This window comes from Aeromonas sobria, from assembly GCF_050266975.1.
Classification (GTDB): Bacteria; Pseudomonadota; Gammaproteobacteria; order Enterobacterales; family Aeromonadaceae; genus Aeromonas; species Aeromonas sobria_B.
In genome coordinates this window covers 1-45168 of sequence record NZ_JBKISU010000037.1, presented here as the reverse complement: position 1 = coordinate 45168, position 45168 = coordinate 1, and the positions used below count along the sequence as shown (strand labels likewise).

The following is a 45168-nucleotide window of genomic DNA, read 5'->3' as shown; positions in this document are numbered from 1 at the left end:
TATTGCGGGCGTGAAGGAAGTCGAGAGCCTGTTCGATACGCATAAAAAATCCGAAACCAAATCAACAGGTTTCGGATTTTTACACATCAGGAGGATCGGTCAATGGATCCTTAACTGATCGGCATTACGCCCCTGGGGCGCCTCTTTGCTTAAGGTTTGACTCGGCCTCTTGGCGGGCCTGGTGCGTATCTGTCAGGCAGGCTCCGCCGCGGCGGCGAGCAGGCGCTTGCGTTTGAACTGGTAGCCGATGGCCAGTACCACTATCCAGACCGGGATGAGCAGCACGGAGATCTGGATGCCCGGGGTCAGGTACATGATCACCAGGATGCCAGCCATGAAGGCGAGGCAGAGGTAGTTGCCCACCGGGTGCCAGAACGCCTTGAACCTGGGGGTCACCCCTTCGGCCTGCTTGGCCTTGCGAAACTTGAGGTGGGCGAGGCTGATCATGGCCCAGTTGATCACCAGGGCCGAGACCACCAGGGCCATCAGCAGCTCGAACGCCTTGCCCGGGATCAGGTAGTTGATCAGCACGCACAGCAGGGTGGCGGCGGCAGAGACGGAGATGGCCGCCACGGGCACACCGCTCTTGCTGGTCTTGAGCAGGGCCTTGGGACCATTGCCCTGCTTGGCCAGGCCAAACAGCATGCGGCTGTTGCAGTAGACACAGCTGTTGTAGACCGACAGCGCCGCGGTCAGGACCACCATGTTGAGCACGGTCGCCACCAGGTTGCTGTCCAGGGCGTGGAATATCATCACGAAGGGGCTGCCCCCTTCCACTACCTTGCCCCAGGGATAGAGGGACATCAGCACGGCCAGGGCGCCGATGTAGAAGATGAGGATGCGGTAGATCACCTGGTTGGTGGCCTTGGGGATGCTCTTCTGGGGATCGTCCGCTTCCGCCGCCGTGATGCCGACCAGCTCCAGGCCGCCGAAGGAGAACATGATCACCGCCATGGCCATCACCAGACCGCTGATGCCGTTGGGGAAGAAGCCACCCTGATCCCAGAGGTTGCTGACGCTGGCATCCGGGCCGCCGCTGCCGCTGGCCAGCAGGTAGCCGCCAAAGCCAATCATGCCGACGATGGCGACCACCTTGATGATGGCGAACCAGAATTCCATCTCGCCAAACGCCTTGACGTTGGTGAGGTTGATGGCGTTGATCAGCACGAAGAAGAAGGCCGCCGACATCCAGGTCGGGATCTCGGGCCACCAGTACTGGACATAGATGCCCACCGCCGTCAGCTCGGCCATGCTCACCAGTACATAGAGCACCCAGTAGTTCCAGCCGGAGGCGAAACCGGCAAAATCCCCCCAGTATTTGTAGGCGAAGTGGCTGAAGGAGCCGGCCACCGGCTCTTCCACCACCATTTCGCCCAGCTGGCGCATGATGAGAAAGGCGATGAAACCGCCGATGGCATAGCCGAGCAGCACCGAGGGGCCCGCCATCTTGATGGTCTGGGCGATGCCGAGAAACAGGCCGGTGCCGATGGCACCGCCCAGGGCGATGAGCTGAATATGGCGGTTCTTGAGTCCGCGCTTGAGCTCCTGGCCCTCTTGTTGAAGATCCATGCTTCCTTCCTTACGTCGCTGAGTTCACTCGTCTCTCGCCCCGTTGGCCAGGACACTTCCTGTGCCATGGCTCGGCATGTCGTGCCGAAAACGTGACGAAATCCGTACTTATTTCGTTACATGTGGCCATTTACTGTTTTTTGTAATGGCTACCAACCGCAGCAGAATAGTGATAATCGACCCGAAATGCACCTGTTTTTGCTATCATTCGCTGGCTTTTTCGCCATCAGGCAGCCTTTTCTTGATGTTCTTCTCACTTTCGTCAGTCATTGCTCAATCTCTGTTCGCTCGGATTAGGGTCGCTTGACCTTTCACTCTGCTTGTGAATTGATGCGGGTGGACCTCGAAGGAGGTTCATATGGCGACCGGTGGTGCCGGAGTGTGGTGAGGGGGGCTGGCATCCTCAAGGTGATGGCCTCCCATCATGGTGAACAGCGTGGAGTCAGGAATGATGAAGATAGTGGCCTGGGTCATAGAGTCCCTGCTATGGGGGATGCTGTGCCTGGCTCCCCTGCTGTTGCTGCTGGCCCTGGGGGCGGCCCTGTGTCTGGGGCTGCTGGCGCAGGCGCACTGGGGCTGGGTGATGGCGGGGGCGGGCACCATGGGGCTGGCCCTGGGTGTCTGGCTGGCAGAGCGGGTGCGCCATGGCCATGGCCTGGTCTCCTTCTACGGCAAGCTGATGAGCAACCGCGAGCTCGGCGGCCCGGGAGCATAAAGGGCGCCCTTGACGGGCGCCCTCTTGCCATTTTCAGCCCAGATGCAAGGCGTCCCGCTCTTGGCGATCGGGGCGCCTTGCAGATATCCCAGGCCCAGGCTGGGGCCAAAACTTGGGTCAGTAGAGCTGGCGCCGCATGCCGGTGCCTTCGAGGATCTTGGCGCTGATCTCCTCCACCGAGTGGGCGCTGGTGTCGAGGAAGCGGATCGCCTCCTGGCGATAGAGACGCTCCACCGCCGCCAGCTCCTGCTGGCACTGCTCCAGGGAGGAGTAGCGGCTGTTGGCGCGGCGCTGGTTGCGGATCTCGTGCAGCCGCTCCGGGGTGATGGTGAGGCCGAACAGCTTGTGGCGATTGGCCTTGAGGGCGCTGGGCAGCGTCAGACCCTGCATGTCCTGCTCGATGAAGGGGTAGTTGGCGGCGCGAATGCCAAACTGCAGCGCCAGGTAGAGGCTGGTGGGGGTCTTGCCGCAGCGGGAGACCCCGATGAGGATGATGTCCGCCTCGTCATACTCCTTGGTGGTGATGCCGTCATCGTTGGCCAGGGCGAAGTTGACCGCCTCGATGCGATCGTCATAGAGCTTGCGATTCTCCATGCCGTGGGTGCGATGCAGGCGGGGGGTGGCCTTGATCCCCAGCTCCTGCTCCAGGGGGCTGACGAAGGTGTTGAGAAAATCGTGGCTGCTGGTGTGGGCCTTGAGCACCTCTTCCCGCACCAGGGGGTCGACGATGGTGTGGAACAGGATGGGGCGCACCCCGGTCTGGCGGAACTGCTCGTCGATGCGCAGCCGTACCAGACGCGCCTTCTCCAGGGTCTCCACGAAGGGGATGGTGATCTGCTCGAAGATCATGGGGAACTGGCTGAGCACGGCGTGACCAAATACCTCGGCGGTAATGGCGGTGCCATCTGAAACATAAAAAACCGTGTGCACGTCCTTCTCCCTTTTTGCTTGATGCGAAGAAAGTTTCGCTCGATACCAAACGGCCATTGTCAACCGATCTGCCGTTGCCAAGTTGTGAACCAGGTTGCAAACCTGAATCGTTACCTTTTTGTGTTGGCATTGTAGAATGACTGTGTCATTCGGCCTATCCCCAAATCTTGCGTGGGGATTTTTTTGACCGGGAGAGGAAAACGTTTTCTCGGCGGGCGGCGACGGAACAAACCAACAAAAAGCACACAACAAGGCGCAGAGGGTGCCCCGGCCCCCATGCCCACCAACCTGGAGACATGCAAGTGCAACAATACGTACTCTGGTACGAGCAACTCGGAATGCAAGATGTAGAACGAGTTGGCGGCAAAAACGCATCCCTCGGTGAAATGATCAGCCAGCTCTCGGGAGCGGGTGTATCCGTGCCAGGTGGCTTTGCCACCACGGCGTTTGCTTTTAATGAGTTTCTGGACCGCAGCGGGCTCAACGACAAGATCCATGACTTGCTCGACAGCCTGAATGTGGATGACATCGCGGCCCTCGGCGCCGCCGGCAACCAGATCCGCCAGTGGGTGATCGATGCCCCCTTCCAGCCGGAGCTGGAGCAGGCCATTCGCACCGCCTATGACACACTGAGCGCGGGTCTCGAGGCGTCGTTCGCGGTGCGCTCCTCCGCCACCGCCGAAGACATGCCGGATGCGTCGTTTGCCGGCCAGCAGGAGACCTTCCTCAACGTGCGCGGCATCGATGCCGTCATGACGGCGGTCAAGCACGTGTTTGCGTCGCTCTTCAACGATCGCGCCATCTCCTACCGGGTCCACCAGGGTTATGACCACAAGGGCGTGGCTCTCTCCGCCGGCATCCAGCGCATGGTGCGCTCGGACTTGGCCGCCTCCGGGGTCATGTTCACCCTGGATACCGAATCCGGCTTCAACGACGTGGTCTTCATCACCGGCAGCCAGGGGCTGGGGGAGATGGTGGTGCAGGGCGCGGTCAACCCGGACGAGTTCTATGTCCACAAGCCGACCCTGAACGCGGGTCGCCCCGCCGTGGTGCGCAAGACGCTGGGCTCCAAGCTCATCAAGATGACCTACTCCGATGACGCAGGTCACGGCCGCCAGGTGAAGATAGTCGACACCCTGGATGCCGAGCGCAACCAGTTCTGCATCAGCAACGACGAGGTGATGGAGCTGGCCAGGCAGGCCCTCATCATCGAGCAGCACTACGGTCGTCCCATGGACATCGAGTGGGCCAAGGACGGGCAGGATGGCAAGCTCTACATCGTCCAGGCCCGCCCGGAAACCGTGCGCAGCCGCCAGGAGGCGAACACCCTGGAGCGTTTTGCCCTCAAGCAATCGGGCAAGGTGCTGATCGAGGGGCGCGCCATCGGCCACAAGATTGGCGCGGGCCCGGCGCGGGTCATCAGCTCCATCAGCCAGATGGACGAGGTGCAGCCCGGCGATGTGCTGGTCACCGACATGACGGATCCGGACTGGGAGCCCATCATGAAGCGGGCTTCGGCCATCGTCACCAACCGGGGTGGCCGCACCTGTCACGCCGCCATCATCGCCCGGGAGCTTGGCATCCCGGCCGTGGTGGGTTGTGGCGATGCCACCGACCACATAGCACCGGGCCAGCTCATCACCGTCTCCTGCGCGGAAGGGGACACCGGCTTCATCTACGACGGCAAGCTCGATTTTGACGTGGCGGTGACCGAGGTGGGCAACATGCCGCGCCTGCCCATCAAGATCATGATGAACGTCGGCAACCCGGACAGAGCCTTCGATTTTGCCCAGTTGCCCAATGCCGGCGTGGGCCTGGCGCGTCTCGAGTTCATCATCAACCGCATGATAGGGGTCCACCCCAAGGCGCTGCTGGAGTTCGACCAGCAGAGCCCCGAGCTCCAGGCCACCATCACCAAGATGATCGCCGGTTACGACAGCCCGCGGGAATACTATGTGGCCAAGCTGACCGAGGGGATCGCCACCCTGGCCGCCGCCTTCTGGCCGGAGCGGGTCATAGTGCGGATGTCGGACTTCAAGTCCAATGAATACGCCAACCTGGTGGGGGGGCGCGGCTACGAGCCCCACGAAGAGAACCCCATGATCGGTTTTCGTGGCGCGTCGCGCTACATCGCCGACAGCTTCCGCCCCTGCTTCGCCCTGGAGTGCGAGGCGATGAAGCGGGTGCGCGACGTCATGGGCCTGACCAACGTCGAGGTGATGATCCCCTTCGTGCGCACGGTCGGTGAGGCGGAGCAGGTGGTGGAGATCCTGGCGGAGAACGGTCTGCGCCGTGGCGAGCGGGGGCTGAAAGTCATCATGATGTGCGAGCTGCCCTCCAACGCCCTGCTGGCGGACAAGTTCCTCGAGCACTTCGACGGCTTCTCCATCGGCTCCAACGACATGACCCAGCTGACCCTGGGACTTGACAGGGACTCCGGGCTGATTGCCCACCTGTTCGACGAGCGCAACGAGGCGGTCAAGGCGCTCTTGGCCATGGCCATCGCCGCCGCCCGCAAGGCGGGCAAGTACGTCGGGATCTGCGGCCAGGGGCCATCGGATCACCCGGACTTCGCCGCCTGGCTGGTGGAGCAGGGCATAGACTCGGTGTCCCTCAACCCCGATACCGTGGTCGACACCTGGCTCTATCTGGCCGAGCAGCACAAGGCCGGCTGACCCGGTCCCCGCACCTTCATGACACGGCGCCGCAATGGCGCCGTTTTTTTTGCTGCGGCGGATTTTCTGATACAAGGGGAGGGCTCAAGGTGAGCGCAACCCCCGACAGGACGACCCCATGACTCTTTTGCAGTGGCAATCAGCCAGCTTGGCTCTTCACGGCGACCAGACCCTCTTCATCCCCGATCTCACCCTGGCGCCTCAGGCCTGCTGGGCCTTCGTCGGCAGCAACGGCAGCGGCAAGACGGCGCTGGCGTCGGCCCTGTGCGGCGAGCTGGCGGTGCGTGCCGGAACGGTATCGGGTCGGATCCGGGCCGAGCGACTCTCGTTCGAGTCGCAGCAACAGCTGGGGGAGCTGGACTGGCAGTGGCGCAATACCGACCTGCTGGGGGAAGAGGAGGAGGCGGGCTATCGGGTATCGACCCTGATGCTGGAGGCCGGCGGCGAGGAGCCAGAGGCCCGCTCGCTGCTGGCGCGCTTTGGCATCGAGTCCCTGTGGGATCGCCCCTATCGCCACCTCTCGAGCGGGGAGGGGCGCAAGCTGCTGCTGGCCCGCGCCCTGCTGGGGCGACCCGAGCTGCTGGTGCTGGACGAGCCGTTCGATGGACTGGATCAGGGCTCGCGCAGGGATCTGATGTCGCTGCTGGCGCAATTGGTGGCGCAGGGGCAACGTCTGGTGGTGATCGTCAACCGCTTCGACGAGATCCCCCCCTTCGTCAGCCACCTCGGCCTGCTCGGGGAGCGCCGCCTGTTGCTGGCAGGGGAGCGTGACGCCGTGCTAGGCAGCCAGGAGGTAGCCCAGCTGGCGCGGGCCGAAACCGCCTCACCCCGTCTGCCGCCCCCGCTCATGGCACCCGAGCCCTTGCCGCCCGGTCCCCGGGTGGTCATGAAAGCCATGCGTATCGCTTACGGGGAGCAGGTGATCATCGACGGGCTCGACTGGATCATTGCCGAGGGGGAGCACTGGCAACTGGTGGGACCGAACGGGGCTGGCAAGTCGACCCTGCTCGCCCTCATCACCGGGGATCACCCGCAAGGTTACAACAATGAGCTCCATCTGTTCGGACGGCGGCGGGGCAGCGGCGAGAGCATCTGGGAGATCAAGCGCCATATCGGCCTGGTGAGCCCGGCCCTGCACCTGGACTATCGCGTCAACTGTTCGGTGCAGACGGTGATCCTCTCCGGTTTTTATGACTCCATCGGGCTCTATACCCGGCCGGGGGATCGCCAGCTGGCGCTCGCCGACCAGTGGCTGGCCCTGTTGGGACTCGAGGGAAGGGGGGCGCAGCCGTTCCACTCTCTCTCCTTCGGCCAGCAGCGGCTGGTGCTGATCGCCCGGGCCCTGGTCAAGCACCCGCCGCTGCTGATCCTGGACGAGCCCCTGCAGGGGCTGGATCCCCTCAATCGCCACCTGGTGCGGGAGATGGTGGCGCGCCTCATCGGCGCAGGCACCCAGCTGCTGTTCGTCTCCCACCATGCCGAAGACGCGCCCCCCGGCCTAACCCATCGTCTGAGCTTCGTGGCAAATGGCGTGGGGGGGTACGGCTATCTGCAGGAGCGGTTGGGGGGCTGAACCGCCCGGGCGGCATGATCAGAGAGGGGCTGGTTCGGCGAGGAGTGGGGGCATGCCCAGCAGTGTCCACCACAGTCCGAAGAAGATCATGATCCCCAGCCAGAGCCAGGCCAGATAGTGACGGGTGGCGGCCATACCCGTCACCGCTACCGTGAACGCCGTCCCGAAGGCGATGAGGGCAAACAGAAAGGGGGCCATGTTGTCCATCATGGCGGTCACTTCACCAGGGAGAGGATCGGGCGAAACGCCGGGTGGCGGCAATCCCCCAGCAGCTCGTAGAGACACATCTCCACCGACGTCAGCGCAGCACCCCTGGCCGCCAGCTGGCCGATGGCGAGCTCCCGGTTGGCGGCACTGCGCGACGACACCGCATCCACCACCAGCGAGACCCGGGCGCCGCTGGCCAGCAGCCCCAGCACGCTCTGGTAGACGCAGATATGGGCCTCGATGCCGCACACCAGCCAGTGATTGATCCCGGTCTCGGCCAGCGCTGCGGCCACGGCAGGCTCCCCCAGGGCGCCGAAGCTGTATTTGGGCAGCACAAGGGAGCCTGCCTGCAGCGACTGCAACTCGGGCACGGTGGCACCGAGCTTGTCCGGGGTCTGCTCCAGCCAGAGCACCGGCAGGCCCAGCGCCCTGGCCCCTTGCACCAGCCTGGCCGTGTTGGCAATCAGGGCGTCGCTCTCCTCGACCAGGTGGGCCAGCTTGCCCTGGATATCGACGACCAACAGGCCGGTGGTAGATGTGGTCAGCATGGTCACTCCTGATGCAATGGATCTGCAGATTGAGATAAAGGGGTAGCAAACGACCACCATAAGCCAGGTGAGACCGGCAAGGGGAGGGGCCAGCGCCGATAACTGTGTGCCGGGTCAAAGATTTTCGGCGCGGCTACGGGCCTTGTCGCAATCTGGCAACGCATGTCCGATGTGGCTGCCTGGCTTTTTGTTGCTTGGCGAAGGCTACGAGCTCTGTTATGGTGTGCTCAGTTAGCCGTTTGGATGGCTAGATGGTTGTGGTGTCACCTTTCAGGATGACATCCTCAGCCCCACCGCTTTGATGATCATGTTGACAGGGAGTTTTTATGCAGCGTCGTTCCTTCTTCACCCTCTCCGCCCTGGCCCTGCTCGCCAGCAGCCTGCCGTTGTCCGCCTTTGCCCTCGATGAGGCCAAGAAAGAGATCGTCATCGGCACCACGGTCGGCGACTTTGCCGACATGGTGACCGACGCCATCAAGCCCCAGCTCGAAGCCAAGGGCTACCAGGTCAAACTGGTGGAGTTCACCGATTATGTCAGCCCCAACATCGCCCTGGCGGACGGGTCGCTTGACGTGAACTGCTTCCAGCACAAGCCCTATCTGGAGAGCTTCGCCAGGGACAGGGGGCTGTCGCTTGCCCCCATCACCCAGGTGCCGACCGGTCCCATGGGGCTCTATGCCGGCAAGCTGGGGGATCTCAAGGCCCTGAAAGAGGGGAGCACGGTCGCCATTCCCAACGACCCGAGCAACCAGGCCCGCGCCCTGCTGATGCTGCAGGACCTGGGCTGGATCAGCCTGAAGCAGGGGATCAATCCCCTCAAGGCGAGCGAGTTCGATGTGGAGGCCAACCCCCACCAGATCAAGCTGATCTTGCTGGAGGCGGCGCAGCTGCCCCGCTCCCGTGAAGACGTGGACTTCACCGTGATCAACGGCAACTATGCCGCGTCCAGTGGCATCCCCTTCAGTGAGGGGCTCTTCCTCGAGCGCAGCTATGACTTCATCAACTGGGTGGTGGTCAAGAGTACCGACGCGGATAAACCGTTCGCCAGGGACGTGGCGGCCGCCTACAACTCTCCCGAGTTCAAGGCCTATGCCGCCAAGCGCTTCGTCGGTTACAAATACCCCGAAGGCTGGCAGGTTCCCGCCAAGGGGTGAGCGCCGCGCTGGCGCGGGCAGGATGACGACGGGCACCCGAGGGTGCCCGTTTCTATTGCGCCGTCTTGGCCACGAGGGGATGACGGCGCAGCCACCAGCAGACGGCCGGCAGGGCGGTGAGGCCGCCGAGCAGGGCGCTGGCCAGCAGGTCCCGGGGCCAGTGCATGCCCAGCAGCAGGCGCGAGAGGGCGACCGCCAGTGCCCAGAGCGGCAGCAGCCAGGCCAGGCGCGGCGCCCGCGCCAGCCAGAGGAGGCCGAAGAACTGGGCCAGGCTCATGGCCGCTATGGTGTGCCCCGAGGGGAAGGCGTAGTTGACCTCGTGGCGCCAGTGCCGGGCCAACCAGTCGGGCAGGGCCAGCCATTGGCTGGCGGCGAAGACCTGTTCGGCGCGCACAGCCTGCTCGGCGCCGTAGAAGTGGCTCATGGCGGGGATCAGCCCCTGCTCATTGAGCCAGATGAGGTAGGGCCTCGGCTCCTGGGTCAAGAGCTTGAGGCCGCTCTTTATGGCAAGGTCGGCGCCCAGCACCGTCAGGAGGGCCGCGGCCAGGGTCAGCAGGGCGGCGGGGGAGAGGGCGAGCTTGCGCCAACTGACGAGCAGCAGCCCCGCCAGGGTCAGCCCCAGGCCCGGCAGATCGACGCTGCGGCTCAGCCAGTAGGGCAGTTGCAGCCAGGGCGAGGTCAGGGCGTTGGCCATGAAGAGCGGCGGCAGGGCGCACAGCAGCAACAGGGGCAGGAAGAGGAGGGCGCCGTGGCCGAGCAGGGCACGGCGGCAGAGGCCGGATGAAGGCGGCGCGGCGCGAGGAAAGCGGGGGGCATGGGGCATGGGCGAGGGACCGGCGTGAGGTGGACTGGCCTGCCCGCGTCACGGCGGGCGGCATGGCGGCGAGCCGGCATCTGCGCCCGGGCTGGCCGTGAAGGGGGCATTGTGCCAGCCGGCTCGTCAGGATCAAGGTGCCGGGGGCGTTTGTCATCTCCCGTTACAGTTTTCCATGCCGCCAGGGCATCGCCCCTTGCCGTTGCCGAGGCAGTTGCCCGCAGCGGATGGGGTCATCTGCCCCGGGGCGCAGATCGGGCTGAACTCTTGGCGCGCTTTGGGCTAGAATGACCGACCCGCCGGGCGGGCCCGTGTCCGCAGTCCATCGAGAGTGAGAGTCAGGAGAAGTTCCATGCGAATTCCCATGCGCATAGTGGTCGACGAAAACATGCCCCATGCCCAGGCGCTGTTCGCCGAATTTGGCGAGGTGATCCCCCTGGCGGGGCGGCAGATGTGCGCGGCGGATCTTAAGGAAGTGGACGCCCTCATGGTGCGCTCCATCACCCGGGTGGACAGGGCCCTGCTCGCCGACTGCCCCAGGCTGCGCTTCGTGGGTACCGCCACCATAGGCACGGACCACGTGGACAAGGCGCTGCTGGCCGAGCGCGGCATCCCCTTTTTCAGCGCCCCCGGCTGCAACAAGGCGTCGGTCGGGGATTATGTCCTCTCCGCCCTGCTGGTGCTGGCGGAGCGCCATGAGCTGACCTTGAGCGAGATGAGCCTGGCCGTCATCGGCGCCGGCAACACCGGCGAGTGTGTGGCGGGCAAGGCGCAGGCGCTCGGCATGAAGGTGCTGCGCTGCGATCCGCCGCGGGCACGCCAGGAGGGGGCGAGCGGCTTTGTCGATTACCAGACCGCGCTCTCGGCCGACATCGTCAGCTTCCACGTGCCCATCACTGAGCAGGGGCAAGATGCCAGCTTCCACCTGCTGGGGGCGCGGGAGATAGCCCAGCGGCCCGCGGGGCAGATCCTCATCAACGCCTCCCGTGGCGAGGTGTGGGACAATGAGGCCCTGCTCGCCCGCCAGCAGGGCCCTGCGCCCCTCAAGCTGGTGATGGATGTGTGGGAGAAGGAGCCCGAGGTGCTGGCGGCCCTGGTGCCTTACACCGAGCTGGCCACCCCCCACATCGCCGGCTACAGCCTGGAGGGCAAGGCCCGCGGCACCTGGATGCTCTATCAGGCCCTCTGCCAGCAGGAGGGGCGTCTGCCCCGGGCGGAGCTGGAACAGCTGCTGCCCGCGCCGGACGTGACCGAGCTCAGCCCGGGGCGGGTGGCGGATCAGGCGCTGATCAAGCAGTTGGTCCACCTCATCTATGATGTGCGCCGGGACGATGCCCGCTTTCGGGCGCGTCTCGCCATCCCGGGCAGCTTCGACGAGCAGCGCAAAGGGTATCCGGAGCGGCGCGAGCTCTCCTCCCTGCGCCTGACGGGCCCCTTTGGCGAGGATCCTGTCCTGGCGGCCCTGGGCTTTCGTACCCAGGGCTGATGCCTGGGCGACCCTCAACGATTAACGAAACAGGCAGGATAATCCCTGCGACGGGCGTGCCTTCGGGGGCGCCTATCCCTTTGACAGGAGAGAGCAATGAGTCAGCAGTTCAACGTAGCGGTATTGGGCGCCAGCGGCGCCGTGGGTCAGGCCATGATCGAGATCCTGGAGGAGCGCGGCTTCCCGGTGGCGACCCTCTATCCCCTGGCCTCCAGCCGCAGTGCAGGGGACACGGTGCGCTTTGGCGGCAAGAACCTCGACATCCTGGATGTCGAGGCGTTTGACTGGAGCCAGGTGGAGATCGCACTCTTCTCCGCCGGGGCCGAGGTCTCCGCCAAGTGGGCGCCGATTGCCGCCGAGCACGGCTGCATCGTCATCGACAACACCTCCTGCTTCCGCTACGAGGAGGATGTGCCCCTGGTGATCCCCGAGGTGAATCCCCACGCCCTGGCCGATTTTCGCAATCGCAACATCATCGCCAATCCCAACTGTTCCACCATACAGATGCTGGTGGCCCTCAAGCCCCTGCACGACGAGGTGGGCATCCATCGCATCAATGTGGCGACCTATCAGTCGGTCTCGGGTTCCGGCAAGGAAGGGGTGAGCGAGCTGGCCGGCCAGACCGCCAAGCTGCTCAACGGTCTGCCGGTGGAGCCGACCCTCTACCCGCAGCAGATCGCCTTCAACCTGATCCCGCAGATCGATGAGTTCACCGACAACGGTTACACCCGGGAAGAGATGAAGATGGTGTGGGAGACCCAGAAGATCCTGGGGGATGCCAGCATCGCCGTGAACCCCACCTGCGTGCGGGTTCCCGTCTTCTACGGTCACGCCGAGGCGGTCCACGTCGAGCTGCACCAGCCCCTGGATGCCGAACAGGTCAAGGATCTGCTGCGGGCCGCCCCCGGGGTGCGTCTGTTCGACGAGGAGGAGGGCTACCCGACCCCGGTTGGCGACGCCACCGGTCAGGACGAGGTGATGGTGGGGCGCATTCGCCAGGATATTTCTCACCCCAGCGGTATCAATATGTGGATCGTGGCCGATAACGTTCGTAAGGGCGCGGCCACCAACAGCGTGCAGATCGCAGAGCTGCTGATCCGCGACTACCTGTAAGTTCCTATTGACGCTCGGTCTCCCGACAAGGGGGGCCGAGTGTGATCGGAGTGGCAGGAAGTGGCTCCGACATTCCCCCTTAATATCAATTAATTAACTTTGCCCTTACACTCGGGGCGTTTTGGGGCTAATTGCGTCGGATGACTGGCTTGGCGCCCAAGCCTGATTTATATTGAACCGACTGTTTTGAGGCAACTATCCAGATTTTTCAATGTGATAGGCCGTCATACGAAGGAACGAACATGGGACAATCCCGCATAACACTGGCGACGCTGCTTGCGTTGGGTCTGCTCAATACCGCCTCTGCGACTGCCGAGGAGGCAGGCCGGGATCCCTTCTTCGTGGAACTCAGGGGCCCTGACGAGCCCGTCAGCCAGCCGGTGGCGCCGAGCCAGCCTGTCCCCAGGGCCTTGCCCCAGTCCCAGCCGGTGCGCCAGCCGCAACCCGTGGCCGTTCAGGCGCAGAGCGGGAGGCGTTACGGCCCGGTCCGTCCCACCGACACCCTCTGGAGCCTCGCCAGCAGGCACAGGCCCAGCAGCCGGGTCAGCGTCTACCAGACCATGGTGGCCATCTATGACAAGAACCCGACCAGTTTCGCCGATGGCAACATCAACCACATACTGGTGGGGTCGAGCATCGTGCTGCCCAGCGAGGCCGAGGCGCGCCGTCACACCGATGCCCAGGCCCGGCAACGCTTCAACAGCGACAACGCCAGCTGGAAGGGGCTGAGCCCCAAATACCTGGCCAGCAAGCAGAGTGCCCAGCCCGCCGCCCCCGCCAAACCGGTCAGCAAGCCGGTGGTGAAGGCCGCTCCCCAGCCCGTTGCCGCGGCCAAGGCGCCGGCTGCGCAGGCCGCCCCGCTGCCGAGCACCCCGGCCAAGGCCGCCGCGCCCAGCCCCGCGACGACCACAGCCGCCCTGGCGGTGGCCCCGGTACTGGCCACCGCCGCCAGCGGCGCCCCGGCCCCCCTGCCGGTGGCCACCGAGACGGTGCAGGCCAAGCCGGGCACCGAGATGGCCCTGGCCCTGGAAGATGCCAACGCCCAGCTCGGCCAGGTGACCGAGATGAACCACAGGCTCAAGCTGCGCCTGCAATCCCTCACCGAAGAGGTGGAGACCCTCAAGGCCCAGCTGCAAGATCAGCTGGCCCTGCAAAAAGAGGTGGCCGAGCTCAGGGCCAACCCTGTGCCCCCCGTGGTGGCGCCGCCTGCCCCCCGCAACTGGCTGACCGACCTGCTCGCCTCTCCCCTCAATCTGGCCATGATCATCTTGCTGCCCGTGCTGCTGGTGCTGGCCCTGGTGACGCTCTGGCTGCGGGCCCGGGCGCGGCGCGAGCTGGAGGAGCAGGAGAAGAACCTGGCGGAGACCACCTCCGTGGTGATGGGCCAGGAGACGAGCGAATTCGATCAGCTGATCGGCGCCGACATCGACGAGGAGCCGCTGAGCCGCCCCGAGCCGGCGTTCGCCCCCGATGAGCCGGACGAGCTGGATCTGGTCTTCAGCGATGAGGGGGAGCAGCCCCGGGAGCTGCGGGATCCGGATCTGGTGCCCGAGCTGGATCTCGCCGCCGACGAGCGCTTTGAGCGACCCGAGCGTCCCGAGATGGATCTGGCCGGCGAATTCAACCCCGCCGCCGACGAGGCACTGCTGAGCGAGGAGGAGTTGCAGGCGGCCCTGTTCGCCGACCTCAATGCCGAACTCGATGGCGAAGACGATCGCCTCGCCAGGGACGAGGATGACAACCTGCCCGAGCTCGACTTCAGCGATTTCGATACCAGCCTGGACGACGAGCCGGCGCCGAGCGAGCACAAGCCGTCCCCCAGCGCCGAGGAGCTGCTGGCCGAGTGGGGCATGGCCCCCGAGACGGCGGATGCCCCAGCGCCGGCCAAGGATCCCAATGAACTGGCCCTGGCGGACTTTGAGGATGCGTTCGACGATGTCGAGCCCAGCCAGCCCCTCAAGCCCCGCGCCGAGGCGGCCGCCGATGACTTCGTCGAGATAGACAGCCTGCTGGCGGAAGCGGAGGCGAACCAGAGCGAGCAGGAGCCCTATCAGGGCTTCTCCCTGGACGTGGGGCTGGATGGCTTCCCTGAGGTGCTGCCCGAGTCCGGCGGCTTCGACGTGGATGCCGATGACGGCGGGGTGGGGGCCAAGCTGGATCTGGCCCGCGCCTACCTCGAGATCGATGACAAGGAGAGTGCCCGCGAGCTCTTGGTGGAGGCGGCCGAGCAGGGCAACGATCACCAGCGCAGCGAGGCCGAGAAGCTGCTCAAGCGGCTGGCCTGAGCGCCGGATGCCAGCAGGGCGACCCCAGGGTCGCCCTTCTTTTTGGGACATTTGCCACTGTGTGCGTATAATTCGCCGCGTTTTCTCTCAAAGACAGTGTGACCCATGCGAATTGCCCTAGGTATTGAATATGACGGCAGCCGGTATTTTGGCTGGCAGCGTCAACGAGAAGTGATCAGCGTCCAGCAGGAGCTGGAGAAGGCCCTGAGCCGCATCGCCAACCACGAGGTGGCCATACAATGCGCCGGGCGCACCGATGCCGGGGTCCACGCCACCGGCCAGGTGATCCATTTCGATACCCATGCCGTTCGCAGCGAATCCGCCTGGACCCTGGGCATGAACTCCAACCTGCCCCCGGACATAGGGGTACGCTGGGTCAAGGCGGTGGACGAGGGGTTCCATGCCCGCTTCAGCGCCACCGCCCGTCGCTACCGTTACGTCATCTACAACCACAACTATCGCCCCGCCATCCTCGGCAGCGGCGTCAGCCACTACCACGAGACCCTGGACGCCGACCTGATGCACCAGGCGGGCCAGAGCCTGCTCGGGGAGCGGGACTTCAGCTCGTTTCGCGCAGTGGGGTGCCAGTCCAAGAGCCCCTGGCGCAACGTGACCCACCTGTGCGTCAGCCGCTCCGGCCCCTATATCGTGCTGGACATCAAGGCCAACGCCTTCCTGCACCACATGGTGCGCAACATCACCGGCTCCCTGCTGCTGGTGGGGCAGAGACAACAACCGGTGGAGTGGATTGCCGAGGTGCTGGCCGCCCGGGATCGCAACCTGGCGGGGCCCACCGCCAAGGCCGGCGGCCTCTATCTGGTGGACGTCGATTATCCCGCCGAACACGGCCTGCCCCGGCTGCCGCTCGGCCCGCTCTGGCTGCCGGACTCGGCACCGGGTACGACCAGTTTTTAGTAACTGCGCCCGAAAAATTGTGGTTTAATGATCCGTCGTTTATTGCCACCGAGCCGATAAGTCATTGAACAATCAAGGCTCGGTGCGTTTTGTCAGGCACAAAAGCATTAAGGAATTCCATGAGCTGGCTTGAGAAGATCCTTCCCAAGAGCAAGATCACTACCCCCCGTCGTCACAACATTCCGGAAGGGGTGTGGACCAAGTGCGGATCTTGTGAACAGGTGCTCTACCGGGCAGAGCTGGAGCGCAACCTCGAGGTGTGCCCCAAGTGTAATCATCACATGCGCATCAGCGCCCGTGCCCGCCTCGAGTGTTTCCTCGACGTCGAAGGTCGCAGTGAAGTCGGCGCCGAGCTGGAGCCGCAAGACATATTGAAGTTCAAGGATTCCAAGCGCTACAAGGATCGTTTGTCCACCGCCCAGAAAGAGACGGGGGAGAAAGATGCGCTGGTGGTGATGAAGGGGACCCTCAAGGGGGTACCGGTCGTCGCCTGCTCGTTCGAGTTCTCCTTCATCGGCGGCTCCATGTCCTCCGTGGTCGGTGCCCGCTTCGTGCGCGCCGTCGAGGAGAGCATCAAGGAGGGCCGAGGCCTGGTCTGCTTCTCCACCTCCGGTGGGGCGCGGATGCAGGAAGCCCTGTTCTCCCTGATGCAGATGGCCAAGACCAGTGCGGCCCTGGACCGGCTCACCAAGGCGGGCCTGCCCTACATCTCGGTGCTGACCGACCCCACCATGGGCGGCGTCTCCGCCAGCCTGGCCATGCTGGGTGACATCAACGTGGGTGAGCCCAAGGCGCTGATCGGCTTCGCCGGCCCCCGGGTCATCGAGCAGACGGTGCGCGAGAAGCTGCCGGAAGGCTTCCAGCGTTCCGAATTCCTGCTGGAGAAGGGCGCCATCGACATGATCATCGACAGGCGCGAGATGCGGGACCGTCTGGCCAGCCTGCTGGCCAAGCTGATGAACACCCAGGTCATCGAAGACTGAACATGAGTTCACACATGCAACAATCTCAAAGCCGGTCGCTGGTCGACTGGCTTTCTTATTTGGAGCAGATCCATCCGGTCAACATCGACATGGGTCTGACACGGGTCGGTGAAGTCGCACGGCGCATGGGGTTGACCCGGTTGCCCGGCAAGGTGCTCACTGTGGCGGGCACCAACGGCAAGGGATCCTCCTGCGCCATGGCCGCCAGCATACTGATGGCCGCGGGCTACCGGGTGGGGGTCTACTCTTCGCCGCACCTGCTGCGCTTCACCGAGCGGGTACGGGTCAATGGCCAGGAGCTGGCCGATAGCGAGCACTGCGCGGCGTTTGCCGAGGTGGAAGCGGCCCGGGGCGAGATTGCCCTCACCTTCTTCGAGTTCGCCACCCTGGCGGCCCTCTGGCTGTTTCGCCGCCATGCCCCCGATGTGGTGCTGCTGGAAGTGGGACTGGGGGGGCGCCTCGATGCCACCAATGTGGTGGAGTCGGATGTGGCCATGATCACCTCCATTGCCCTGGATCACTGCGACTGGCTCGGGGATACCCGGGAGGCGGTGGCGGTGGAAAAAGCCGGCGTCTATCGGGCGGGCAAACCCGCCATCAGCGGCGAGCCCCATCCCCCTGCCACCATCGCGAGCGAGGCGGCGCGCATCAAAGCCTGCCTGCGCCAGGTGGGCCGTGACTTCCACGGCGATGAGCACCAAGGCGACTGGGATTACCACGGCCAACATCACTGGCCGGGACTGCCCAAACCGGCCCTGCCGCTGATGAACGCGGTCACAGTGTTGGCGGCGCTGGAGTCCCTCGGCCTGCCGCTGCCCGAGCCCGCCATCCGCGAAGGATTGGCAAACGCCAGGCTGGCGGGGCGGATGCAGCGGCTGCAACACGAGCCCCTGGTCATCGTCGATGTGGCCCACAATCCGCACTCGGCGGCTTACCTGGCCAGCCAGCTGCGCCAGATCCCCTGTCAGGGGCGGCGTCTGGCCGTGGTGGGCATGCTTAAAGACAAGGACATGGCGGGATCGCTGGCCGAACTCGATGGCCTCATCGACCACTGGTATCTGGCGAGCCTGACCGGCCCGCGCGGGGCGACGGCGGCCCTGCTTGCCGATGCCCTGGGTCAGGATGGCGCGGCGCAATATGACGCCGTGTCAGAGGCTTATCGGCAGGCCCTGGCCGACGCGAGTCCCAGCGATATGGTCATTGTCTTTGGTTCGTTTTACACTGTCGCCGACATTTTGGCGATACAGCCGGTCTGAGCGCCCCAGGGCGACGCACCGGACAGCAACACAAGGGTAGGAGTAAGGTTTGGCTTCCAAGTTCCAAAACAGATTGGTGGGCACTGTGATCCTGGTGGCCCTGGTGGTGATCTTCTTGCCGGACATGCTCGATGGCCAGAAGCTGGCCCAGAAGGATGAGTCGTTCGCCACCATACCGCTGCGCCCCGAGCTCGAACCCGCCAAGCCCGCCCTGCAGGTCTCCGCCGCCAGCACCCTGCCCGAGCAGCACGCGGCGAGCCAGCAGCAGGCGGCCGCCGCCGAGCAGTGGCAGGTGGAAGAGGTGCCCGATCCCATGACGTTGGGCCAGCAGGGCCAGGCAACCCAGCCGCCGGCAGTGCAGCCGGCCCCGCAACCGGCAGTACAGCCAGCGACTACCAAGCCTCAACCCAAGCCTGAGGTGGTGGCCAAAAAACCGGAACTGCCCAAGCCTGTGGTCAAACCCGAGCCGGCCAAACCGGTGGAGGTGGCCAAACCGGCCCCCAAACCGCAAGCCGGTCAGATCAAGACCATGGACGATCTGTTGCAGAGCAAGCAGCTGGTGGCCAAGGCCCCCGAGCCGGCCCAGGGCAGCTGGATCCTCCAGCTCGGCGCCTTTCGCAACAAGGACAGCGTCAACGCCCTGGTGGGCAAGCTGAGGGCGGCGGGGTACTCGGCCCACACAGTGCCCCGCACCCCGGTGCAGGGGCAGATCAACCGGGTCTTCATCGGGCCGGATGTCTCCAGGGCCAAGCTGCAGGGGATACAGAGCAAGGTGAGCCAGTTGACCGGGCTGAGTGGATCCGTGGTGGCCTACAACCCCTGATCTGCCCCTATCCGCATGAACATCCGCATGAAAAAGACCGCGCCCTGGCGCGGTCTTTTTGTTGGCGGTCAGCCGATCAGATGCACTTCACCGGCTTGGGCAGGCCGGCAATCTTGGTGGCCTGCTTGGCAGGGCCTTGGGGGAACAGCTTGTAGAGGTAGCGGCTGTTGCCCTTCTCGGGACCATACTGTTTCTCCATCGCCTTGACCAGGGCGCGGATGGCGGGGGAGGTGTTGAACTCCAGGTAGAAGGCCCGCACGAAGCGCACCACCTCCCAGTGGGGTGCCTCCAGCACTATGCCTTCCTGCTCGGCCAGCACAGGCGCCAGCGCCTCGCTCCAGTCGTCCACATTGAGCAGATAGCCCTTGGCATCGGTCGCGATGGCGCGCCCGTCAAAAATCAGCACAGGATTGTCAGCCATGATGCCTCCTTGGGGCAACTCAGGATGGGGTCGGCATGGTAGCGCCTTGGGTCGCCGTGAGCAACCGGCTCTGGTTGGCCAGGGCGAGCAGCTCGTCGGCCAGCTGGCTGATGAGGGTGAGCTGCTGGCTCAGCATCAGCTGCTCCTCCGTGCTGTCCGGGGCGGGCAGGGGGCAGGGGCCCTGCTCCTCCTGGGGGGCGTCCCCGGCCAGCTGTCCCGCCGCCTGGGCCAGGGTGTGGCTCAGGTGACGGCTGATCTGCGCCAGGCCCTGGATGGGCTCGAGCTGATCCCGGTGGGCGCCGAGCGCCGAGATGTAGGAGAGCAGGGCGTGGTTGCGCCAGGTGAGGGTGAAGCAGAGATCGAGGAAACGGCGGCGCTTGCTCGGCTCCACCAGCATGCTCTGCCAGGCCATGGCCAGCTCGCTGTCGGCTAGATGGGCCTCCTTGCGGGCGATGCGATAGGCCAGGGACTCATCGCGGCGCAGGTGCAGGCTGGCGAGCACCGCCGAGAGGTATCTGGCGTTGGCCGACAGGGAGTTGGCGATGAGCTGGGGCAGGCGCTTGTACTGCCAATCCGGCCACAGCCAGGCCACCAGGGCGTAGGAGAGCAGGCAGCCGAGCAGGGTATCGAGCAGGCGCGGCCCCAGGATGGCGAAACCGATGCCGTCCAGCAGGTTGAAGGCCATCAGCACATAGAGGGTGATGAAGCAGACGGCGGCGCTGTAGCTGCTGCGCACCTGGGTGAAGAAGAGGAAGGCGGCGAGCCCCATCACCACCAGCTGGCCGTGCAGGCTGGGCAGCAGCCAGAGCACGGGTACCCCGATCAGCAGACCGATGAAGGTGCCGAGCATCCGCTGCATCAGGCGGCGCCGGGTCGCGCTGTAGCTGGGCTGGCAGACGAACAGCACGGTCAGCAGGATCCAGTAGCCCTTGTCCAGCTCGAACGCCTGCAAGATGCCGTAGCCCACCACCAGCCCCAGGGAGAGGCGCAGGGCGTGGCGAAACACCATGGAGTCCAGGCTCAGATGCTGGCGCAGCAGGGCCAGCAGGGGCCTGGGCGCCGGCCGCGCCAGGGGAGGCAGCTGCATTGGCACCGCCGCCGGGTTTTGCAGCTCCTCGGCGCTCGCCAGCAGCCCGTTGATGCTGGCCAGGTTGCGGCGCAGGAACTTCATCGGCGTCAGCAGGCTCTGGGGGTAGTGCTGCTTGAGGTGGGTGAATTCGAGCTGATCCTCCAGGGCCTCCAGGGCCCAGCGGATGCGCTTGGGGTGATGGTAGGGTTCATGGACCAGGATGGCGTAACCCAGTTGCCGACACGCCTGGGCCAGCTGCTGCAACACCTCCTGAAAACCTGCGATGACCCGCCCTTGCTTGAGATCGGCCTCGAGCCGGCTGTAGGGGTAGTGGCTGGAGGTGGCCCGCTCGTGGATCTCCAGGGCGAGCAGATAGAGGCGCAGCAGGCCGGCCAGCTCGGGGGAGGCCTGGGCCCGCTGGCTATGGAGACGGGCATTGAGCGCCGTCTTGGCCAGATTCAGGGAGCCGACCAGATTGATGTTGAGCTGGGCCAGATTGTGGCGGATGGCCTGGGCGCCGTGCTCGTCGGCGGGGAAGAAGCGGGACTTCTCCTCCAGATAGCGAGAGAGGGCGAAGTAGCTCTGGGCGAGCTGTTCGTGCAGCGTCTTGTAGGGCAGCAGCCAGAGCCAGAGCAGCGACACCAGGCCGTACCAGAGGGCGCCGGCCCCGAGCGCCAGGGGCTGGTAGAAGAGATCCGGCGCCTTGGCGGCCCCCAGCATGGTGTAGATGGCAATCAGCAGGGAGCCGAAGCTGATGGTGGCATAGCGCTGGCCCAGCGCCCCCACCATCACGAAGAGGAAGGTGGAGCTGGCCAGTCCGAGGGCGAACAGCCAGGGGATGGGGAAGAGGTACTGGACGCACAGGGAGGCAAACAGGAAACAGACCAGGGTCATGGCCAGGTTCTTGACCCGGCCCCACAGGCTGTCGTCTGTCTCGGCGATGGCCCCGGCCACCACCCCGAGGGAGAGCAGCACGGTGAGCTGGATATCGCCGGTGCCGAGGGCGATGGCGAGCAGGCCCAGCATGGCGATGAGTACCTTGAGGGCGAAGTAGACATGGCTGTCGGTCAGCAGGCGGCGCAGCAGGCCGGAATATTCCACTGGCATGGGGTGAAGCGGTCTCTCTGGAGGTCGAGGCAGTCAGTGTAACGGAGCGGTGACCAAATGGCCCTGATTTGGATCAGGGCGGGCACCGGCAAGTCATAAAAAACCCCGCCGAGGCGGGGTTGTTGATTTAGTTGCGGTTGCCGCCAAGCAGGCTCAGCAGACTCAGGAAGATGTTGTAGATGGAGACATACAGGGTCACGGTGGCGGAGATGTAGTTGGTCTCGCCGCCGCGCACTATCTGCTGGGTGGTCAGCAGGATGGCGCCGGAGGAGAACAGCATGAACATGGCGGACAGGGCCAGGCTCAGGGCGCTCATCTGCAGGAAGATGTTGGCGACCATGGCCACCAGCAGCACCCAGAAACCGACGAACAGCATGCCGCCGATGAAGGAGAGGTCACGCTTGGTGGTCAGGGCATAGGCCGACAGACCGAAGAAGGTTAGGGCGGTGCCGCCAAGGGCCGTCATCACTATCTCGCCGCCACCATTGTTCATGTACATGTTGATGATGGGGCCCAGGCTGTAGCCCAGCAGGCCGGTCAGGGCGAAGGTGAACACCAGCCCCATGCCGTTGTCACGGTTCTTCTCGGTCAGGAACATCAGACCATAGACCCCGACCAGGAAGATGGCCCAGTGCAGGGGCGGCATGTTCATGACGGTGGCAACCCCGGCAACGATGGCGGAGAAGCCGAGCGTCAGGGAGAGCAGCATATAGGTGTTGCGCAGCACCTTGTTGGTATCGCGCACGGCACCCCGGGTGCCGGTGTAGACAGAACGGGTATCCATCATGTTTTCCTCGTTGGTACAGGGGGAGACGAACCCAGCCGTCTCTTCAACCTATTGTATGGAGAACAAATGGGGATGACGAGCAGCAATTTCAAGTCAGCACCCAGTTGCCTGGGGCTCACTATTCCAGACTCAATATGTATCTCGTCTGAACGGGTCAGCGGGGCGGGGGTATGCCCGGGGGAAGCGCCCGTGGCGCCGCCTTGAGGACAGGTTCCTGGCGGCGTCGACTCGCGGTGAAGAGCGTGGGCGGGTGAAAGAGGGGGGCGCGAGAGGGCAGAGGCGTTGCGGCTCACCTCAGGCGCGTCGTCGAGGGGAGCATGATGCCTGGTCCATGGGCCATCCCGGTGATGCCAGGGCCCGTGGCGTCCATCGTGCGCCCGGCCCCTGGCATCGCCGTGGGGATCAGAGGATGCCGGCTCCTGCCGAGGGCTTGCTGATATAGATGCTGGGTTGCAAGCCGCTGATCTGGGGATAGCGGGCATTGACCTGTTCGCAGACCGCCGCGGTCAGGGCCTGGGGCACTAGCGCCACCACACAGCCACCGAAGCCGCCCCCCGTCATCCTGACGCCGCCGCGGCTGCCGATGATCCCCTTGATGAGGTCGACCAGGGCGTCGATGGCGGGCACGGTAATGGCAAAATCATCCCGCATCGAGGCGTGGGAGAGCGCCATCAGCTCCGCCATCATGACCATGTCTTCATTGGCCAGGGCATCGGCCGCGGCCAGGGTCCGTTCATTCTCGGAGATGACATGGCGCGCGCGGCGTGCCACGACCGGATCCAGCTCACCGGCCCGGGAGAGGAACTGCGTCATGGTCAGATCGCGCAGCGCCTTGACGCCAAAATGACGGGCCGCCGTCTCACACTGGGCGCGGCGGGCGTTGTATTCACTGTCGACCAGACCGCGGCGCACGTTCGAGTTGATGATGACGACATCGATGCCGGCCGGCATGCTGACGGGGCGCGTCTCCAGGCTGCGGCAGTCGATCAGCAGGGCATGATCCTGCTGACCCAGGGCCGAGATGAACTGATCCATGATGCCGCAGTTGCAGCCGACGAACCGGTTCTCCGCCAGCTGGCCGTTCAGGGCGATGTCAGTCTGACTGATATCGAGCCGATTCATCTCCTTGAAGACTTGTCCCACCGCCACCTCGAGGGAGGCGGAGGAACTCAGACCGGCACCCTGGGGGACGTTGCCGCTGAGTACCAGATCCGCCCCGGTCAGCGCGCAGCCCCGCAGCAGCAGATACTTGACGACCCCTCGCACATAGTTGGCCCACAGGTATTCGGGGCGCGCCTCTATGGGCTGGCTCAGATCGAACTCATCCTGCTGATTGTGGTAGTCGGCGGCGATGACCCGCACCAGGCTGTCCTGGCGGGGCGCCGCGCTGATCACCGTCTGATAGTCAATGGCACAGGGGAGCACGAAGCCGTCGTTGTAATCCGTGTGTTCACCGATCAGATTGACGCGTCCCGGCGCCTGGATGGCGAGGGTCGGGTGGTAGCCGTATTGGGCGTAGAAGGTGGTATCCGTCACGCTGCGGGGGGATTCAATGTTCATCACTCGACCTCAAACCTGTTCACGAAAATGGACATCACTGACGGAGCGCAGCCGTTCGGCCGCCTGCTCTGCCGTCAGATCGCGCTGTATCTCAGCCAGCATTTCATAACCGACCATGAACTTGCGCACGCTCGCAGAGCGCAGCAGGGGCGGGTAGAAGTGGGCGTGCAACTGCCAGTGGCCGTTCTCCTCGCCATTGAAGGGGGCGCCATGCCAGCCCATGGAATAGGGGAAAGAGCACTGGAACAGATTGTCGTAGCGGCTGGTCAGTTGCTTGAGTGCGAGGGCCAGATCCTCACGCTGTCGCGGCGTCAATGCCGGCAGGCGCGTCACCGCAAACTTGGGCAGCAGCAAGGTCTCGAATGGCCAGGCGGCCCAATAGGGCACCACCGCCAGCCAGTGCTCCGTTTCTACCACGGTGCGACGACCATCGGCCCGCTCGCGCTCGGCATAATCGAGCAGCATGGCACGGCCCTGTCTGGCAAAGTATTCACGCTGGGCGTCATCTTCTCTCCTGGCCTCGTTGGGCAGGAAGTCGTTGGCCCAGACTTGTCCATGGGGATGGGGATTGGAGCACCCCATCATGGCGCCCTTGTTCTCGAACACCTGGATCCAGGGGTAGTCACGACCCAGCGCTTCGGTCTGCTCGCACCAGGTGTCGACCACGGCGGTGAGGGCCGGGAGCGGCAGCTCGGGCAGTGTCTTGCTGTGATCCGGTGAGAAGCAGATCACCCGGCTGGTGCCACGGGCACTCTCCAGCCGGAACAGGGGATCGTCACCGACCGGCGCCGCCGGGGTATCCGTCATCAGGGCCGCGAAGTCGTTGGTAAAGACGAAGGTCGCCCGATAATCCGGATTCTGGTCCCCCGTGACCCGGGTATTGCCCGCGCAGAGGAAGCAGTCGGGATCATGGGGGGGGCGCTGGGTGCGATCCGGCTCATCCTGTTGACCCTGCCAGGGGCGCTTCGCCCTGTGGGGAGAGACGAGCACCCACTGCTGCGTCAGCGGGTTGTAACGACGATGGGGGTGTTCGGTTGGTTCAAATTGCATGGGTAAACGCTCCTCGCGCGGGCCGCTCATGGGGTCGGATAGCCGGTTGGATTCTGTGATTGCCAGCGCCAGGTATCGGCGGTCATCTCATCGAGGGTGCGACTGGCCTGCCAGCCCAGCTCGGTGCGGGCCCGGGTGGGGTCCGCCCAGCATTGGGCGATATCCCCGGCGCGGCGCGGCACGATCTCATAAGGCAGGTCACGGCCACAGGCCCGGGAGAAGGCTGCATGCATGTCGAGCACGCTGTAGCCGACCCCTGTGCCCAGGTTGTACACATGGACCCCGGCCTGCCCGAGCTTGGCCTGCAAGGCGGCCACGTGGCCATCGGCCAGATCCATCACATGAATGTAATCTCGCACGCCAGTGCCATCTGGGGTGGGGTAGTCGTTCCCGAAGATGGCGAGTTTGTCACGGCGCCCGACGGCCACCTGGGCGATATAGGGCATCAGGTTGTTGGGGATACCCTGGGGATCCTCGCCCATCAAGCCACTGGGGTGCGCCCCCACCGGGTTGAAGTAACGCAGCAGGGTCAATGACCAATCGGGCGCCGCCTTGGCAAAATCCTGGATGAGGCGTTCCACCATCAGCTTGCTCTGACCATAGGGGTTGGTGGCTTGCAGGGTGGGGCTTTCTTCACGGATGGGCATGGTCTCTGGTTCGCCGTAGACGGTGGCCGAGGAGCTGAACAGCAGCGTCTTGACCCCGGCACGGCGCATCGCCTGTAGCAGGACCAGGGTGCCACTGACGTTGTTGTCATAGTACTCGAGGGGTTTTTGCACCGATTCCCCCACGGCCTTGAGCCCGGCGAAGTGGATCACGGCATCTATCTGCTGCTCGGCAAATACCCGATCCAGCAAGTCGGCATCTCGCACGTCCCCACGATAGAGCAGGGGGCGCTGGCCGCTGAGGGTGTCGATGCGTGCGAGGACGCTCTCTTTGCTGTTGGCGAGGTTATCCAGCAAGATGGGGGTCATACCGGCTGCGGCAAGCTGCAGACAGGTATGGCTCCCTATGTAACCTGTTCCACCCGTAACAAGGACTTTTAACATTCTCTGCTCCTTGGTGCCTATGAATGCTGAGGATTTGGTTGTGTAACCGCTCTCACTTAGTTTGCGCTTGCCAGAGGCTCTGTGGAAGATATCCGTGCATTTAATGTGATACTGGTCACGTTTGACGTCTTGGGGTGAGGGGATTCAGGCTTTCTCGCGTGTAACCGAGTTACACTGCCCCAGGCCGGTGTCGATGGCATGTGGGGGCTTTTTATATGAAAGCCGTGTCAGACATTGGAAATGTCGGTAGTATCTGACACTCATGAAATAATGGTTTTTATCTGCACCGTTCACCGGAAACGCTAATCCATGGCAACAATCAAAGATGTAGCACTCCTGTCTGGCGTCTCCGTCGCCACAGTCTCACGTGTCATCAATAATTCTCCCAAGGCGAGTCAGGCATCGCGCGATGCCGTCTTCAAGGCGATGAATGAACTCAACTATCACCCCAACGCCAATGCCAGGGCCCTGGCCCATCAGAGCAATGAGACGCTGGGGTTGGTTGTTGCCGATGTGTCCGATCCCTTCTTCGGCACCATGGTGAAAGCCGTGGAGCAGGTGGCGCAATCGACGGGCAATTTCCTGCTTATCGGCAATGGTTACCACGATGCGGTGAAAGAGAAGCGGGTGATCGAGCAGTTGATTGGTCACCGCTGCTCAGGGCTGGTGGTACACGCAAAGATGCTGGCAGATGAAGAGCTGATCCAGATGATGAGCTATGTCCCTGGCATGGTGCTGATCAACCGCATCGTCCCGGGGTTCGAGTCCCGTTGTGTGGCGCTGGACGATCGTTATGGCTCCTGGTTGGCCACCCGCCACCTGATCCAGGAAGGGCACAAGAAGATAGGGTTTCTCTGCTCCAATCATCAGATCTCAGACTCGCAAGATCGCTTGCAGGGGTATCTGGATGCCCTGCAAGAGCACGGGATTGCCGTCGATGAGCGGCTGATCTCCCGTGGCAGCCCGGATGAGCTGGGGGGCGAGGCGGCGATGACCGAACTGCTGAGCCGAGGCCAGCATATGACGGCCGTGGTCTGCTATAACGACTCCATGGCGGCAGGGGCTCTGTCTGTGCTGAGCGACAACGGTATCGAGGTGCCCCAGGAGCTCTCCCTGGTTGGCTTCGACGATGTCCTGATCTCTCGCTACTTGCGTCCTCGCTTGACCACGGTGCGCTATCCCATCATCGCCATGGCCACCCAGGCCGCTGAGCTGGCGATCGCCCTGGCCAAGGGGGGACCCCTGCCGCAGACGACCCACATGTTCAGCCCGACCCTGGTACGCCGCCATTCGGTCCGCAGTCTCGGCTGAACCTCTCCCTCCGGACACCTCCTTCCATCAGGCAAGCCCGTCAGGGGTTGCCTTTTTTGTTCCTGTCGTGACCAGTCTGCGCTTTTACCCATCGCCCCCATAGAGCCCCCATCACCCTATTGAGCGCTTGCACCGCCCGTTGTCTTTCCTGCTCTTGTGCCCTCAGGCGCCGGGATGAGACATGCCGACGCGGATGGTGTTGCCCCTTGCATCAGGTGATCTGGCTCACGGTTTGGCCGTCTTCCCCGTCGTATCGGCTTGCCGACGGGTCTTTGATCTCGACAAGCGGTTAATTGATGTAATCGATAACACTCCTGTTGTCAGGATAAATACACCGTTAAAACAATAAGTTATATTGCATGTGAAATTGCGCGATAATATTCAACTCTCTTTTGTATGTAATAATTACAGTTTTGTGAGTTGTATCATGTCAGTGCAGGCATGAATCTTCCTATAATCCACTTCGACCTGTGAAAGCGCTTTCCCTATGGATTGGCAAGCGTCCATCAAGATAACAATGCAACAGTGGAATAAAGGAATGACTATGAAAGTGAAGCTACTGACTACAGCCGTTGCCCTCGCCCTGTCTATGACGGCGTTCAACTCAAATGCCGTTGATTTTTCAGGCTATTTTCGCTCTGGCATCGGAGTGTCCCAAGATGGGAACCTGCAGACCGGCAATCAGAATGTTGTCGGACGCCTGGGTAACGAGAGCGATACCTACACCGAAGTCGGTATCGGTCAGGAGGTTTACAACAAGGATGGCAAGACCTTCTACGTCGACAGCATGTTCAGCATGCAGAGTGATGGCTCCAACGACTATGAGAGCACGACCACTGTGTGTGACTTTGATGGCAAGCAGTGCAAGGACGATGCGACATTCGCCCTGCGCCAATTCAACGTGAAGGCCAAGGGGCTGATCCCCGCTGCCCCCGATGCCGTGGTCTGGGCCGGCAAGCGCTTCTATCAGCGCCATGATCTCCACATCATCGACACCAAGTATTGGAACATCTCCGGGGCCGGTGCCGGGATTGAGAACGTCAAGGTCGGTCCGGGGGCCTTCTCCCTGGCGTGGATCCGCGCCGATGGCAACGATATCGACAGCGCCATCATCGACAATGATCTGAATATCAACTTCCTGGATCTGCGTTACGCCGGCTGGGCACCCTGGGAAGGGGCCTGGACGGAGGCGGGGGTCAGCTATGCCATGCCCAATCCGACCGATGAGCAGAAAGACACAGGCGATCAGTATGACCCCGAGAACGGCGTCATGCTGACGGCGGTCATGAGCCAGTATTTTGCCGGCAGCGGCATCAACGAGAAGCTGGTGCTGCAGTATGCGAACAAGGGGCTGGCCCAGAACATGATCTCTCAGGGGGGCGGTTGGTACGATGTCTGGCATTTCACCGATGACGCCAAGGGTTACCGGGCGATCCTGACCGGAGACATTCCCGTGGGCGACAAGTTCTCCGTGAACCATGTTTTCACCTACGGAAAGGGCGAGAAGCTGGAGGCATGGCATGACAACACTGAGTTGTTCAGTGCCGTGGCGCGAGGCGGTTATGCCTGGACCGAGATCATGAAGACGCTGGTCGAAGTGGGGACCTATGAGAGCACCAAAACCTGGAGCAGCGGGTTCGAAGAGAAGTCGAGTGGCCAGAAATACACCCTGGCCCAGGCCTGGTCTGCCGGCCCCAGCATGTTCGCCCGTCCCGAGATCCGCGTGTTTGCCAGCTACCTGAAAGATGGTGAAGGCGAGTCATTCAACGGCGGCAAGGATGACAACACCTGGAACGTCGGGGTTCAGGCCGAAGCCTGGTGGTAAGCCCCCCCACAGGGTGAGCAATAGAGGGAGCCATTGGCTCCCTTTTTTCATTTTGTACTGGTGGCCTGTCTGGTGGCGGGGCGCGACCGTGCTCGCGCTGCCCGATTGCCCGATTGCGGGGATGCGGGGATGCGGGGTCGACGGACCCTCCTATGGTCCTTGGTGGTGAGGGCTGGCCTGCGCTGCGGGGGGCCGGCAAGACAGCCCCCCGGTCAGCTGGAGTGAGGCCGCGCTCAGTGTTGCAAGAAGGCATCCATGGCATAGGTGGGTTTGCCACCCTGATCCATCAGGCCGAGGGAGTAGTTCTGCCAGCCGTTATGGCTCTGGGGTTCCCAGTAGAAGACACCGAGCCCCTTGTTGTCCGGGATCCAGGTCATCTTGTTGAGCAGATCGACCAGGGTGTCGTAGCTGTTTTTCGGATCATCCCAGGGCATGCCCACCTCCACTATCATCACCTCCTTGCCATGGCGACTGACCATGTCGGCAAGGTTGTCATAACAGAGGTTGTTCATGGTAAACCAGTCGCCATTGCCTGTCTGGGTGGGGTAGATGGAGGCGCCGATCACGTCCCACTTGGCTCCATTGGCCTTGAGGCCGTCGAACATCCAGCGGTAAAGGGCATTGTTCTCGCAGTTGGCGAGGTGGACTATCACCTTGGTTGCCGCGTTCACGGCCTTGACGGCGTCATGACCGCTGTTGATCAGCCAGGCAAAGTTGCGCATGTTGACCGATGCCTTGCCCTCGTCCCACAGCATGCCATTGTTGGTCTCGTTGCCCACTTGTACCCACTTGGGCGTGATGCCGGCCTGCTTCAGGGCGGTGAGGCTGTTGTAGGTGTGCCAGTAGACGTTGGACATCAGCTGCTCGAAGGTGTAGCCCTGCCAGGCTGCCGGTTTGGTCTGCTTGCCAGGATCGGCCCAGCTGTCGCTGTAGTGGAAGTCGATCATGATGTCGAGGCCCGCGGCCTTGGCCCGCTTGGCTTTGGCGATGACATCGTTGAGGCCGTTCCAGCCTCCGGCCGGATTGACCCAGACCCGCAGCCGGATGGCGTTGATGCCGTGCTGTTTCAGGGTGAGCAACAGGTCCTGCTGCTTGCCGCTGTCGTTGTAGAAGGTGTAACCGGACTGCTCCATCTGGGTGAGCCAGCTGACGTCGGCGCCCTTGACCATGGCGGTGCCGACTGACGGGCAGAGCATGCTGGCGCCGAGCACCAGGCTGCTGATCAGGTTGAGTTTCATCCTTGTTTCTCCGTGATTGGATCCGTGATTGAAAGGGGTCTGGCTCATGGCTGAGCCCGGGGCAGGGGAGGGAGTAGGGCAATCCCCTGCCTGGATGCGTCCTGGTCGTGACACATTCAATCAGGGGCTGACCCCATGGGCCGAGAGGCGGCCCATGGGGGCGTTACTGCGCCTTGCTCACCGTCAGCTGGATCCTGGCGGGATCGCGGCGATCCAGGGTGAAGAGGTAGGTCCCATCCTCGGCGGGGGCGAACGTCATGTCGCTCCACTGGTAACCGGCCTTGACGATGACTGGCTTGCCGGCTTCCACCTTGCTGACGGGGTCGAACTGGCCGTAGGTGGTATCGCTCTTCCACTTCGCGTCGGCGACCTTGAACTTGTAGGTGCCGTGGCTGGCTTGCAGGGGGGCGGCGACGGTCAGCAGGTCGGGCTGGCTCTGGATCAACTGCTGGGCGGCGGGGGCCTCCCAGTTGTTCATCTCCCCGCGCAGGAAGAGGGGGCGGGTCTGCGCCGTGTCGGTCTCGGCGGCCCAGGCCGGTGGAAGGCAGCCGAGCAGGGTGGCGGCCAGGAGTGTGTGTTTGAGCATTGTCATTTCCTTGTGTTGTGTTTGGGTGGCACCGGCCCGTGCTGGGTCGGCAATCGGTTACAGGCTGAATCGCTGCACCAGGGCCAGCTGTTGCTGGGAGAGCCGTTGCAACTGGCCGCTGGTGTGGGCGACTCGGGTCAGCGTTTCCTGGTTGCTATCCGATATGTTATTGATATTGCTCATATTTATGGTGATCCCCTGACTGGTGTCATGTTGCTGCCGGGCGGCGGCGGCGATCTGGACGCTGAGGTCGGCCACCTGTTGCAGCGAGCTGGCGAGGCGGGTGAGGGTGTGACGGGATTGCTCGCTGTCCTCGGCGCAGAGCGCCATCACCTCGGTGCAGCCCACCAGGGTGGCGACGGCCCGGTGCACGCTCTGCTGCAGCGCCGTGATCATCTCCTGAATGCTGGTGGTGGACTGGGTGGTGTGGTTGGCCAATTGGCGGACCTCGTCGGCCACCACGGCAAAGCCCCTGCCCTGTTCTCCGGCCCTTGCCGCCTCGATGGCGGCGTTGAGCGCCAGCAGGTTGGTTTGTTCCGCGATCCGGCTGATGAACCCCAGAATGCTCCCTATGTTGTTGCCCAGTGCGTGCACCTCCTCGACGATGCGGCGTGAATCCGCCAGGCGCTGGGAGAGCTGGTTCATGCGGGCCAGGGTGTTCTCACTCATGGTGCTGGCGCTGCGGGCCTGGCTCGCTACCTCCCCGACCGTTTGCTGGGCGTGCCCGGCGCTCTTTGCCACCTCGTGCACCGTGTGTTCCATCTCGATCATGGCGCTGGCAACATTGGCCGTCTCGCCGCGCTGTTGCTCCAGCTGGCGCTGGGCGCTGAGTTGGGCAGACTGGTTCTGGTTGGCCATCTCCCCCAGCGAGCCGGCGGCCGTCACTATCTGTCCCAGCATGTTGCTCATCTCCTGGGCGAGGGCATTGATCCCCCCGGCCAGCTGACCGAATTCATCCTGCTGCCTGAGGGGGATGCGTCTCGTCATGTCGCCCCGACTCAGGGCCTCGAGCACCGTCAGGGTCTGTTTGATGGGGGTGCGGATGGAGTGGATGATGCGCCAGAGCACCAGGGCGCTGACGGCCAGCGACAGCAGCAGGCCGACAAACAGCAGGGATTGCAGCTGGCTCAGGATCGCCTTGCTGCGCTGCACCCGCAGGGCCAGCTGGCTGTCGACGTGGCTGTCGATCTCCGCCAGCTCTCCCAGTACAGCGTCGATGATCCGGGTGGCCTGGGTGCTCTGGTTGCGCAACTGCTCGCTCTCTTGGGCCAGGCGAAGGTGACTCGCCAGCAGGCCGGTATCGCCGGTGCTCTGTTGCACCACCCGATCAAACAGGGGGCCCACCGACCGCTCCAGATCTATCTTGCCGCCGAAGGCGTTCTCCTGTTTGAGCAGCTCGGCAGCCAGCGCCCGGCGCTGGTTGCCGATCGCCTCGGCGAGGGACTGGTTGCTGGCCAGCTGGGCCGCAATGCGTGCCGAGTCCTGCAGCTTCATGGCCGCCTGGGTATTGCCGAACAGCTGTTCCAGTCCATTGACCAGGGCGTTCTTGAGTCCGGCGGTGTAATGGGCGCCCAGGGTCTCCACCTGCATGGCGAGATCGCCCAGCAGGCGCTTGTGATCCCGGCTCAGGCTGGTGTCTTGCGCCAGGGTTTGCTGGCGCGCCAGGTTGGCGGCATGGCGGTCAACAATCCGGGTCGCCAGCTGCCAGTAACGTCCTTGCAATTCGATGAGGGCCTGGATGCGGCCGGTGATGGCTTGGTAGTGGGACGCCTTGCTGCCGAGTAGCGCCACGTCCTGCTCGAACGCCAGCTGCCAGCGCGCCAGTTCGCCCCGTCCCTTGCTGACCTCCTCCTTCGACGGCAGGGTGAGCAGGCCACGCAGGGTCTTGTCTTGCATAAACAGGTCTTTGGTCACCGAACGGCTCTGTACCAGGGTCGGCGCCACCTCGCCGGTCAGTATGTCGACCTGCCCGGCCAGCTGATTGCCCGCCCGCAGGGCGATCGTCACGGCGAGCACCAGCAGCATGATGATGAAGCCAAAGCCAAGCAGCAGGCGTTGGATGATGGATATCGGTGGGAATACGCTCTTCATTAGAATCGCTTACATTGAGGATCTGTGCATTGCCGCTGGCGGATACGCCCGGTATCGACATGCAAGACCGCTGATTATCAGGGTGTTATGCATCTTTGTCCCATGTCACCCAATGGGTGGGTTGAGACATCTGCATACGAACTTACATTCAGAGTGTAACGTTTCACTTTTTGTGACTTACTTTTACACTGCCATGGATCCCCGCCAAACAGGATTTAAACAGGGTTGGGAGCCGGCTCTCATTTCGCTGCTATTTTGTGCTGGCGCGCGTGGGATCGACTGGAGAGAGGAGGAAGAGGGCAGTGCCCTGGGCGCGACGCAAGGCGGGTCGAGGGAGGGGGCGGCATGGGCAGGGGAGCACGGGGCAACAAGACGAAAAAAGCCCCCGGCTGGGCGGGGGCAAATGTGGCATGAATAGCGCAGGCGTGGAGAGAGGGGATGCGTCAGCGGCTGATCCGGGTGCCATCCTCGGCGAAGACGAGGCAGTGTTCGGGAGCGAAGAAGACATCAAGCTGCTGGTACGGCTTGAAGGCATTGTCACCAGGCAGCAGCAGCTTGAAGCCGTCGATGCCGCAGCATTGACCGAACAGATAGGTGCTGTTGCCAAGGCGCTCGACCACCTCGCAGGTAAAGGAGAGCCGGATGCCATCGTGGCCGGGCACCACGTGCTCAGGGCGCAGGCCCAGAGTGATGGTGCTGCCGGTTGCCAGCTCGCGGGTGGAGAGGGGGAGCGTGATGGTTTGCTGTTCCGACAGCGCAACCTGCAACTCGCCGGGAGACCAGCTAATCACCCGGGCCGGCAGGAAATTCATCTTGGGTGAGCCGATAAAGCCGGCCACGAACTGATTGACGGGTTTGTAATAGAGGTCCATGGGGGAGCCGACCTGCTCCACCTTGCCGTAGTTCATCACCACTATCTTGTCTGCCAGGGTCATGGCTTCGATCTGGTCATGGGTGACATAGATCATGGTGGTTTTCAGCTCCTGGTGCAGCTTGGCAATATGCAGGCGCATCTCGACCCTCAGCTCGGCATCCAGGTTGGAGAGGGGTTCATCAAACAGGAACACCTTGGGGTTGCGCACGATGGCGCGGCCAATGGCGACCCGTTGCCTCTGCCCCCCCGAGAGCTGTTTCGGTTTGCGATCAAGGAGATGGGCGAGTTGCAGTGTCTTGGCCACCATGCCGACCTGGTGCTGGATCTGGGCCTTGGGCACCCCGTTCACCTTCAAGCCATAACCCATGTTTTCGGCGACTGTCATGTGGGGATAGAGGGCATAGGACTGAAACACCATGGCGACGCCACGGTGGGCCGGGGCGACATCGTTGACCACTGAGCCTCCGATGGCGATGTGGCCGTCGGAGATCTCCTCCAGGCCGGCGATCATTCTCAGCAAGGTTGACTTGCCACAACCGGAGGGGCCGACAAACACGGTGAATTCACCATCTTCTATCTCCAGATCCACATTGTGCAGCGTCACGTTAGTGCCAAAACGCTTGACCACACTGTTCAGGCTGATACTCGCCATACTGCTAACTCCTTGATAATAAATCAAATCTGTCATGGTTCCCCCTGCCATCTGCGACACGGAGTACACACCAGGAATCGGATATAAACAGCCGGAGATCCGCTTCGCGACGACTGCACACATCACTCGTGACAGCAATATAACAGCACAGTGTAACCGCTTGCACAAAATGCTGTTTCTTTTGTGTATGAGATCACAACCTTTGAATATGCTGCTGGCAGATATGACGCGCTCCGCTTACCGTAATCACATTCGGTGTAACCGTTACACTTCTGACCGCTTTCCTGAGGGAGTAGCCGAAGGGCAAGCTTGGCGAGGTGTACCGGAACAGCATGCCGAAGCTCAGGGGACAGAGGTAAAAGCTCATTATTAATCAGTGTGTTGGCCTAGCCATCCATGCCTGGCAACGAAACAGGTTGCCGCACCCGTGAGGGGGCGCAGTGACCTGGTAGCCAGAAGGTCATGGCGGTGTGGGGGACACGAGTGAAATGATTACACACATCGGCTTGCAGCGCGGCAGTCCATGCGACTTAACAGCCACTCCTTCTTGAACAGGGACAAGGATAAAAGATGAAAATCAATAAATTAACAGCGTTGGTCATGTTGTCATTGGGGGCGAGCAGCCTGCTGGGCCAGGCGGTGATGGCAGCCGAGGGTGAGCTGCTGATATGGGAGGACATCAAGAAGTCCAATGGCATCGAGGATGCGATCAAGGCATTCGAAGCCCAGCACAAGGTCAAAGTGAAGATCCTGGAGATGCCGTACGCGCAGCAGATCGAGAAGCTGCGGCTGGATGGCCCGGCGGGCATAGGTCCCGATGTGCTGGTATTGCCCCATGATCAGGTCGGTGGTGCCGTGGTGCAGGGGCTGTTGTCCGAACTCAAGGTGGATGCCAAGTACATGGACAGCTTCACCAAGCCGGCGGTGGATGCCCAGACCTATGAAGGCAAGCTGTACGGCATTCCCAAAGCGGTCGAGACCATAGTGCTGGTCTATAACAAGGATGTGTTGCCAAAAGCGCCGGAGACCTTCGATGACCTGATCAAGGTTTCCAAGGAACAGCGTGCCGCCAATAAATACGGTCTCCTGGCCAAGTTTGACGAAATTTATTACTCGTATGGCGTCGTGGCCGGCATGGGGGGATATATTTTCGGCCAGAATGCCGATGGTTCCCTGAATGTGAATGATATTGGCCTGGCCAATCAGGGCACGGTTGATGGCGTCACCTTCCTCAAGTCCTTCTATGCCGATGGTTTGTTCCCGGCCGGGATCGTCGGTGAGACGGGGGCCAATGCCATCGATTCCCTCTTCACCGAGAAAAAAGCCGCCGCCGTGATCACCGGTCCCTGGGCATTCAAGCCTTATCAGGATGCCGGTGTGAATTATGGCGTGGCACCCTTGCCGACACTGCCAAATGGCGAGCACATGCGCTCTTTCCTGGGCGTAAAAGGGTATAGCGTATCCACTTATTCCACCCAGAAAGAGCTGGCTCAGCAATTTATCGAATTTATCAACCAGCCTGAATACGCCAAGATCCGTTTCGAGAAGACAGGGGAAATTCCTCCCGTCAAGGCGTTGATCGATGATCCCGTTATCAAGGGTGATGAGAAGGCGCGGGCCGTCGCCATTCAGGCCGGCTATGCCGTGCCCATGCCCAGCGTGCCGGAAATGCAGGAAGTCTGGACCCCCTCCAATAGCGCCCTGCAATTGAGCGTGACCGGCAAGCAGGATGTCAAGGCTGCACTGGATGGTGCCGTTAAAACCATCAATATGCAGATTGAGGCAAACCACGCCAATCGGGATTAACGATACGCAGGGGTTACGCCTTGCCTGCATGGGTAGCATTCAGCTGCTTGATGCTACCCATGTTTATTTAAGGATAGGAGGTTGATTGTGGTTGTCGATTCCAGCGAAATCGCACAGGTTGGTTTAAAAACCCAGCACGCCAAGATTGCGGCATTATTATCCCTGATCCCGGGCTTTGGTCAGTTTTATAATAAGCAGTTTGTCAAAGGTGCGCTGTTCTTTATCGTCATGTCTTGTTTCCTTGGCGTATTCAACGACTTCTTACAGCAAGGATTTTGGGGACTGTTTACCCTGGGGAGCGAGTTGCCGCGAGATAACTCAGTGTTTCTCCTGGCCAAAGGGGTGATCAGTGTCTTGATTGCCACCTTTGGTGTGGGTATCTATTACTGGGGGATCCGCGATGCTTACCTCTGTGGTGAAAAGCGGGATCAGGGTCATGGGCTGTCCGGAATAAGGAAGCAATATCAGCTCTTGCTGAGTGAAGGCTTCCCTTATCTGATGATCACCCCGGGTTTTATTTTGCTGGTATTCGTGGTGGTCTTTCCCATCATATTTGGCTTCTCTATTGCCTTTACCAACTACGATCTGTACCACACCCCACCCGCCAAGCTGGTTGACTGGGTGGGATTGAAGAACTTCTTCAATATATTTCGCTTGGATCTGTGGCGATCCACCTTGCTGGATGTCTTGCAGTGGACCGTGATCTGGACCCTGATTGCGACCACGCTGCAATGTTCCGTTGGGGTGATGCTGGCGATACTGGTCAACCAGAAAGATCTTAAATTCAAGGCACTGATCCGTACCATCTTGATCCTGCCATGGGCCGTGCCTGGGTTTGTCACCATTCTGGTGTTTGCCGGCATGTTCAATGAGACCTTCGGGGTCATCAACAATGGCATTCTGGCCTCACTGGGCATTGAGCCCAAGCAGTGGATGACAGACCCCTTCTGGACCAAGACAGCCCTTATCCTGATGCAGACCTGGCTGGGTTTCCCATTTGTCTTCGCCATGACCACAGGGGTATTGCAGGCGATTCCGGACGACTTGTATGAGGCCGCAACCATAGATGGTGCCAATGCCTGGCATAAGCTGACCACGATTACCTTGCCCTTGGTGCTGTATTCAATTGCGCCGATTTTGATTACCCAATACACCTTCAACTTTAATAACTTCAACATTATTTATCTGTTCAATAATGGTGGTCCGGCGGTCATTGGATCCAACGCGGGCGGTACGGATATTCTGGTGTCCTGGATTTACAAGTTGACCATGTCTTCATCCCAATATGCCATTGCGGCCAGCATCACTATTTTGCTGTCCATCTTCGTGGTTGGTATCGCGCTGTGGCAATTTCGCGCAACCAACTCCTTCAAGCAAGATGATATGGCCTAAGGAGAGCGGGAATATGAGCGTCAAACACAGCGTTAAAAAGAGTAACTTCATTCGGCTGGGCATCAGTTATGGGCTGCTGCTGCTGGTGGCGGTGATCATCATCTACCCCCTGGTCTGGACGGTGGGGGCTTCCCTGAATCCGGGCAGCAGCCTGCTCAATACCTCGATCATGCCCGAGAATCTGTCGTTCCTGCATTATCAGGAGCTGTTCGATGGCCGGATCGACTATGCCGCCTGGTATTGGAACTCCATGAAGATCAGCTTCCTGACCATGGTGCTCACCCTGATCAGTGTCAGCTTTACCGCCTATGCCTTCTCGCGCTTCCGTTTCCGCGGGCGCCAGAATGGACTGATGCTGTTTCTGCTGCTGCAGATGGTGCCCCAGTTCTCTGCCCTGATCGCCATCTTCGTGCTGGCGCAGATGCTGGGCCTGATCAACAGCCACCTGGCGCTGGTGCTGGTCTATGTGGGGGGCATGATCCCCATGAACACCTATCTGATGAAGGGTTACCTGGATGCCATCCCCAAGGATCTGGACGAGTCGGCGCGGATGGACGGTGCGGGCAACTTCCGCATCTTCATCGAGATCATCATGCCACTCTCCAAGCCCATCCTGGCGGTGGTGGCCCTGTTCTCCTTTACCGGCCCGCTCGGTGATTTCATCCTGGCCAGTACCATCTTGCGTACCCCGGATCAATTTACCCTGCCCATCGGGCTCTACAACCTGGTCGCCCAGAAGATGGGGGCCAGCTACACCACCTATGCGGCCGGTGCCGTGCTCATCGCCGTGCCCGTCGCCATCCTCTATCTCTCACTGCAGAAGTACTTTGTTTCCGGCCTGACCGCGGGTGGAACCAAGGGCTAATCACACAGGATCCCAATGATGAAATTACGACACAGTTTATTGGTGGCGGCCATGCTGGCCACCGGATTGACCATGGTTTCCCCCTCGGTACTGGCGGCTGAAACGGTGCAGATCCAGCCGGTCAAGGTGGCGGCCGACTTTATCAAGGGGGCGGATGTCTCCATGCTGGCGGAGGTGGAGAAGCACGGAGGCAAGTTCTTCGACGAGCATGGCAACCCGCAGGATGCCATGGGGATCCTGAAGGCGAATGGCTTCAACTACATCCGCCTGCGCCTGTGGGTCGACCCCAAGGATGCCGATGGCAAGCCTTACGGTGGTGGCAACAATGATCTGGCGACCACCATAGCACTGGCCCAGCGGGCCAAGGCCAATGGCATGAAGTTCCTGCTCGATTACCACTACAGCGATTTCTGGACCGATCCGGCCCGGCAGAACAAGCCCAAGGCCTGGGCCGCCATGAATATCGACCAGCTGACCGAGGCCGTGTATCAGCACACCAAGCACACCATGGATGCCTTTGCCAAGGCGGGGGTGCTGCCTGACATGGTGCAGGTGGGCAACGAGATCAACGGTGGCATGCTGTGGCCGGAAGGCAAGAGCTGGGGTCAGAACGGCGGCGAATTCGATCGGCTGGCTGGCCTGCTGAATGCGGGGATCAAGGCGGTCAAGGAGCATGGGGATCAGATAAAAATCATGCTGCATCTGGCGGAGGGGACCAAGAATGACACCTTCATCTGGTGGTTCGACGAGATAACCAGGCGCAAGGTGCCGTTCGATATCATAGGCCTCTCCTACTACATCTACTGGAACGGCCCCATGAGCGCCCTCCAGTTCAATATGGACGACATCAGCAAGCGCTATGGCAAGGATCTGATCGTGGTCGAGGCCGCCTACGGCTACACCACGGACAACTGCGACAACGCCGAGAACACCTTCACCTCGAAGGAGGCCGAGGACGCCGGCTATCCCGCCACGGTGCAGGGCCAGGCCAACTATCTCCACGATCTGCTGCAGGTCGTCAGCAAGGTGCCGGAAGGGCGCGGCAAGGGGGTCTTCTACTGGGAGCCGGCTTGGCTGCCCACCCCCGGCGCCACCTGGGCCACCAAGGCGGGCATGAAATACAACGACGATGACTGGAAAGAGGGCAATGCCCGCGAGAACCAGTCGCTGTTTGATTGTCAGGGCAAGGTGTTGCCCTCCATCAAGGCGTTCAACTAATCACCCATGATCGGCGGGCCTGTGTGCCCGCCGGCGATGATGTCCATTACATGGAGAGATGTCATGTTCACGTTTTCCCCCCTGAGCAGCAAGGTACCCGTCCTGTTGCACGGTGCCGACTACAACCCTGATCAATGGCTCGACGATCCTGCCGTGCTGGCCAAAGACATCGAGATGATGAAGCAGACCCGCAGCAACGTGATGTCGGTCGGCATCTTCAGCTGGTCGGGTCTGGAGCCCGAAGAGGGGCGTTACGAATTTGGCTGGCTGGATAGGGTGCTCGATACGCTCTACGCCAACGGCATCTATACCTTCCTGGCCACCCCGAGCGGGGCGCGTCCCGCCTGGTTGTCACAGGCCTATCCCGAGGTGCTGCGCACCGACAAAAACCGGGTCAAGGCGCTGCACGGTGGTCGCCACAACCACTGCATGAGCTCCCCCGTCTATCGTGACAAGGTGCGCCAGATCAACGGTGCCCTGGCCAAGCGCTACGCCAACCACCCCGGTGTCATCGCCTGGCACGTCTCCAACGAATACGGTGGCGAGTGTCATTGCGAGTTGTGCCAGCATCGGTTTCGCGACTGGCTCAAGGCCCGCTACGGCACGCTGGATGCCTTGAACAAGGCGTGGTGGAGCACCTTCTGGAGCCACACCTTCACCGATTGGCAGCAGATAGCATCCCCATCCCCCATCGGCGAGAGCACCATTCATGGCCTGAATCTGGACTGGAAGCGGTTCAACACCGCCCAGGTCAGCGACTTCTGCGCCGCCGAGATAGCCCCCCTGAAGGCGGAAAACCCGGCGCTGCCCGCGACCACCAACTTCATGGAGTACTTCTACGACTATGACTACTGGCAGCTGGCCAAGGTGATCGATTTCATCTCCTGGGACAGCTATCCCCTCTGGCACAATGCCGAGGATGACTGCACCCTGGCGGCCTATACCGCCATGTACCATGACCTGATGCGCACCCTGAAAGGGGGAAAACCCTTCTACTTGATGGAGTCCACCCCCAGCCTGACCAACTGGCAACCCATCAGCAAGCTCAAGAAGCCGGGCATGCACATCCTCTCGTCCCTGCAGGCGGTGGCCCACGGCTCCGATTCGGTGCAGTACTTCCAGTGGCGCAAGAGCCGGGGCTCGGTGGAGAAATTCCATGGCGCCGTGGTGGATCACGTCGGCCATCTCGATACCCGGGTTGGCCGCGAGGTGCAGGCGCTGGGCGATACCCTGAGCCAGATCTCCGCCGTGGCGGGCAGCCGGGTGGAGGCCAGGGTCGCCATCATTTTTGATTGGGAGAGCCGATGGGCCATGGACAACGCCCAGGGGCCCCGCAATGCCGGTCTCTTCTACGAGAAGACGGTGGCCGAACACTATCGCGCCTTCTGGGAGCAGGGGGTGGCGGTGGATGTGATCAATGCCGACTGCGATCTGAGCCCCTACTCGCTGGTCATCGCCCCCATGCTCTACATGGTGCGCGACGGCTTTGCCGAACGGGTCGATGGCTTTGTCCAGGCGGGGGGGCGCTTCGTGACCACCTACTGGTCCGGTATCGTCAACGAGACGGATCTCTGCCATCTCGGCGGCTTCCCCGGACCGCTGCGGCCCGTGCTCGGGATCTGGGCCGAAGAGATCGACAGCCTCTATGACCATGAGCGCAACGCCATCAGCGGCCTGGCGGGTAACGCGCTGGGGCTGACGGGCCCCTATGAGGTGACTCATCTGTGCGACCTCATTCACCTGGAGGGGGCCCGGGCCCTGGCGAGCTATGACGGCGACTTCTATGCCGGTCGCCCGGCGGTGACGGTCAACGACCATGGCAAGGGGCAGGCTTACTACATCGCCTCGCGCAACGATCTGGCGTTCCAGCGCGACTTCTTTGGCAAGCTGATTGAGGAGCTGGCCCTGCCACGGGCCCTGGCCACCGAGCTGCCGCCGGGGGTCACCGCCCAGCGCCGCACCGATGGGAAGCAGGAGTTTATCTTCCTGCAGAACTACACCGGCGAGGCCAGCGTGGTATCGCTGCCAGCGGCCTATACGGAGATGGGCTCCGGCCAGACCCTGATCGGAGAACTTGCCCTGGCGGCCTATGGCTGCCGGGTCTTGAGTCGTCAGCTTTAGTGAACCCTGAGCCCGTGCAGACGGGCTCTCTTATCGCATCCCGGTGCATGAACCGCGGGTAAAAGAGGGAGACAAGCATGGTATCCATGCACGATTTCAAGCGTCTGTTTGGCCTGGCGCTGGGCCACAAGCCGCAACAGGAGATGGCGCAGGCCGCCGAACCCGGGCTGGACGAGGAGGGGATCCGGCAACTGGTGGCGGCATTTGGTGGCAGAGAGAACATAGCGTCGTTCGATGCCTGCCTGACCCGGCTCAGGGTCAAGGTCAAGGCGCTCTCGTCGGTGAACAGCGACGCGTTGCAACAGCTGGGCGCCATCGGCGTCATCATCATAGGGCAGGAGGTGCAGGCCATCTTCGGCAAACGCTCCGACAATTTGCGCCGGGATCTCGCGACCTGGTTTGAATAATGGGAACCGGCGCCGTGAGCGCCGGCACCTGTAGTGGCCGTGGCGATCGCCCATGGCTTGCCGGTGCCCGCCCGTCACAGGGAGCATGGGGCGCCGAATGTGGCGACGATGCGGCACATGGCCCTCAATATGTTGCGGCAGGGAGAGAGTAAGGAGGCCAGTCGCAGGCGCAAGCAGAAGATGGCGGCGATGAAGAGCGCCTCTCTGAAACAAGTCATATTGGCTGGCATCCATGACACGAACAAAAACGGAGCATGCTTGTGGTTGTCCTGATGTATGAGGATCTCGGCAAGCATGTTATTTATATTGAATCGTATAAATCAATTTGCCGTGTGCCCGGCCTGGCGCCACTTTATCCTCTATTTTGATATAGCGAGCATACAGAGGAATATTGATGAAGTGTGAACCATAACGGGTATCGGCAGACCACTGCTCTGTCCAAGCATGCTCCAATCTGTCACGTGAAATCTGAATGCCAATCCCCGAGGCCCCCCCTTCATCTAATGACATGATGCCACGTTCTGCATCTATCAGACCGTTCACGGCATCGATGTTCACACTGTATTGATTCGAGCTATCCATGGCCATCTGGTTGCCGGCACTGAAAGTAATGTGATGGGAATATTCAAAAGGAGCATCACAGATCAGATTGATACTGGCATCAACCCATTCGGTGTTGTTTCTTTTTTGCGATGAAAAATACTGCATTGAATATGATCCCATCTGTACCTCATTGCTTTCAGCGAAGCAGGTGGGGACCACATAGCTTATCTGCCCTGAGAGTGACATCCTCGCAAGCTCGACAGATTGTCCATCGATATACTCACCACTACTCGATTGAGTGGCATAAATAATAATGCTGGGGAATGACGATGCATCCAGCATCCCCCCAAGTGCCTCACCGTTTATCTTGATGAGTTTGACGGTGACATCGATGGTGTTCGCTGAGTCGGACACGTAATGATAGACATGTTTATCGCCAAGGACATTTCCGCCATGAAAGTCAATGCTGATACCGAGACTGTCAATGTTTGTGGCATAAATTGAGGCGCCATTCTCGTTCACCATTGGGCCTGTGCCACCATCCAGCTTGGCGGCGAGATAATACTGCGCTGAGTCACAGTTAAACTGTACTGCTGGAGTAGAAAATGTGATGACCATGGGGTTTTCACTGACGCCACTCGGGGACATAGTGCTAAAAGGGAGTGGATGGATTATCTCCTGGTAGGGGGATTTGGCCTCACATGCCCCACAAGCCATATTGATGCCAAGCAATGGCAGCGTCGACAAAATGAGAAAAAGATAAGCCTTTTTAATCATGCATTTAAACATCTGTGTCTCTCTATTTTGTCTGAGGCATGCAATGAAGAGTGACCTCTGCAAATCGATCTGGGTTGATCAACTGTTCACCTGTCAGGTGATAGGGCAGGGTACAGCGCTGTCCGGCATCCTGTATGCTAAGCACGCCAGCCAATTGCGCTACCCGAGCAAATACCTGCTGGCTCTGCCCGACATAGCCGACAATATTTTTCTCCGAATCATACACTTCGGCTCCAAATGGGAGAGGGGATTCGCTGCCCGCTATATTGATGATCAAAGGATACCCATAATGAGTTGGATAAGATAACTTGACCAGGGCGCCATCGAGGGGGGCAACCTTCAATGATGTACTCTCTATTTCAACCCCAATGGAACTTCCTTTCGGATCAATTCTGATGTCATTGAGCTGATAGGGATTTAAATGGGGAATGAGAGCATAACCATGGCGATCTATATTGACACCGCTATAGTTACTTACCTTTGCCCCTTCAGCCCCTTTTGCTTCTGCCAGTGCAAAGGTATTCCCTTGATAAGGTGATGAGGTCAATCCATCACTATGGCCAACGATGGTACCGCTCATCCCAGCCGAAGCACTGTAATAATTGGCGGCGGCGCCTAAAGATACATTGAGTGATGTTGAATCCGTTCTTATCCTAGCATTCGCACTTGCACTGCTCCCTTCTCCATGGCTATTTGTTGTCCCCGATACGCCATAGTTAATATGGCGATCTTCCCCAGTAATACCGCTGACACCGGTTCTGACGCTATGCTGACCATTGCTTTTTCTTTCGTAGCCGACATAGCCGCTCGCGCTATTCATTCCCCAAGAAAGTGGAAAGCTAACATTCAAAGAGATGGTGTCCTGATTTTGTCCATTAGCCGTTTTACTCCGTCCTGCATTGATCCTATAGGTCATCTGGTGAATGTCATTGCTGTATCCAATTTGATATTGAGCGTCCACATCCGGACTAAGCCAATAATTCTGTACCGATGAGCTGACATAGAACTGCCCCCAACCAAGGGGGAGTCCTTGGGTGGCACTCAATATGTAGCGACTCTTGCTGCGTACGGATTGGTCTATGTCCACGCCACGAACGATGGCCTCACGCGCAGACATTGCCGTCATATAATCCATGTATCTTTGGGTGGGAAACCGGTATGTGGCGAGCGTGAAATTGGTGTGAGTGGCCGCAATGTTTTTATTGTAACCAAAGCGGTAACTTTCCCCGCGCCATGTCTCTTGGAGCTCAGAGATCCCCTCATTTTTAGAGACTCAAATAATTCCAAGTGTGCGGGTATATAAGCGGTGTTGCTTCAGGTAGTAGATAAATTTATCCATCAACAAGACCGCATTGGTTTCTTTCATTTTAGGT

At 61.5% G+C, this 45168-nt stretch carries 37 protein-coding genes; 19 read left to right on the top strand and 18 right to left on the bottom strand.

Going from position 1 to position 45168, the window contains the following annotated elements; genetic code table 11:
- Nucleotides 1-192: 192 nt before the first annotated feature.
- A complete protein-coding gene (locus tag ACLHZ1_RS18070) occupies nucleotides 193-1569 on the bottom strand; it encodes an amino acid permease (RefSeq protein WP_427263189.1) in 1377 nt (458 codons plus the stop codon).
- A 448-nt stretch (nucleotides 1570-2017) separates the two neighbouring features.
- On the opposite strand from ACLHZ1_RS18070, the gene ACLHZ1_RS18065 reads away from it, so the two are divergent.
- Nucleotides 2018-2284 (top strand): hypothetical protein, encoded by a 267-nt coding sequence (locus ACLHZ1_RS18065; protein ID WP_427263188.1) that lies wholly within the window; start codon nucleotides 2018-2020, stop codon nucleotides 2282-2284.
- A gap of 117 nt (nucleotides 2285-2401) precedes the next feature.
- Here ACLHZ1_RS18065 and ppsR read toward each other — a convergent pair whose 3' ends face one another.
- Nucleotides 2402-3214: a posphoenolpyruvate synthetase regulatory kinase/phosphorylase PpsR gene (gene ppsR / locus ACLHZ1_RS18060; protein WP_427263187.1), complete on the bottom strand. Its 813-nt coding sequence runs from the start codon at nucleotides 3212-3214 to the stop codon at nucleotides 2402-2404.
- A gap of 296 nt (nucleotides 3215-3510) precedes the next feature.
- Here ppsR and ppsA point away from each other — a divergent pair, with 296 nt between their 5' ends.
- Nucleotides 3511-5889 (top strand): phosphoenolpyruvate synthase, encoded by a 2379-nt coding sequence (gene ppsA, locus ACLHZ1_RS18055; RefSeq protein WP_427263186.1) that lies wholly within the window; start codon nucleotides 3511-3513, stop codon nucleotides 5887-5889.
- A gap of 118 nt (nucleotides 5890-6007) precedes the next feature.
- Nucleotides 6008-7462: a molybdate ABC transporter ATP-binding protein ModF gene (modF, locus tag ACLHZ1_RS18050; RefSeq protein WP_427263185.1), complete on the top strand. Its 1455-nt coding sequence runs from the start codon at nucleotides 6008-6010 to the stop codon at nucleotides 7460-7462.
- Between the two features lie 18 nt (nucleotides 7463-7480).
- On the opposite strand, the gene ACLHZ1_RS18045 is transcribed toward modF, so the two are convergent.
- The gene (locus ACLHZ1_RS18045; RefSeq protein ID WP_427263184.1) at nucleotides 7481-7672 is read right to left on the bottom strand and encodes a hypothetical protein; all 192 of its coding nucleotides are present in this window, start codon (nucleotides 7670-7672) and stop codon (nucleotides 7481-7483) included.
- A 5-nt stretch (nucleotides 7673-7677) separates the two neighbouring features.
- Nucleotides 7678-8217 (bottom strand): hydrolase, encoded by a 540-nt coding sequence (locus ACLHZ1_RS18040; protein WP_427263183.1) that lies wholly within the window; start codon nucleotides 8215-8217, stop codon nucleotides 7678-7680.
- A gap of 326 nt (nucleotides 8218-8543) precedes the next feature.
- On the opposite strand from ACLHZ1_RS18040, the gene ACLHZ1_RS18035 reads away from it, so the two are divergent.
- Nucleotides 8544-9371, top strand: a complete 828-nt coding sequence (locus ACLHZ1_RS18035) for a MetQ/NlpA family ABC transporter substrate-binding protein (protein WP_427263182.1) — start codon at nucleotides 8544-8546, stop codon at nucleotides 9369-9371.
- A 52-nt stretch (nucleotides 9372-9423) separates the two neighbouring features.
- Here the strand turns inward: ACLHZ1_RS18035 and ACLHZ1_RS18030 are convergent, their stop codons facing one another.
- Nucleotides 9424-10194, bottom strand: a complete 771-nt coding sequence (locus ACLHZ1_RS18030) for a phosphatase PAP2 family protein (protein ID WP_427263181.1) — start codon at nucleotides 10192-10194, stop codon at nucleotides 9424-9426.
- A 355-nt stretch (nucleotides 10195-10549) separates the two neighbouring features.
- On the opposite strand from ACLHZ1_RS18030, the gene ACLHZ1_RS18025 reads away from it, so the two are divergent.
- From ACLHZ1_RS18025 to dedD, 7 genes are all read left to right on the top strand, one after another.
- Nucleotides 10550-11671: a 4-phosphoerythronate dehydrogenase gene (locus tag ACLHZ1_RS18025; RefSeq protein ID WP_427263192.1), complete on the top strand. Its 1122-nt coding sequence runs from the start codon at nucleotides 10550-10552 to the stop codon at nucleotides 11669-11671.
- A 96-nt stretch (nucleotides 11672-11767) separates the two neighbouring features.
- Nucleotides 11768-12784, top strand: coding sequence for an aspartate-semialdehyde dehydrogenase (locus tag ACLHZ1_RS18020; RefSeq protein WP_427263180.1), 1017 nt, complete (start codon nucleotides 11768-11770; stop codon nucleotides 12782-12784).
- A 242-nt stretch (nucleotides 12785-13026) separates the two neighbouring features.
- Entirely contained in the window at nucleotides 13027-15069 is a 2043-nt protein-coding gene (locus tag ACLHZ1_RS18015; RefSeq protein WP_427263179.1) for a FimV/HubP family polar landmark protein, read from the top strand.
- A 105-nt stretch (nucleotides 15070-15174) separates the two neighbouring features.
- The gene (truA, locus tag ACLHZ1_RS18010) at nucleotides 15175-15984 is read left to right on the top strand and encodes a tRNA pseudouridine(38-40) synthase TruA (protein ID WP_427263178.1); all 810 of its coding nucleotides are present in this window, start codon (nucleotides 15175-15177) and stop codon (nucleotides 15982-15984) included.
- 119 nt (nucleotides 15985-16103) lie between these two features.
- Entirely contained in the window at nucleotides 16104-16967 is an 864-nt protein-coding gene (gene accD / locus ACLHZ1_RS18005; protein WP_408796516.1) for an acetyl-CoA carboxylase, carboxyltransferase subunit beta, read from the top strand.
- A 2-nt stretch (nucleotides 16968-16969) separates the two neighbouring features.
- The gene (folC, locus tag ACLHZ1_RS18000; RefSeq protein WP_408796515.1) at nucleotides 16970-18223 is read left to right on the top strand and encodes a bifunctional tetrahydrofolate synthase/dihydrofolate synthase; all 1254 of its coding nucleotides are present in this window, start codon (nucleotides 16970-16972) and stop codon (nucleotides 18221-18223) included.
- Between the two features lie 49 nt (nucleotides 18224-18272).
- Nucleotides 18273-19046, top strand: a complete 774-nt coding sequence (gene dedD / locus ACLHZ1_RS17995; RefSeq protein ID WP_427263177.1) for a cell division protein DedD — start codon at nucleotides 18273-18275, stop codon at nucleotides 19044-19046.
- A 76-nt stretch (nucleotides 19047-19122) separates the two neighbouring features.
- Here dedD and ACLHZ1_RS17990 read toward each other — a convergent pair whose 3' ends face one another.
- The 6 genes from ACLHZ1_RS17990 to galE form a co-directional block, all read right to left on the bottom strand.
- Nucleotides 19123-19467, bottom strand: a complete 345-nt coding sequence (locus tag ACLHZ1_RS17990; protein ID WP_408796513.1) for a TusE/DsrC/DsvC family sulfur relay protein — start codon at nucleotides 19465-19467, stop codon at nucleotides 19123-19125.
- Nucleotides 19468-19486: 19 nt separating this feature from the next.
- Nucleotides 19487-21643: a YccS family putative transporter gene (yccS, locus tag ACLHZ1_RS17985; RefSeq protein ID WP_427263176.1), complete on the bottom strand. Its 2157-nt coding sequence runs from the start codon at nucleotides 21641-21643 to the stop codon at nucleotides 19487-19489.
- A gap of 127 nt (nucleotides 21644-21770) precedes the next feature.
- Complete coding sequence (locus ACLHZ1_RS17980; RefSeq protein WP_427263191.1) at nucleotides 21771-22427, bottom strand: Bax inhibitor-1/YccA family protein; 657 nt, start codon at nucleotides 22425-22427, stop codon at nucleotides 21771-21773.
- A gap of 405 nt (nucleotides 22428-22832) precedes the next feature.
- Nucleotides 22833-23990 carry a galactokinase gene (gene galK / locus ACLHZ1_RS17975; protein WP_427263175.1) on the bottom strand — a complete coding sequence of 386 codons (1158 nt, stop codon included), beginning with the start codon at nucleotides 23988-23990 and terminating at the stop codon, nucleotides 22833-22835.
- Nucleotides 23991-23999: 9 nt separating this feature from the next.
- A complete protein-coding gene (gene galT, locus ACLHZ1_RS17970) occupies nucleotides 24000-25040 on the bottom strand; it encodes a galactose-1-phosphate uridylyltransferase (RefSeq protein ID WP_427263174.1) in 1041 nt (346 codons plus the stop codon).
- A 26-nt stretch (nucleotides 25041-25066) separates the two neighbouring features.
- The gene (galE, locus tag ACLHZ1_RS17965; RefSeq protein WP_427263173.1) at nucleotides 25067-26089 is read right to left on the bottom strand and encodes a UDP-glucose 4-epimerase GalE; all 1023 of its coding nucleotides are present in this window, start codon (nucleotides 26087-26089) and stop codon (nucleotides 25067-25069) included.
- Nucleotides 26090-26398: 309 nt separating this feature from the next.
- Here galE and galR point away from each other — a divergent pair, with 309 nt between their 5' ends.
- Both galR and ACLHZ1_RS17955 read left to right on the top strand, forming a co-directional pair.
- The gene (galR, locus tag ACLHZ1_RS17960; RefSeq protein ID WP_427263172.1) at nucleotides 26399-27400 is read left to right on the top strand and encodes an HTH-type transcriptional regulator GalR; all 1002 of its coding nucleotides are present in this window, start codon (nucleotides 26399-26401) and stop codon (nucleotides 27398-27400) included.
- Between the two features lie 538 nt (nucleotides 27401-27938).
- Nucleotides 27939-29225 (top strand): maltoporin, encoded by a 1287-nt coding sequence (locus ACLHZ1_RS17955; RefSeq protein WP_427263171.1) that lies wholly within the window; start codon nucleotides 27939-27941, stop codon nucleotides 29223-29225.
- Between the two features lie 233 nt (nucleotides 29226-29458).
- Here the strand turns inward: ACLHZ1_RS17955 and ACLHZ1_RS17950 are convergent, their stop codons facing one another.
- The 4 genes from ACLHZ1_RS17950 to ACLHZ1_RS17935 all read right to left on the bottom strand — a co-directional run bounded on the left by ACLHZ1_RS17950 (nucleotide 29459) and on the right by ACLHZ1_RS17935 (nucleotide 34666).
- Nucleotides 29459-30463, bottom strand: coding sequence for a glycoside hydrolase family 53 protein (locus tag ACLHZ1_RS17950; protein WP_427263170.1), 1005 nt, complete (start codon nucleotides 30461-30463; stop codon nucleotides 29459-29461).
- A 163-nt stretch (nucleotides 30464-30626) separates the two neighbouring features.
- Nucleotides 30627-31049 carry a hypothetical protein gene (locus ACLHZ1_RS17945; RefSeq protein WP_427263169.1) on the bottom strand — a complete coding sequence of 141 codons (423 nt, stop codon included), beginning with the start codon at nucleotides 31047-31049 and terminating at the stop codon, nucleotides 30627-30629.
- Nucleotides 31050-31106: 57 nt separating this feature from the next.
- Nucleotides 31107-33140 (bottom strand): methyl-accepting chemotaxis protein, encoded by a 2034-nt coding sequence (locus ACLHZ1_RS17940; RefSeq protein ID WP_427263168.1) that lies wholly within the window; start codon nucleotides 33138-33140, stop codon nucleotides 31107-31109.
- Between the two features lie 443 nt (nucleotides 33141-33583).
- Nucleotides 33584-34666 (bottom strand): ABC transporter ATP-binding protein, encoded by a 1083-nt coding sequence (locus ACLHZ1_RS17935; RefSeq protein WP_427263167.1) that lies wholly within the window; start codon nucleotides 34664-34666, stop codon nucleotides 33584-33586.
- A gap of 570 nt (nucleotides 34667-35236) precedes the next feature.
- Between ACLHZ1_RS17935 and ACLHZ1_RS17930 the strand changes: the two genes are divergently transcribed.
- The 6 genes from ACLHZ1_RS17930 to ACLHZ1_RS17905 all read left to right on the top strand — a co-directional run bounded on the left by ACLHZ1_RS17930 (nucleotide 35237) and on the right by ACLHZ1_RS17905 (nucleotide 42475).
- Nucleotides 35237-36472, top strand: coding sequence for an extracellular solute-binding protein (locus ACLHZ1_RS17930; protein WP_427263165.1), 1236 nt, complete (start codon nucleotides 35237-35239; stop codon nucleotides 36470-36472).
- Between the two features lie 87 nt (nucleotides 36473-36559).
- A complete protein-coding gene (locus ACLHZ1_RS17925; RefSeq protein WP_427263164.1) occupies nucleotides 36560-37864 on the top strand; it encodes a carbohydrate ABC transporter permease in 1305 nt (434 codons plus the stop codon).
- Between the two features lie 13 nt (nucleotides 37865-37877).
- Nucleotides 37878-38729 carry a sugar ABC transporter permease gene (locus ACLHZ1_RS17920; protein WP_427263163.1) on the top strand — a complete coding sequence of 284 codons (852 nt, stop codon included), beginning with the start codon at nucleotides 37878-37880 and terminating at the stop codon, nucleotides 38727-38729.
- Nucleotides 38730-38747: 18 nt separating this feature from the next.
- Nucleotides 38748-39947 carry a glycoside hydrolase family 53 protein gene (locus ACLHZ1_RS17915; RefSeq protein ID WP_427263162.1) on the top strand — a complete coding sequence of 400 codons (1200 nt, stop codon included), beginning with the start codon at nucleotides 38748-38750 and terminating at the stop codon, nucleotides 39945-39947.
- Nucleotides 39948-40010: 63 nt separating this feature from the next.
- Nucleotides 40011-42068 (top strand): beta-galactosidase, encoded by a 2058-nt coding sequence (locus ACLHZ1_RS17910; RefSeq protein WP_427263161.1) that lies wholly within the window; start codon nucleotides 40011-40013, stop codon nucleotides 42066-42068.
- Nucleotides 42069-42145: 77 nt separating this feature from the next.
- Nucleotides 42146-42475, top strand: coding sequence for a glucose PTS transporter subunit EIIB (locus tag ACLHZ1_RS17905; protein ID WP_427263160.1), 330 nt, complete (start codon nucleotides 42146-42148; stop codon nucleotides 42473-42475).
- Nucleotides 42476-42549: 74 nt separating this feature from the next.
- Here the strand turns inward: ACLHZ1_RS17905 and ACLHZ1_RS17900 are convergent, their stop codons facing one another.
- The 3 genes from ACLHZ1_RS17900 to ACLHZ1_RS17890 all read right to left on the bottom strand — a co-directional run bounded on the left by ACLHZ1_RS17900 (nucleotide 42550) and on the right by ACLHZ1_RS17890 (nucleotide 45050).
- A complete protein-coding gene (locus ACLHZ1_RS17900; RefSeq protein WP_427263159.1) occupies nucleotides 42550-42693 on the bottom strand; it encodes a hypothetical protein in 144 nt (47 codons plus the stop codon).
- Between the two features lie 79 nt (nucleotides 42694-42772).
- The gene (locus ACLHZ1_RS17895) at nucleotides 42773-43807 is read right to left on the bottom strand and encodes a fimbrial protein (protein WP_427263158.1); all 1035 of its coding nucleotides are present in this window, start codon (nucleotides 43805-43807) and stop codon (nucleotides 42773-42775) included.
- Between the two features lie 10 nt (nucleotides 43808-43817).
- A complete protein-coding gene (locus tag ACLHZ1_RS17890; protein ID WP_427263190.1) occupies nucleotides 43818-45050 on the bottom strand; it encodes a fimbria/pilus outer membrane usher protein in 1233 nt (410 codons plus the stop codon).
- Between the last annotated feature and the right edge of the window lie 118 nt (nucleotides 45051-45168).

Excerpts from the sequence above, each read along its gene's own strand:
- galK (WP_427263175.1), bottom strand. The coding sequence starts at position 23,990 with ATGAACATTGAATCCCCCCGCAGCGTGACGGATACCACCTTCTACGCC.
- folC (WP_408796515.1), top strand. The coding sequence starts at position 16,970 with ATGAGTTCACACATGCAACAATCTCAAAGCCGGTCGCTGGTCGACTGG.
- ACLHZ1_RS17955 (WP_427263171.1), top strand. The coding sequence starts at position 27,939 with ATGACTATGAAAGTGAAGCTACTGACTACAGCCGTTGCCCTCGCCCTG.
- ACLHZ1_RS18025 (WP_427263192.1), top strand. The coding sequence starts at position 10,550 with ATGCGCATAGTGGTCGACGAAAACATGCCCCATGCCCAGGCGCTGTTC.
- ACLHZ1_RS18040 (WP_427263183.1), bottom strand. The coding sequence starts at position 8,217 with ATGCTGACCACATCTACCACCGGCCTGTTGGTCGTCGATATCCAGGGC.
- ACLHZ1_RS17895 (WP_427263158.1), bottom strand. The coding sequence starts at position 43,807 with ATGTTTAAATGCATGATTAAAAAGGCTTATCTTTTTCTCATTTTGTCG.
- ACLHZ1_RS17935 (WP_427263167.1), bottom strand. The coding sequence starts at position 34,666 with ATGGCGAGTATCAGCCTGAACAGTGTGGTCAAGCGTTTTGGCACTAAC.
- ACLHZ1_RS18065 (WP_427263188.1), top strand. The coding sequence starts at position 2,018 with ATGATGAAGATAGTGGCCTGGGTCATAGAGTCCCTGCTATGGGGGATG.
- accD (WP_408796516.1), top strand. The coding sequence starts at position 16,104 with ATGAGCTGGCTTGAGAAGATCCTTCCCAAGAGCAAGATCACTACCCCC.
- ACLHZ1_RS17940 (WP_427263168.1), bottom strand. The coding sequence starts at position 33,140 with ATGAAGAGCGTATTCCCACCGATATCCATCATCCAACGCCTGCTGCTT.
- ACLHZ1_RS17900 (WP_427263159.1), bottom strand. The coding sequence starts at position 42,693 with ATGACTTGTTTCAGAGAGGCGCTCTTCATCGCCGCCATCTTCTGCTTG.
- ACLHZ1_RS17990 (WP_408796513.1), bottom strand. The coding sequence starts at position 19,467 with ATGGCTGACAATCCTGTGCTGATTTTTGACGGGCGCGCCATCGCGACC.
- ACLHZ1_RS17945 (WP_427263169.1), bottom strand. The coding sequence starts at position 31,049 with ATGCTCAAACACACACTCCTGGCCGCCACCCTGCTCGGCTGCCTTCCA.
- ACLHZ1_RS18030 (WP_427263181.1), bottom strand. The coding sequence starts at position 10,194 with ATGCCCCATGCCCCCCGCTTTCCTCGCGCCGCGCCGCCTTCATCCGGC.
- truA (WP_427263178.1), top strand. The coding sequence starts at position 15,175 with ATGCGAATTGCCCTAGGTATTGAATATGACGGCAGCCGGTATTTTGGC.
- ACLHZ1_RS18015 (WP_427263179.1), top strand. The coding sequence starts at position 13,027 with ATGGGACAATCCCGCATAACACTGGCGACGCTGCTTGCGTTGGGTCTG.
- yccS (WP_427263176.1), bottom strand. The coding sequence starts at position 21,643 with ATGCCAGTGGAATATTCCGGCCTGCTGCGCCGCCTGCTGACCGACAGC.
- ppsA (WP_427263186.1), top strand. The coding sequence starts at position 3,511 with ATGCAAGTGCAACAATACGTACTCTGGTACGAGCAACTCGGAATGCAA.
- galE (WP_427263173.1), bottom strand. The coding sequence starts at position 26,089 with ATGTTAAAAGTCCTTGTTACGGGTGGAACAGGTTACATAGGGAGCCAT.
- galT (WP_427263174.1), bottom strand. The coding sequence starts at position 25,040 with ATGCAATTTGAACCAACCGAACACCCCCATCGTCGTTACAACCCGCTG.
- ACLHZ1_RS17920 (WP_427263163.1), top strand. The coding sequence starts at position 37,878 with ATGAGCGTCAAACACAGCGTTAAAAAGAGTAACTTCATTCGGCTGGGC.
- modF (WP_427263185.1), top strand. The coding sequence starts at position 6,008 with ATGACTCTTTTGCAGTGGCAATCAGCCAGCTTGGCTCTTCACGGCGAC.
- ACLHZ1_RS17950 (WP_427263170.1), bottom strand. The coding sequence starts at position 30,463 with ATGAAACTCAACCTGATCAGCAGCCTGGTGCTCGGCGCCAGCATGCTC.
- ACLHZ1_RS18035 (WP_427263182.1), top strand. The coding sequence starts at position 8,544 with ATGCAGCGTCGTTCCTTCTTCACCCTCTCCGCCCTGGCCCTGCTCGCC.
- galR (WP_427263172.1), top strand. The coding sequence starts at position 26,399 with ATGGCAACAATCAAAGATGTAGCACTCCTGTCTGGCGTCTCCGTCGCC.
- ACLHZ1_RS18045 (WP_427263184.1), bottom strand. The coding sequence starts at position 7,672 with ATGATGGACAACATGGCCCCCTTTCTGTTTGCCCTCATCGCCTTCGGG.
- ACLHZ1_RS17980 (WP_427263191.1), bottom strand. The coding sequence starts at position 22,427 with ATGGATACCCGTTCTGTCTACACCGGCACCCGGGGTGCCGTGCGCGAT.
- ACLHZ1_RS18070 (WP_427263189.1), bottom strand. The coding sequence starts at position 1,569 with ATGGATCTTCAACAAGAGGGCCAGGAGCTCAAGCGCGGACTCAAGAAC.
- ACLHZ1_RS17915 (WP_427263162.1), top strand. The coding sequence starts at position 38,748 with ATGAAATTACGACACAGTTTATTGGTGGCGGCCATGCTGGCCACCGGA.
- ACLHZ1_RS18020 (WP_427263180.1), top strand. The coding sequence starts at position 11,768 with ATGAGTCAGCAGTTCAACGTAGCGGTATTGGGCGCCAGCGGCGCCGTG.
- ACLHZ1_RS17905 (WP_427263160.1), top strand. The coding sequence starts at position 42,146 with ATGGTATCCATGCACGATTTCAAGCGTCTGTTTGGCCTGGCGCTGGGC.
- ACLHZ1_RS17930 (WP_427263165.1), top strand. The coding sequence starts at position 35,237 with ATGAAAATCAATAAATTAACAGCGTTGGTCATGTTGTCATTGGGGGCG.
- ACLHZ1_RS17910 (WP_427263161.1), top strand. The coding sequence starts at position 40,011 with ATGTTCACGTTTTCCCCCCTGAGCAGCAAGGTACCCGTCCTGTTGCAC.